The organism is Streptomyces sp. RKAG290, assembly GCF_023701695.1.
Classification (GTDB): domain Bacteria; phylum Actinomycetota; class Actinomycetes; order Streptomycetales; family Streptomycetaceae; genus Streptomyces.
Window position 1 is genome coordinate 3096689 of sequence record NZ_JAJOZC010000001.1, and the last position, 53879, is coordinate 3150567.

The 53879-nt window shown below is 71.7% G+C and carries 58 protein-coding genes and 4 pseudogenes (2 of these 62 running past the window's edge); 25 read left to right on the forward strand and 37 right to left on the reverse strand.

The window, feature by feature from the left end; genetic code table 11:
• From cysS to LNW71_RS13375, 5 genes are all read right to left on the reverse strand, one after another.
• Positions 1-327, reverse strand: partial view of a cysteine--tRNA ligase gene (cysS, locus tag LNW71_RS13355; protein WP_250968433.1) — the 5' end (the start) only. Its footprint begins 1077 nt before the window's first position; 327 of the gene's 1404 nt are visible here — the first part of the coding sequence; the start codon lies at positions 325-327; the stop codon falls past the left edge of the window.
• A gap of 113 nt (positions 328-440) precedes the next feature.
• Positions 441-845, reverse strand: coding sequence for a PPOX class F420-dependent oxidoreductase (locus LNW71_RS13360; protein WP_250968434.1), 405 nt, complete (start codon positions 843-845; stop codon positions 441-443).
• Positions 846-1211: 366 nt separating this feature from the next.
• Positions 1212-1736 (reverse strand): 2-C-methyl-D-erythritol 2,4-cyclodiphosphate synthase, encoded by a 525-nt coding sequence (gene ispF / locus LNW71_RS13365; protein WP_250968435.1) that lies wholly within the window; start codon positions 1734-1736, stop codon positions 1212-1214.
• Entirely contained in the window at positions 1726-2472 is a 747-nt protein-coding gene (gene ispD, locus LNW71_RS13370) for a 2-C-methyl-D-erythritol 4-phosphate cytidylyltransferase (RefSeq protein ID WP_250968436.1), read from the reverse strand. Before ispD ends, ispF begins: the two co-directional genes overlap by 11 nt.
• A gap of 420 nt (positions 2473-2892) precedes the next feature.
• A complete protein-coding gene (locus LNW71_RS13375; protein WP_006380568.1) occupies positions 2893-3375 on the reverse strand; it encodes a CarD family transcriptional regulator in 483 nt (160 codons plus the stop codon).
• 633 nt (positions 3376-4008) lie between these two features.
• On the opposite strand from LNW71_RS13375, the gene LNW71_RS13380 reads away from it, so the two are divergent.
• Positions 4009-4689, forward strand: a complete 681-nt coding sequence (locus LNW71_RS13380) for a DUF461 domain-containing protein (RefSeq protein ID WP_250968437.1) — start codon at positions 4009-4011, stop codon at positions 4687-4689.
• 97 nt (positions 4690-4786) lie between these two features.
• Here LNW71_RS13380 and LNW71_RS13385 read toward each other — a convergent pair whose 3' ends face one another.
• The gene (locus LNW71_RS13385; RefSeq protein ID WP_073733027.1) at positions 4787-5467 is read right to left on the reverse strand and encodes a response regulator transcription factor; all 681 of its coding nucleotides are present in this window, start codon (positions 5465-5467) and stop codon (positions 4787-4789) included.
• Positions 5464-6737: pseudogene (locus LNW71_RS13390) on the reverse strand (sensor histidine kinase). Before LNW71_RS13390 ends, LNW71_RS13385 begins: the two are co-directional and overlap by 4 nt.
• Before the next feature lie 198 nt (positions 6738-6935).
• Here LNW71_RS13390 and phoU point away from each other — a divergent pair.
• Positions 6936-7613, forward strand: a complete 678-nt coding sequence (phoU, locus tag LNW71_RS13395) for a phosphate signaling complex protein PhoU (protein ID WP_250968438.1) — start codon at positions 6936-6938, stop codon at positions 7611-7613.
• 284 nt (positions 7614-7897) lie between these two features.
• The gene (locus LNW71_RS13400; RefSeq protein ID WP_250968439.1) at positions 7898-8047 is read left to right on the forward strand and encodes a hypothetical protein; all 150 of its coding nucleotides are present in this window, start codon (positions 7898-7900) and stop codon (positions 8045-8047) included.
• A 114-nt stretch (positions 8048-8161) separates the two neighbouring features.
• Here the strand turns inward: LNW71_RS13400 and LNW71_RS13405 are convergent, their stop codons facing one another.
• A complete protein-coding gene (locus tag LNW71_RS13405; RefSeq protein WP_250968440.1) occupies positions 8162-9466 on the reverse strand; it encodes an MFS transporter in 1305 nt (434 codons plus the stop codon).
• A 206-nt stretch (positions 9467-9672) separates the two neighbouring features.
• Here LNW71_RS13405 and LNW71_RS13410 point away from each other — a divergent pair, with 206 nt between their 5' ends.
• The 4 genes from LNW71_RS13410 (at position 9673) to LNW71_RS13425 (ending at position 13256) form a co-directional block, all read left to right on the forward strand.
• On the forward strand, positions 9673-10431 hold the full coding sequence (locus tag LNW71_RS13410) for a phosphoglyceromutase (protein WP_250968441.1): 759 nt from the start codon (positions 9673-9675) through the stop codon (positions 10429-10431).
• Between the two features lie 538 nt (positions 10432-10969).
• Entirely contained in the window at positions 10970-12469 is a 1500-nt protein-coding gene (locus LNW71_RS13415) for an FAD-dependent monooxygenase (protein WP_250968442.1), read from the forward strand.
• 299 nt (positions 12470-12768) lie between these two features.
• Entirely contained in the window at positions 12769-13017 is a 249-nt protein-coding gene (locus tag LNW71_RS13420; protein ID WP_250968443.1) for a hypothetical protein, read from the forward strand.
• A complete protein-coding gene (locus tag LNW71_RS13425) occupies positions 13014-13256 on the forward strand; it encodes a hypothetical protein (protein WP_250968444.1) in 243 nt (80 codons plus the stop codon). Before LNW71_RS13420 ends, LNW71_RS13425 begins: the two co-directional genes overlap by 4 nt.
• 61 nt (positions 13257-13317) lie before the next feature.
• On the opposite strand, the gene LNW71_RS13430 is transcribed toward LNW71_RS13425, so the two are convergent.
• The gene (locus tag LNW71_RS13430; RefSeq protein ID WP_250968445.1) at positions 13318-14112 is read right to left on the reverse strand and encodes a hypothetical protein; all 795 of its coding nucleotides are present in this window, start codon (positions 14110-14112) and stop codon (positions 13318-13320) included.
• A gap of 245 nt (positions 14113-14357) precedes the next feature.
• On the opposite strand from LNW71_RS13430, the gene LNW71_RS13435 reads away from it, so the two are divergent.
• Positions 14358-15377, forward strand: a complete 1020-nt coding sequence (locus LNW71_RS13435; protein WP_250968446.1) for an aminoglycoside phosphotransferase family protein — start codon at positions 14358-14360, stop codon at positions 15375-15377.
• Between the two features lie 33 nt (positions 15378-15410).
• Here the strand turns inward: LNW71_RS13435 and LNW71_RS13440 are convergent, their stop codons facing one another.
• The 3 genes from LNW71_RS13440 to mshA form a co-directional block, all read right to left on the reverse strand.
• A complete protein-coding gene (locus tag LNW71_RS13440) occupies positions 15411-17132 on the reverse strand; it encodes a glycoside hydrolase family 55 protein (RefSeq protein WP_250968447.1) in 1722 nt (573 codons plus the stop codon).
• 135 nt (positions 17133-17267) lie between these two features.
• Positions 17268-17795 (reverse strand): YbjN domain-containing protein, encoded by a 528-nt coding sequence (locus LNW71_RS13445; protein WP_250968448.1) that lies wholly within the window; start codon positions 17793-17795, stop codon positions 17268-17270.
• A gap of 75 nt (positions 17796-17870) precedes the next feature.
• A complete protein-coding gene (gene mshA / locus LNW71_RS13450; RefSeq protein WP_250968449.1) occupies positions 17871-19235 on the reverse strand; it encodes a D-inositol-3-phosphate glycosyltransferase in 1365 nt (454 codons plus the stop codon).
• A 203-nt stretch (positions 19236-19438) separates the two neighbouring features.
• On the opposite strand from mshA, the gene LNW71_RS13455 reads away from it, so the two are divergent.
• The 3 genes from LNW71_RS13455 (at position 19439) to LNW71_RS13465 (ending at position 23560) form a co-directional block, all read left to right on the forward strand.
• Positions 19439-20215 (forward strand): class I SAM-dependent methyltransferase, encoded by a 777-nt coding sequence (locus LNW71_RS13455; RefSeq protein ID WP_250968450.1) that lies wholly within the window; start codon positions 19439-19441, stop codon positions 20213-20215.
• Positions 20216-20482: 267 nt separating this feature from the next.
• A complete protein-coding gene (locus LNW71_RS13460) occupies positions 20483-21550 on the forward strand; it encodes a C40 family peptidase (RefSeq protein WP_250968451.1) in 1068 nt (355 codons plus the stop codon).
• Between the two features lie 666 nt (positions 21551-22216).
• Complete coding sequence (locus tag LNW71_RS13465) at positions 22217-23560, forward strand: fused response regulator/phosphatase (RefSeq protein ID WP_250968452.1); 1344 nt, start codon at positions 22217-22219, stop codon at positions 23558-23560.
• Here LNW71_RS13465 and LNW71_RS13470 read toward each other — a convergent pair.
• The 4 genes and pseudogenes from LNW71_RS13470 to LNW71_RS13485 form a co-directional block, all read right to left on the reverse strand.
• Positions 23542-23874 carry a DUF2516 family protein gene (locus tag LNW71_RS13470; protein ID WP_250968453.1) on the reverse strand — a complete coding sequence of 111 codons (333 nt, stop codon included), beginning with the start codon at positions 23872-23874 and terminating at the stop codon, positions 23542-23544. The two genes, LNW71_RS13465 and LNW71_RS13470, sit on opposite strands and share 19 nt — an antisense overlap.
• Positions 23875-23992: 118 nt before the next feature.
• A pseudogene (locus LNW71_RS13475) lies at positions 23993-24648 on the reverse strand (hypothetical protein).
• Between the two features lie 27 nt (positions 24649-24675).
• Positions 24676-25131: a helix-turn-helix transcriptional regulator gene (locus LNW71_RS13480; RefSeq protein ID WP_250968454.1), complete on the reverse strand. Its 456-nt coding sequence runs from the start codon at positions 25129-25131 to the stop codon at positions 24676-24678.
• Between the two features lie 103 nt (positions 25132-25234).
• The gene (locus LNW71_RS13485) at positions 25235-26353 is read right to left on the reverse strand and encodes an NAD(P)/FAD-dependent oxidoreductase (RefSeq protein WP_250968455.1); all 1119 of its coding nucleotides are present in this window, start codon (positions 26351-26353) and stop codon (positions 25235-25237) included.
• 53 nt (positions 26354-26406) lie between these two features.
• On the opposite strand from LNW71_RS13485, the gene LNW71_RS13490 reads away from it, so the two are divergent.
• Positions 26407-27099 carry a TetR/AcrR family transcriptional regulator gene (locus tag LNW71_RS13490; protein ID WP_250968456.1) on the forward strand — a complete coding sequence of 231 codons (693 nt, stop codon included), beginning with the start codon at positions 26407-26409 and terminating at the stop codon, positions 27097-27099.
• A 185-nt stretch (positions 27100-27284) separates the two neighbouring features.
• The gene (locus LNW71_RS13495) at positions 27285-27665 is read left to right on the forward strand and encodes a hypothetical protein (RefSeq protein WP_250968457.1); all 381 of its coding nucleotides are present in this window, start codon (positions 27285-27287) and stop codon (positions 27663-27665) included.
• Between the two features lie 106 nt (positions 27666-27771).
• Here the strand turns inward: LNW71_RS13495 and LNW71_RS13500 are convergent, their stop codons facing one another.
• Positions 27772-28719: a helix-turn-helix domain-containing protein gene (locus LNW71_RS13500; RefSeq protein WP_250968458.1), complete on the reverse strand. Its 948-nt coding sequence runs from the start codon at positions 28717-28719 to the stop codon at positions 27772-27774.
• 96 nt (positions 28720-28815) lie between these two features.
• Here LNW71_RS13500 and LNW71_RS13505 point away from each other — a divergent pair, with 96 nt between their 5' ends.
• The gene (locus LNW71_RS13505; protein WP_250968459.1) at positions 28816-29877 is read left to right on the forward strand and encodes a saccharopine dehydrogenase NADP-binding domain-containing protein; all 1062 of its coding nucleotides are present in this window, start codon (positions 28816-28818) and stop codon (positions 29875-29877) included.
• A gap of 137 nt (positions 29878-30014) precedes the next feature.
• On the opposite strand, the gene LNW71_RS13510 is transcribed toward LNW71_RS13505, so the two are convergent.
• Both LNW71_RS13510 and LNW71_RS13515 read right to left on the reverse strand, forming a co-directional pair.
• Positions 30015-30893: an NAD(P)H-binding protein gene (locus LNW71_RS13510; RefSeq protein WP_250968460.1), complete on the reverse strand. Its 879-nt coding sequence runs from the start codon at positions 30891-30893 to the stop codon at positions 30015-30017.
• The gene (locus LNW71_RS13515; protein ID WP_250968461.1) at positions 30893-31315 is read right to left on the reverse strand and encodes a nuclear transport factor 2 family protein; all 423 of its coding nucleotides are present in this window, start codon (positions 31313-31315) and stop codon (positions 30893-30895) included. Before LNW71_RS13515 ends, LNW71_RS13510 begins: the two co-directional genes overlap by 1 nt.
• Positions 31316-31406: 91 nt before the next feature.
• Here LNW71_RS13515 and LNW71_RS13520 point away from each other — a divergent pair, with 91 nt between their 5' ends.
• Together LNW71_RS13520 and LNW71_RS13525 are read left to right on the forward strand one after the other, a co-directional pair.
• Complete coding sequence (locus LNW71_RS13520) at positions 31407-31991, forward strand: TetR/AcrR family transcriptional regulator (protein ID WP_250968462.1); 585 nt, start codon at positions 31407-31409, stop codon at positions 31989-31991.
• A 37-nt stretch (positions 31992-32028) separates the two neighbouring features.
• Positions 32029-32847, forward strand: coding sequence for an aminoglycoside phosphotransferase family protein (locus LNW71_RS13525; RefSeq protein ID WP_250968463.1), 819 nt, complete (start codon positions 32029-32031; stop codon positions 32845-32847).
• Between the two features lie 26 nt (positions 32848-32873).
• On the opposite strand, the gene LNW71_RS13530 is transcribed toward LNW71_RS13525, so the two are convergent.
• Positions 32874-33710 carry an alpha/beta fold hydrolase gene (locus tag LNW71_RS13530; protein ID WP_250968464.1) on the reverse strand — a complete coding sequence of 279 codons (837 nt, stop codon included), beginning with the start codon at positions 33708-33710 and terminating at the stop codon, positions 32874-32876.
• 75 nt (positions 33711-33785) lie between these two features.
• Here LNW71_RS13530 and LNW71_RS13535 point away from each other — a divergent pair, with 75 nt between their 5' ends.
• On the forward strand, positions 33786-34406 hold the full coding sequence (locus LNW71_RS13535; RefSeq protein ID WP_250968465.1) for a sigma-70 family RNA polymerase sigma factor: 621 nt from the start codon (positions 33786-33788) through the stop codon (positions 34404-34406).
• A 52-nt stretch (positions 34407-34458) separates the two neighbouring features.
• Here LNW71_RS13535 and LNW71_RS13540 read toward each other — a convergent pair whose 3' ends face one another.
• A complete protein-coding gene (locus LNW71_RS13540; RefSeq protein WP_250972262.1) occupies positions 34459-34932 on the reverse strand; it encodes a hypothetical protein in 474 nt (157 codons plus the stop codon).
• 221 nt (positions 34933-35153) lie between these two features.
• Positions 35154-36269 (reverse strand): DUF4037 domain-containing protein, encoded by a 1116-nt coding sequence (locus tag LNW71_RS13545; RefSeq protein WP_250968466.1) that lies wholly within the window; start codon positions 36267-36269, stop codon positions 35154-35156.
• Between the two features lie 190 nt (positions 36270-36459).
• Between LNW71_RS13545 and LNW71_RS13550 the strand changes: the two genes are divergently transcribed.
• The 5 genes and pseudogenes from LNW71_RS13550 (at position 36460) to LNW71_RS36475 (ending at position 39715) form a co-directional block, all read left to right on the forward strand.
• Complete coding sequence (locus LNW71_RS13550; protein ID WP_250968467.1) at positions 36460-36948, forward strand: MarR family winged helix-turn-helix transcriptional regulator; 489 nt, start codon at positions 36460-36462, stop codon at positions 36946-36948.
• A 231-nt stretch (positions 36949-37179) separates the two neighbouring features.
• A pseudogene (locus tag LNW71_RS13555) lies at positions 37180-38539 on the forward strand (MFS transporter).
• Positions 38540-38609: 70 nt separating this feature from the next.
• Entirely contained in the window at positions 38610-39134 is a 525-nt protein-coding gene (locus LNW71_RS13560) for a TIGR03618 family F420-dependent PPOX class oxidoreductase (RefSeq protein ID WP_250968468.1), read from the forward strand.
• Positions 39135-39272: 138 nt separating this feature from the next.
• A pseudogene (locus tag LNW71_RS36470) lies at positions 39273-39476 on the forward strand (DUF2199 domain-containing protein); the annotation flags it as partial.
• Between the two features lie 107 nt (positions 39477-39583).
• The gene (locus LNW71_RS36475; RefSeq protein WP_308294565.1) at positions 39584-39715 is read left to right on the forward strand and encodes a hypothetical protein; all 132 of its coding nucleotides are present in this window, start codon (positions 39584-39586) and stop codon (positions 39713-39715) included.
• A gap of 137 nt (positions 39716-39852) precedes the next feature.
• On the opposite strand, the gene LNW71_RS13570 is transcribed toward LNW71_RS36475, so the two are convergent.
• From LNW71_RS13570 to LNW71_RS13585, 4 genes are all read right to left on the reverse strand, one after another.
• The gene (locus tag LNW71_RS13570) at positions 39853-40521 is read right to left on the reverse strand and encodes a TetR family transcriptional regulator (RefSeq protein ID WP_250968469.1); all 669 of its coding nucleotides are present in this window, start codon (positions 40519-40521) and stop codon (positions 39853-39855) included.
• Positions 40522-40632: 111 nt separating this feature from the next.
• The gene (locus LNW71_RS13575) at positions 40633-41886 is read right to left on the reverse strand and encodes a GNAT family N-acetyltransferase (protein WP_250968470.1); all 1254 of its coding nucleotides are present in this window, start codon (positions 41884-41886) and stop codon (positions 40633-40635) included.
• A gap of 81 nt (positions 41887-41967) precedes the next feature.
• Positions 41968-42951 carry an asparaginase gene (locus tag LNW71_RS13580; RefSeq protein WP_250968471.1) on the reverse strand — a complete coding sequence of 328 codons (984 nt, stop codon included), beginning with the start codon at positions 42949-42951 and terminating at the stop codon, positions 41968-41970.
• Positions 42952-42996: 45 nt separating this feature from the next.
• Complete coding sequence (locus tag LNW71_RS13585) at positions 42997-43623, reverse strand: ABC transporter substrate-binding protein (protein ID WP_250968472.1); 627 nt, start codon at positions 43621-43623, stop codon at positions 42997-42999.
• Between the two features lie 117 nt (positions 43624-43740).
• On the opposite strand from LNW71_RS13585, the gene dtd reads away from it, so the two are divergent.
• The gene (gene dtd, locus LNW71_RS13590; RefSeq protein ID WP_250968473.1) at positions 43741-44190 is read left to right on the forward strand and encodes a D-aminoacyl-tRNA deacylase; all 450 of its coding nucleotides are present in this window, start codon (positions 43741-43743) and stop codon (positions 44188-44190) included.
• Between the two features lie 34 nt (positions 44191-44224).
• Here dtd and LNW71_RS13595 read toward each other — a convergent pair whose 3' ends face one another.
• From LNW71_RS13595 to LNW71_RS13605, 3 genes are read right to left on the reverse strand one after another with little or no spacing between them, the layout of a single operon-like run.
• Positions 44225-45214 (reverse strand): glycine cleavage T C-terminal barrel domain-containing protein, encoded by a 990-nt coding sequence (locus LNW71_RS13595; protein ID WP_250971992.1) that lies wholly within the window; start codon positions 45212-45214, stop codon positions 44225-44227.
• A complete protein-coding gene (locus LNW71_RS13600) occupies positions 45211-45672 on the reverse strand; it encodes a transcriptional repressor (protein WP_250968474.1) in 462 nt (153 codons plus the stop codon). Before LNW71_RS13600 ends, LNW71_RS13595 begins: the two co-directional genes overlap by 4 nt.
• A 59-nt stretch (positions 45673-45731) precedes the next feature.
• On the reverse strand, positions 45732-46304 hold the full coding sequence (locus LNW71_RS13605) for an FABP family protein (protein WP_250968475.1): 573 nt from the start codon (positions 46302-46304) through the stop codon (positions 45732-45734).
• A gap of 435 nt (positions 46305-46739) precedes the next feature.
• Here LNW71_RS13605 and LNW71_RS13610 point away from each other — a divergent pair, with 435 nt between their 5' ends.
• The gene (locus LNW71_RS13610) at positions 46740-47102 is read left to right on the forward strand and encodes a DsrE family protein (RefSeq protein ID WP_250968476.1); all 363 of its coding nucleotides are present in this window, start codon (positions 46740-46742) and stop codon (positions 47100-47102) included.
• A gap of 21 nt (positions 47103-47123) precedes the next feature.
• Here LNW71_RS13610 and LNW71_RS13615 read toward each other — a convergent pair whose 3' ends face one another.
• The 8 genes from LNW71_RS13615 to LNW71_RS13645 all read right to left on the reverse strand — a co-directional run bounded on the left by LNW71_RS13615 (position 47124) and on the right by LNW71_RS13645 (position 52933).
• Positions 47124-47384 carry a DUF3099 domain-containing protein gene (locus tag LNW71_RS13615; RefSeq protein WP_250968477.1) on the reverse strand — a complete coding sequence of 87 codons (261 nt, stop codon included), beginning with the start codon at positions 47382-47384 and terminating at the stop codon, positions 47124-47126.
• 224 nt (positions 47385-47608) lie between these two features.
• Positions 47609-47896: a DUF1416 domain-containing protein gene (locus tag LNW71_RS13620; RefSeq protein ID WP_018490348.1), complete on the reverse strand. Its 288-nt coding sequence runs from the start codon at positions 47894-47896 to the stop codon at positions 47609-47611.
• Between the two features lie 70 nt (positions 47897-47966).
• A complete protein-coding gene (locus LNW71_RS13625) occupies positions 47967-48812 on the reverse strand; it encodes a sulfurtransferase (protein ID WP_250968478.1) in 846 nt (281 codons plus the stop codon).
• Between the two features lie 155 nt (positions 48813-48967).
• The gene (locus LNW71_RS36915; protein ID WP_351392369.1) at positions 48968-49075 is read right to left on the reverse strand and encodes a putative leader peptide; all 108 of its coding nucleotides are present in this window, start codon (positions 49073-49075) and stop codon (positions 48968-48970) included.
• Between the two features lie 223 nt (positions 49076-49298).
• Positions 49299-49988, reverse strand: coding sequence for a DUF2993 domain-containing protein (locus LNW71_RS13630; RefSeq protein ID WP_250968479.1), 690 nt, complete (start codon positions 49986-49988; stop codon positions 49299-49301).
• A 149-nt stretch (positions 49989-50137) separates the two neighbouring features.
• Positions 50138-51706, reverse strand: coding sequence for a hypothetical protein (locus LNW71_RS13635; RefSeq protein WP_250968480.1), 1569 nt, complete (start codon positions 51704-51706; stop codon positions 50138-50140).
• Between the two features lie 10 nt (positions 51707-51716).
• Positions 51717-51971, reverse strand: a complete 255-nt coding sequence (locus LNW71_RS13640) for a MoaD/ThiS family protein (RefSeq protein ID WP_250968481.1) — start codon at positions 51969-51971, stop codon at positions 51717-51719.
• A gap of 62 nt (positions 51972-52033) precedes the next feature.
• Entirely contained in the window at positions 52034-52933 is a 900-nt protein-coding gene (locus LNW71_RS13645; protein ID WP_250968482.1) for a S9 family peptidase, read from the reverse strand.
• 301 nt (positions 52934-53234) lie between these two features.
• Between LNW71_RS13645 and LNW71_RS13650 the strand changes: the two genes are divergently transcribed.
• Positions 53235-53879, forward strand: the 5' portion of a protein-coding gene (locus LNW71_RS13650; protein ID WP_250968483.1) for a response regulator transcription factor. The gene runs 159 nt beyond the window's last position; 645 of the gene's 804 nt are visible here — the first part of the coding sequence; its start codon is at positions 53235-53237; the stop codon falls past the right edge of the window.

The window sequence follows — 53879 nt, forward strand, 5'->3', positions numbered from 1 at the left end:
GACCGGGAGGCAGCCGAGCGCGTCGTAGCCCGCGTTGAACGCGCGCTCGTTCTCGTAGCCGATGGCCCACCACGGGCGGCCCTGTTCGGCCGACTTCCTGATGATCTTGTCGTCGATGTCGGTGACGTTCCGGACGAACGTCACGTCGTAGCCGCGGTGCTCGAACCAGCGGCGCATGATGTCGAAGTTCAGTCCGGACCTGATGTGCCCGATGTGCGGGGCGGCCTGGACGGTAGCGCCACAGAGGTAGATCGAGACACAGCCCGCTGTGAGCGGGACGAAGTCACGGATCTGCCGGGCGCTGGTGTCGTACAGGCGAATAGTCACGCCTCAAGGGTAGTGGGCGCGCACCAGTGCCCCGCGACCCCTTGGGGGATTGCGATGACAGTTGTTACGGCTCCGGTTCGCCGGGCAGTGGTCCGTGACCCGTCCGCGGGGGCTCAGAGGCGCCCGACGACCTTCCTCGGGGTGATCCGTACGACCACGCGTTCGTCGTCCTCGCCGGACGCCGGGTTGAACTCGGCGTACTTCTTGCCGGTGTACTTCAGGGACAGCTCGTCGATGAGTTCCTGGCCGCCCTCGGTGGTGAGGGTGGCGGTGCCGCGGATCTCGGCGTAGGTGTACGGGGCCGCGAAGGGCTGGAGGACCACGGAGACGCGGGGGTCGCGGGCGATGTTCTGTTCCTTGCGGCGGCCGGTGGTCGTGGAGATGAGTACGTCCTCGCCGTCCCGCTTCACCCAGACCGGGGACACCTGGGGGCTGCCGTCGGGCTGGATGGTGGCCACGGTGACGAAGACCGGGGTGTCGAGCAGCGACTTGAGTTCTGCGGAGAGTGCGGCGGTCATGGCGTACGTCCTCCTGTGCGGGCCGGTGATTCCCTACGTCTACCCCAACCACCGGCTCTTCTGCCCGCATTCCGGCCGCGCCCGCGAAAGCGCCGCTCGCGGCGGGGCGTGGTGGCAGCCGTCCTGCGGGGTGGCACGCTCACCCGGCGCCCCTACGTCGTCCCGCGTCCCGCGCCGCCTGTCCCGGCCCCAGGGCGGTGGCGGGGCGAGTACGGACCAGGGGGGCCGTTCCCCGTAGGGCAGGTTCCCGAAGAGTGGCCTGCCCCGTTCGGGTGACGGGGGCGGGGCACCCGGGCCGGTACGTACCCGTCCGAGCGGCAGGTGGCGGGCCCGGCGAGCAGGAGGCCCGCCGGGTCCGCGGCGGGGTCAGCCCGTGCGGTAGACCAGTGCGGTGGCGATCCCGGCGATGCCCTCGGCCCGGCCGGTGAAGCCGAGCCCGTCGGACGTGGCGGCGGAGAGCGAGACGGGCGCGCCCACGGCGGCGGACAGCACCTTCTGCGCCTCGTCGCGCCGCTTGCCGATCTTCGGGCGCACGCCGACGACCTGGACGGCGATGTTGCCGATCTCGAAGCCCGCGGACCGCACGATCCGGGCCGCCTCGGTCAGCAGCGTGACCCCCGCGGCGCCGGACCACTCGGGGCGGCCGGTGCCGAAGTGCTGCCCGAGGTCGCCGAGCCCGGCGGCCGAGAACAGCGCGTTGCACGCGGCGTGCGCGACGACGTCGGCGTCGGAGTGTCCGGCCAGGCCGGGGCCCTCGCCCTCCCAGAGGAGACCCGCGCACCACAGCTCGCGGCCCTCCTCGAAGGCGTGGATGTCGGTCCCGATCCCGACGAGCGGGATCACCGGCGCGGAGCGCTCACCGGAAGCGGCCGTCGTGTCCTCAGAAGCCATCGTTCGCCCTCCTGCGTGCGAGTACCGCCTCGGCCAGGACCAGGTCCAGCGGCCGGGTCACCTTGAACGCCTCCTCATGACCGGGTACGACCACGACGGGCGCCCCGAGCTGCTCGACCATGCCCGCGTCGTCGGTCGCGCCCTCACCGCTGACGGCGACCCGCTCGTGGGCGCGCACCAGCGTGTCGCGGTCGAACCCCTGCGGGGTCTGCACGGCACGCAGCCGGGCCCGCACCGGGGTGGAGAGCACGGGTTCGGGCTCCCCCGGCGCACCCGGCTCGACCTCCTTGACGGTGTCGGCGAGCGGCAGCGCCGGGACGACGGCGGGCGCGCCGTCGCGTACCGCCTCGACCACCTCGTCCACCGTGTCGACGGGCACCAGCGGGCGGGCCGCGTCGTGGACGAGGACGACGGAGATGTCCGCGGGCAGTGCGTCGAGGCCGAGCTTCACCGACTCCTGACGGGTCTCACCGCCGGGTACGACGAGGAAGTCGGTGCGCTCGGGCAGGGCGTGCTCGTCGAGCAGGTTCCTGACCTCGCCGGCCCCGTCCGGCGGCGCGACGACCACCACGAGGGACACCTGGCGGGAGGCCGCCATGGCCCGGACCGCGTGGATGAGCATGGGCGTCCCGCCCAGCGCGCGGAGCGCCTTGGGGGCACCCGGGCCGAGCCGTACGCCGCGGCCGGCCGCGGGAATCACGGCGGCGGTGCGGCAGGGACGCGATTGATCAGACATCGGTTGCACTCCGAAGCATCGGCATGTTTGTCTTCCCGGCGGACGTGGGTATGGGCTCAATCGATCCGGGCGCCACGCCATGACTCGACCGGGACCCTTTCCGTGACCCCGGGCGAGGCAGGGATCAGCCCGGCCGCTCGGGATCGGCCTGACACGTCGACTTCACAAGATCGCGAGCAAGGTACCGGGGGATCGTCGATGAGGCCAACGCGTCGGCGCATCGAGAACAACATCCGGGATCATCGGGCGCGCCGCCCGTAGGCGTCCCGCTGCCCGAAATCCGTGGTGTGGGCGTCCGTGGCACCGGAATCCGTAGACCGGGGCCAGGGTACGAACATGCCGCAGCGCCCGACGACACACCGTGAAAACGGCTGGTCAGCGGGCACCGCGGCACATTATTTACGACCGGTGCGATCCGGTTCAGGACGCGAGGACCTCGTCGAGCAGAGCCTCGGCCTTGTCCTCGTTGGTGTTCTCCGCGAGAGCAAGCTCGCTCACCAGGATCTGGCGAGCCTTGGCGAGCATGCGCTTCTCACCTGCGGAGAGCCCGCGCTCACGCTCACGACGCCACAGGTCGCGCACTACTTCGGCGACCTTGATGACATCGCCCGAGGCGAGCTTCTCGAGATTTGCCTTGTAGCGACGGGACCAGTTCGTCGGCTCCTCGGCATACGGTGCGCGCAGCACCTCGAAGACCCGGTCCAGCCCCTCTTGCCCGACTACGTCGCGCACACCCACGAACTCCGCATTGTCCGCTGGTACACGCACCGTCAAGTCGCCCTGAGCGACCTTGAGCACCAAGTAGGTCTTGTCCACGCCTTTGATCTGGCGAGTTTCGATAGCCTCGATCAGCGCGGCCCCGTGATGGGGATAGACCACGGTGTCGCCAACCTTGAACGTCATGTGACAGGTACCCCTTCCGTGGCTATCCAGAGTAACACGAGAACAGCTTCTCCTGAATGGCGTTTTCGCAGGTCAGGGCATATCTCAGGGCTTGACAACTGCAACACGTACGTGCTGCGTAAGGGCCGCCGGAGACGGTATTCGCAGGTCGGAGCCGCTGTACGGGCGGGGAGAAACGCGGACGTTACACCTACCGGAACCTGCTCGGAAGTGCCCGAAAGTCCCGGTTTGCCGGGTTCAGGATGGTGAACTTTCCGTACTCCGTTCGGGGATCGATCACCCGTACGGCGGTAAGTGCCGATGGCCAATGAAATTGATCAACGTTCGGCCGTCGCGAGGATTATGCGCAATGAATGCGCCGGCCCGGCGGAACGTGCACGGGAAGCGCGGGCCGGACATCCGGCGGAATTGATCAAGCGGGTTATGTGAACAGCGTGCGAATGATCGCCCGTGAGCCGGCCCGCGATCCGGTCCGCGATCCGGCTCGCGAACCCCGGGGCGCCAGGGGGCGGGTCGGGTGCGGAGCGGGAAGGGCGGCTCGGTAACCTGGCCGCTGTCACACCGTCGGGCGACTTAGACACCACTCGCCCGACACCGCCCCCAAGTCCGCACGTTCAAGGAGTTGCCACCGCCGTGAGCCGCAGCCTTCGACACGGCGCTCTCGCCGCCACAGCCCTCGTGTTCTCGATCGCCGCGCTCTCCGCATGTGGTGCGGGCAACGACGCGCAGACTCTCGGGGTCAGGCCGGACAACGCCGCCACCTCTTCCGGCGACATCCAGATCCAGAACGCCAACGTCATCACCCAGCCGGTGCGCGGCGCCAAGGGCCCGGCCGTCGTGGCCGCCACGGTGTTCAACTCCGGCACCAAGCCGGAGACCCTTGACGCCATCGCCCTGACCGGCAGCAGCGCGTCCGTGCAGCTGCACGCCGCCAAGGGCTCGGGACCGGTCGTCGTCCCGGCCGGCGGCTCGGTGATCCTCGGCGGCAAGGGCAACGCCGCCGCCGTGATCGAGAACGGCAGCGAGGCCACGCAGAACGGCAACGTGCAGAGCCTGGTCTTCAAGTTCAGCAAGACCGGTGACATCCCGCTGGGCGCCTCCGTGGTCCCGGCCGGCAGCTACTTCAAGGGCTTCGGCCCCAGCTCGCTGCCGCAGCTGCCGAAGAAGCCGGCCCAGTCGCCCGACGCGTCGCCCTCCGGCTCCGCCTCCGAGACCCCGGGCGCGCCGTCCGGCACCCCCTCCGGATCGGCGTCGGCGAGCAACAGCACCACCCCGACCGACGCGGCGTCCGACTCGCAGCAGCCGGCCAACTGACCGCTCGCACATCCGCACACATACGGCTGAGGCGCCTTCCCGGTCCGGGGAGGCGCCTCAGCCGTACGTAACGCCCCTCAGGGGGCAGCGGGCCGGTCTACGGCTCGAACTTGTACCCCAGCCCCCGCACCGTGACCAGGAACCGCGGCGCGCCCGGGTCCGGCTCGATCTTGGCGCGCAGCCGCTTCACGTGGACGTCGAGCGTCTTGGTGTCGCCCACGTAGTCCGCGCCCCAGACCCGGTCGATCAGCTGCATCCGGGTCAGCACCCGGCCGGCGTTGCGCAGCAGCATCTCCAGCAGGTCGAACTCCTTGAGCGGCAGGTCGACCTTGCCGCCGGAGACGGTGACGACGTGACGGTCCACGTCCATCCGGACCGGGCCCGCCTCCAGGGCGGCGGGCGTGACCTCCTCCGGCTCCCCGCGGCGGCGCAGCACCGCGCGGATGCGGGCGACGAGCTCGCGCGAGGAGAAGGGCTTGGTCACATAGTCGTCGGCTCCTATTTCCAGTCCGACGACCTTGTCGATCTCGCTGTCCTTGGCCGTAACCATGATCACGGGGACGTTGGACTTGCTGCGCAGCTGCCGGCAGACCTCGGTGCCGGGCAGGCCGGGCAGCATCAGGTCGAGGAGCACGAGGTCGGCGCCGTTGCGCTCGAACTCGTCCAGGCCGTCGGGTCCGGTGGCCGCGATGGCGACCTCGAAGCCTTCCTTGCGGAGCATGTAGGACAGGACGTCGCTGAAGGATTCCTCATCCTCGACGACAAGCACTCGGGTCACTGAAGCGCCTCCGGGGCAGGGAATGAATCAAGAGTGTCAGGGGCGGCGGCCGGGTACGGCCCCTCGTCGCCGTTGACGATGAGCGGTCCGCCTGTGGTGCGGTCCCGTTCCCGTACGGCGCCCGCTTCGGGCAGCCGCAGGGTGAAGGTGGAGCCCTGTCCCTCCGAGCTCCAGACGGTGACCTCCCCGCCGTGCGAGGCGGCCACATGCTTGACGATGGCGAGGCCGAGGCCGGTGCCACCGGTGGCCCGTGAGCGGGCCGGATCCACGCGGTAGAAGCGTTCGAAGACCCGCTCGCGGTCCTTCTCCGAGATGCCGATGCCCTGGTCGGTCACGGCTATCTCGATCTCGTCCCCGCCGGACACGGCCACCCGGCGGGCGGCGATGCCCACGCGGGTTCGGGCGGGGCTGTAGTTGACGGCGTTCTCGACGAGGTTGCCGAGGGCGGCGGCGAGCTGACCGCGGTTGCCCCAGATGCGGAGCTCGGCGGTGCCGCCCGCGGCCATGGTGATCTGTTTGGAGCCGGCCTGCTGCCGGCAGCGGTCGATGGCCTCGGCGACCAGTTCGGAGACCCGGACCGGTTCGGCGTCCTCCAGCGGGTCGTCGTTCTGCACCCTGGAGAGGTCGATGAGCTCCTGTACGAGGTTGGTGAGCCGGGTTGCCTCGATCTGCATCCGGCCCGCGAACCGTTCCACCGCCTCCGGGTCGTCGGAGGCGTCCATGACGGCCTCCGAGAGCAGGGACAGCGCTCCGGTCGGGGTCTTGAGCTCATGGCTGACGTTGGCGACGAAGTCGCGCCGCACCGCTTCGATGCGACGTGCCTCGGTCAGGTCCTCGACCAGCAGCAGCACCAGCCGGGAGCCCAGCGGGGCGACCCGGGCGGAGACCGCGAGGGCCTCGCCCCGGCCCGTACCGCGCCGCGGGAGGTCCAGTTCGACCTGGCGTATCTCGCCGTCACGGCGGGTGTCCCTGGCCATCTGCAGCATGGCCTCGACGGCGAGCCGCCCGCCCCTGACCAGTCCCAGCGCGTACGCGGCGGAGCTGGCCTTGACGACGCTGTCGCTCTCGTCGAGCACGACGGCGGAGGAGCTGAGCACGGACAGGACCGTGTCGACCCCGGGGGCAGTGGGGCATTGCTGTCGGGCCGCAGGGAGGTGCGCGTCGGCTTCTTCTGGTCGCGCTCGCTCCAGCGGAACGCCAGCATGGCGATCACACCGGTACACAGCCCGGCGATCGCTGCAGCTGCGGCGACCGCCGCGTTCACGTCCATAGCTCCAGGTTATGCGGCACGACCGACACTCTCCCAGCCATCCGAGTGCCTGCTCGAACACTCGTCGCCCAGAGTTCACCGAGGAGCAAGCACCGGTTCACTTGGCCGGTCGGATCCGGACGCGTACCCGGGTCACCGTGGGAACGTGGGGTTCAGAGCTGGCCCCGGCCTCGGTTAAGGACTGGAGAGGGACTTCCCATGCGAGACGCGTACCACGAGGAACTCGACTCGATCGGCGAGGGGCTGGTCGAGATGGCCCGGCTCGTCGGGTCGGCGATCGGCCGGGCGACGACGTCCATGCTCGATGCCGATCTCAAGCTCGCGGAGACCGTGATCGCCGCGGACCAGAAGGTCGACGACCTCCAGCACGACCTGGAGGCCAGGGCCATCGCCCTGCTGGCGCGCCAGCAGCCGGTGGCCACCGATCTGCGGATCGTGGTCACCTCGCTGCGGATGAGCGCGGACCTGGAGCGCGCGGGCGACCTCGCCCAGCACGTCGCCAAGCTGGCCCGGCTGCGTTTCCCGCAGTCGGCGGTGCCGCACGACCTGCACGCCACCATCCTGGAGATGGGGCAGCTGGCGCAGCGGCTGATGGCCAAGGCGGCCGAGGTGATCATCACCAAGGACGTCGACCTGGCGCTCCAGCTGGAGCAGGACGACGACGAGATGGACCTGCTGCACCGCACGCTGTTCCAGCACCTGATGGACGACCGCTGGAAGCACGGCATCGAGACGGCCGTCGACGTGACCCTGCTCGGCCGCTACTACGAGCGGTTCGCCGACCATGCCGTGTCGGTGGCCAAGCGCGTGGTCTACCTGGTGACGGGCGAGCACGCGGACGAGATCCAGCAGGCGGCGCCGGTGGAGGGCGCGTAGCCGGTATCCCGCGAGCGGGGGGCGGGGGCGGTGGGGAAGCGAGGGGCTACGGGGCGGCGGGGAGTGCGCCGACGAGCGCGGCATGTTCCCAGGGAGTGCGCTCACGGACGCGACGGGGAGTGCGACGGCGCGTTGTGTCGCACATGCGTTCCTGCGCGCGTGCGCCGTTGATGCGCCTGCCCGGGTGGGCATGCAATGGGGTGGGGCGGCACGACTTGTCCGTACGCCCCGGTCGTGGGCCCCGTGCGGGCGTACGGCCCTGTCGTACGCCTTGAGGAGGAACCATGGCCGACTCCCCCATGACCGAACCCCAGCAGGAGACAGCCGCCGAAGCGGTGCGCCTCACCGTCCTCGGCGCCTGCGGCTGCGGCTCGGGCTGCGGGTGCGGCTGCCAGTCCGGGGCGCCGTGCCAGTGCGGCGGCTGCTCCGGCTGACGGGCGCGGAGCACGGCGGCGCCCCACGCGGAGGACGTCCGCGCGGGGCGCCGCCTGCGTACGACCGGCGTCGACCGCGTGCCGCCGTGCGCCGCCCGGTCACACGGCCGGGCGTCAGACGGTCGGCTCCAGGGCGGGCTCGAGCTGCTGGCCGGTGCCCGCCAGCGCGGCGCCGACCGGACCGCGCTCCACGGTCTCGCCCTCCCGCGGCAGGTTCCGCATGAGCAGCCAGTACCCGAAGGCCGCCACGGTCCCCAGGACCGCGCACGTCCCCCACAGCCACCCGGCCCCGAAGTGGTCGATCACCACACCGGACATCAGGGGGGCGACCAGCGCCGCGGCCGACCAGGAGAGGGTGTACATCCCCTGGTAGCGGCCCCGCCCGTGGGCCGGGGACAGCTGGACCACCAGGCCGTTCTGCACGGGTGCGTTGACGATCTCGGCGACGGTCCAGACGCAGATGGTCAGCGCGTACACGGCGACCGAGCCGGCGAACGCGGTCAGCCCGAACCCGTACCCCGCGAGCAGTGACGACACGATGAGCAGCCGGCGCGGGTCACGGCTCTGGATGAAACGGGTGACCGGGATCTGCAGCACCACGATCAGGACGCCGTTGACGGCCACCGCCGTACCGAAGTCCGAGCTGCTGAATCCGTCCGTCCCCATCGCCACCGGCAGCCCCACGTAGCCCTGCTGGAAGATCAGGGCGATCACGAAGGACAGCCCGACGACGCCCATGAACCGCCTGTCGCGCAGCACCGTGCCGAGCCGCACGTCGTCCGCGGCGGCCGGCGAGACACCCCGGAGCGTGCTCGGGGCCTTCTCCGGCCGGGACTCCGGAACCTTCATGAAGACCACGACGGCGCAGACCAGCGTCATCAACGCCTCGCCCACGAAGCCCGCGAGGTAGCTGTACTCGGCGACGAACCCGGCCCCGGCCGACGAGACCGCGAACCCCAGGTTGATCGCCCAGTAGTTGAGGGAGAACGCCCGCACCCGGTCCTCGGGCCGGACGATGTCGGCGATCATCGCCTGCACCGCGGGACGCGAGGCGCTGCTGGCCATGCCGACCACGAAGGCGACGGCCGCGATCGCCACCGGATGAACCATGAAGCCGAGCACCGCCACCGAGACGGCCGTCGAGATCTGCGCGATCAGCATCGTGGGCCGCCGCCCGAACCGGTCCGTCATCACCCCGGCCCCGAGCGAGGCGACGACCCCGCCGAGCCCGTGCAGGGCCGCGACCAGCCCGGCGTACGAGGCGGAGTAGCCCCGGTCCAGGGTCAGGTACAGGGCCATGAACGTCGCGACGAACGCCCCGAGCCGGTTGACCAGGGTGCTGGTCCACAGCCACCAGAACTCCCCGGGGAGGCCGGAGACGGTTTCACTGGCGGCCCGCCTGAGACCGGTGACAGACATGCGGGTTCCCCCAGGGACGTACGGAAGCGAATGCCGGCGGTAAGTGGCCCGCCGACTGACCGAACATTACGAACAGCAGATTCCCGGCTGCCACTCAATTGACGGCAGCCGTCAATCCGACCCGCCCAGGAGTCCCCGCCCCGCCCCGCTGTCCGCCCTGTGGCCGGGCGCGCGCAGCCCGCACAGGTTCGATTACGCTCGGACTCATGGCCGACGCACCGTACAAGCTGATCCTCCTCCGCCACGGCGAGAGCGAATGGAACGCGAAGAACCTGTTCACCGGATGGGTGGACGTCAACCTCACCGAGAAGGGCGAGAAGGAGGCGGTCCGCGGCGGTGAGCTGCTCAAGGACGCCGGCCTGCTCCCCGATGTACTGCACACCTCGCTCCAGAAGCGCGCCATCCGCACCGCCCAGCTCTCGCTGGAGGCCGCGGACCGCCACTGGATCCCCGTCCACCGCTCCTGGCGGCTGAACGAGCGCCACTACGGCGCCCTGCAGGGCAAGGACAAGGCGCAGACGCTCGCCGAGTTCGGCGAGGAGCAGTTCATGCTCTGGCGCCGCTCGTACGACACCCCGCCCCCGGAGCTCGCGGACGGCACCGAGTTCTCGCAGAGCGACGACGCGCGCTACGCGACGATCCCGCCGGAGCTGCGCCCGCGCACCGAGTGCCTCAAGGACGTCGTCACCCGCATGCTGCCGTACTGGTACGACGGCATCGTCCCGGACCTGCTGGCCGGCCGCACGGTCCTGGTCGCCGCACACGGCAACAGCCTGCGGGCCCTGGTCAAGCACCTCGACGGCGTCTCGGACGCCGACATCGCGGGCCTGAACATCCCGACGGGCATTCCGCTCGCGTACGAACTGGACGCGGACTTCCGCCCGTTGAACCCGGGCGGCACGTACCTCGACCCGGACGCGGCGAAGGCCGCCATCGAGGCCGTGAAGAACCAGGGCAAGAAGTAACCAGAACAGCGACCAGGCCCCCGTCAGCGCCCATGGCGCAGACGGGGGCCGTCGTGTGTCCTGGGCCGTGCGGCGGGAGAGCGGTGCCGTCGCAGGGGATTGCCAGTGCCGATGTGCGGGTCGCCGATCACCGGGTCACCCTGGATCGCGCCCTGCGCCGCTGACCAACCGGATGCCCGGCCCTCTCACGCAGCCCGTACCCGGGCAAGGCCTGGGGTCGTCCACGGCGGCCGACGCATGACAAAGGCAAGGAGATCGGTTGCCATCTCCTTGCCACTATCAAGATATAGCGCGCCGGGGGGCTTGCGGCAAGGCCCCGGTGGTGCCGCAGAATGCTCGCCCAAGGCCGGAACCTGCCGAAATGACAGAGTCACGTACTACGTGCGCTCTTGTCGGCGTATGGGGTACACGCGGCCGTCGGACCGCCGGGGGACTCGCGGTACGGCTGCGGGGCTCGGCGCGGGGGCCAGTGTGTGTGCCTCGCCGGGCTGCGCGTATCGGCCGGTCGAAAGGCAGTCTCGTTGAATGGGCGTTCCGAATGATTGACGTGATCGTGGTCGGCGCCGGGCCGACCGGCCTGATGCTGGCCGCCGAACTGCGGCTGCACGGCGTGCGCGTGGTCGTGCTGGAGAAGCTGGCCGAGCCGACCGGGCAGACCCGCGGACGGGGTCTGCACGCGCGCAGCGTCGAGATGCTGGATCAGCGCGGCCTGCTGGGCCGGTTCCTCGCGGTCAGTGAGAAGTTCCAGGTCGGCGGATTCTTCGGCGGCATCCGCAAGCCGTGGCCGGAGCACTTGGACACGACGCACCCCTACGGCCTCACCACGCCGCAGCCGGCCACCGAGCGGCTGCTCGGCGAACGCGCCCTCGAACTCGGTGCCGAGATCCGGCGCGGCTGCGAAGTGGCCGGGCTGAGCGGGATCGGGGACGGGGTCGGCGAGAAGGAAGAGAACGGGGCCGGCGTGATCGTCGAGCTGACGGACGGCACGCGGCTGAGCGCGCGCTACCTCGTCGGGTGCGACGGTGGGCGCAGCACGGTGCGCAAGCTGGCCGGCATCGGTTTCCCGGGTGAGCCCGCCAAGGTGGAGACGCTGCTGGGCGACATGGAGGTGACCGAGGACCCGGCGACGATCGCCGCCGTCGTCGACGAGGTCCGCAGGACCCAGCTTCGGTTCGGTGCGCTCCCCGACGTGGACGGGCAGAAGGGGGTCTACCGCATCGTCGTGCCTGCCGACGGAGTGGCCGAGGACCGTGCGACCGCGCCCGACCTCGATGAGTTCAAGCGGCAGCTGCGAGCCTTCGCGGGCACCGACTTCGGCGTGCACTCGCCGCGCTCGCTGTCCCGGTTCGGCGACGCCACCCGGCAGGCCGAGAGCTACCGGGCGGGCCGGGTGCTGCTGGCCGGCGACGCGGCACACGTCCATCCGCCCGTCGGCGGGCAGGGTCTCAGCCTCGGGATCCAGGACGCCTTCAACCTCGGCTGGAAGCTGGCCGCCGAGGTCAACGGCTGGGCGCCGGAGGGCCTCCTGGACAGCTACCACGCCGAACGGCACCCGGTGGGCGCGCGCGTGCTGGACAACACCCGTGCGCAGACGACGCTGATGGGCGCCGATCCGGGTGCGACCGCGCTGCGGGAGATGTTCTCGAAGCTGATGGACTTCGAGGAGGTGAACCGGTACGTCACCGGCATGATCACCGCCGTCGATGTCCGCTACGACGTCGGCGAGGGGCACGAACTGCTCGGCCGGAGACTGCGGAACGTGAGACTGGAGCGGGGCCGCCTCTACGAGCGGATGCACGGCGGCCGCGGGCTGCTCCTCGACCGGACCGGCCGGCTCACGGTGGCGGGCTGGGAGGACCGGGTCGATCACGTCGTCGACGTCAGCGGCGTCGGCGTCGGCGTCGGCGTCGGCGTCGGCGAGGAACTGGACGTGCCTGCCGTGCTGCTGCGGCCGGACGGCCATGTGGTCTGGGCCGGGGACGATCAGCAGGAGCTGCTCGGCCGGCTGCCCAAGTGGTTCGGCACCGCTGCCGGTTGAGCACCCGGAAGCCGTGCCCGGCGTGGAGCCTCCCGGAAACGGCCGACGGCCGCCGGGCGGCGAAGACGGGAAGCAGCACCGCGCACCGGAACCCTCGCGAAGGAGCCGAGGTAGGGGGCGCGTTGCCGCGGCGGCCCCGGCGAGCCGATGAGTCCGCGACCCCACGACCCAGCGACCTCGCCGGCCCAACACCCCGGCCACGAACACCCCGCCGCCCCGATTTTGCCCGCCCGGTACGCGGCGCGCGGGACCGCAGCCGCTAACGTGACAAGGGAGCAAGGAGAGCGGGGAGAGCAACCATGGGTGAGCCCCTGAAGACCTTCGTCGGCGGCGCCGAGGTCGAGGTGCCCAACAGCATCCCGGCCATCCGTGACGCCCTGCCCGAGGCGAGTCGCGAGGAGTTCGACCGCGCCATCAACGATGCCGGGGTGCACGAGATCCAGGCCGTGATGCGGCACTGGATGCTGGAGGCCGTACCCGATCCGGAGGCCGAGCGGATCCTGGACCGGCTGGCGCAGGACGAGGCCGAGAGGCGGAGCGTAGCTTGAGCTTCCGCATCTCCTACGCGCCGCCCGCCGACGACACCCTGGCCAAGATGCGGGACGGCGACACCTTCCGGGACCAGATGGCGCGCACGCTGGGGCGCGATCCGTACGGGCAGGGGTCTTCCGCCGTCAAGGGTGAGCACGATCGCCGCGAGGCCACCGTCGCCGAGGCGATCGTGCTCTATTACGTGTCCGGGTCGGTCCTGACCGTCACCGTCGTGCGGCTGGTCCCACTCCCCTGACCCGAGACCGGACCAAGGAGATCGAGCCAGGCGTCCGGAACGGACCCTCACCCATCCGGACTCAGACCAGCTTGGCGACCTGTGCGTCGACCACGGCGGTCGGCAGGTCGAAGCCGCCGCCCCCGCCGGACGAGGCCAGGTTGAGCGAGGTGAACGAGGCGACCGTGGCGCCCTGGCGGACCTCCACGAGCTTCATCTGGCTCTTGTCGCCGTCCGATTCGATCGTGACCGTCCAGGCGACGGCGTCCTCGCCGCCCTTGACCTGCTCCTCCGCGATCTTGGTGATCTTCTGCTTGGAGCCGGCCGCGGTGAGCGTGAAGCCTGACGCGCACTCGGTCGCGGCGGTGCGCAGACCGGACAGCGTCTCATCGGCGCCCTTGCCCTCGTAGGAGGAGAGCGTGGTGAGCGTCGTCGTGATGTCGAAGGCGGCCTTGAACGCCGCCTCGGGGTCGTCGCTGTCCTTGTCGGCGCCCTTCTTCGGCTCGCTGACGACCTTGCGCTGCGTGGACGCTGCGGGCGAGCCGGACTTGGCGCCCATCAAGGCGTCGGCGAAGCCGTCGCAGGCCGGCTTGTCCGTGGTGACGGCGTCGGGGGAGATGGCGTCGGCGGGGCCGGCCTTGGCGATCTTGTGTCCCTTGACGTCGCCCTGGGTCAGCGAGACCTTCTCCAGCTCGGCCGCCGTCAGCGCCTTGGCCGAGGTCTTGTCCGCGCCCTTGTCCGCGGAGCCGGCCGAAGCGGATCCGCCGGCCTTGCCGTTGTCCTTGTCCGCCGCGTCCGAACCGCAGGCCGCGGTGAGCAGGGCCAGGGACAGCGCGGTGGCGGCAACGGCGGTACGGCGTATGGCAGTGGGTCGCATGGCCCATCCTTCTGTCTCAAGGTGTTTCGCCCGCACGAGAGCAGCCGACGCCGGGTTCGGCTCGGCCGGTGGGAGATCGTGGGGGTGCCCCAACTCTATGAGCCGACTGCGGTTTGGCAATCCGTCAAACCGGGCATCGCCTCTGATCGTGACGACGTCGTGATCACCCCGTGAAGACCCTGAACTGGGCTTTCGGCCCGCCGGCAGCGACCCGGCCCGGGGTGACCGCTCGAAGGGGACCGCTGATGCCGATCGAATCCGCCCTGTCCGCCGTGCTCGGTTCCGTGGGCGTGCCACCGGAGGCGGTCGCCTCGTACGCCCCGCTCGCCGGGGGCACGTACAACGCCGTCACCCGGGTCGGGCTCACCGACGGCCGGGAGTGGGTGGTGAAGACGCCGCCGCCCGCGACCGCCGGGAACCGGCTCGGTTACGAGCGCGACCTGCTGGTCAACGAGGTGGCCTTCTACACCGCGGCGGCCGGCCTCACCGAGGGGACGACGGTCCCCCGCGTCGTGCACAGCGGGCTCGATCCGGTGGCCCCCGGCGGCGCGTTCGTGATCATGACGGCCTGTCCCGGGCAGCCCTGGCACGAACTCACCGGCACGATGCCCGACGGCGAGGAAGAGCGGTTGCGCCAGGAGCTGGGCCGGATCGTCGGCCGGCTGCACACCGTGCCGGGCCTCGGCGGTTTCGGCTATCCGTCCGGGGCCCTCGGCGCGTTGGCGCCCAGCTGGCGGCAGGCCTTCACCGCGATGACCGACGCCGTGCTGGCCGACGCGGACACGTATGCGGCGAGGCTGCCGCGCCCCGCGTCCGCCATCCGCAGCCTGCTCGGCGCCGCCTCCTGCGTACTGGACGACGTCACGCGCCCCGCCCTGGTCCACTTCGACCTGTGGCAGGGCAACATCCTGGTCGCCGGGGCGCCGGGGGCGCGGCGGATCGGCGGGATAGTGGACGGGGAGCGGATGTTCTGGGGCGACCCGGCCGCCGACTTCGTCTCGCTCGCCCTCTTCGGGGACATCGCGGAGGACCGCGACTTCCTGGCCGGTTACGCGTCGTCGGCGCCGGGCGGGGCCGTGGAGTTCGACGGCTCCCTGCGGCTGCGGCTCGCGCTCTACCGTTCCTACCTGTACCTGATCATGCTGGTGGAGACCGTGCCCCGGCAGGTGGACGCGGAGCGGATGGAGTGGACCTGGACCGAGGTGGCGCCGCGGCTCGAAGCCGCCCTGAGCGAGGTGGAGTCGGCGCTGCCGGTCGGGGACTGACCCGGCTGCGCCGACTGCTCGGGCGCGGCTCCGTCAGTGCGGCAGGGCGCGTTGGGCGTCGTGCAGGTTCTGCGGGCGGACGGCTTCCGGTGTGCCGTACGCCTCCAGCCGGGTGTGCAGGTCGCCGGTGAAGTCGGGGACGTCGATCTGGCCGAACTCGGTGACCTCGCTGATGCCGACCGTCGCGCTGTACGGGGCCAGGCCGTCGATCCGCATCAGTCCGGCCCGGCCGTTGGTGACCCGGATGTTCCAGTGCGTGAAGCGGGCGCCGAAGAGCGGCCCGGCGCTTGCGTCACCGCCGTGCTGGCCGTCGTTGTCGACCGTGATGTCGGTGCGGACGTTGGCGAACGGCATCCCGCGGTGCGAGTCGAAGGTGCCCATCTCCATCACGCCGCGCGACCAGACGTTGTGGCTGGACAGCCCCTCGACGTTGATGCCGTGGAGCTGGGTGCCCGCGGGCGCGGGCACGGTGCGCCGCTCGATGGTGAAGTCCTCGATCAGGTTGTCGTGCGAGCCCTCGCGGCAGAAGTACGGGTGGTGCGAGCCGCGGCCCGCGACCTTCGTGCGGCGCAGGGTGCAGGCGGACGCGCCGATGAGGCCGAAGCCGTTGTCGACGTGGCGGACGGTGATGTCGTCGGCCCAGCAGTCGTACGCGCACTGGAACGCGACGCCGTTGTACCCCTTGTCCAGCAGGTGCTGCGACTGCGGGGTCTCGACCGCTTCGAGGGTGAGCCCTTCGACGCCCGAGCCGGTGAGCGGGGCGGCGAGGGTGGTGAGGCGCGGGTCCCACTCGGGGCGGATGTCGAGCGGGAGGGGGCGCTCCAGCGTGACCCTGCGGCCGTGCACGGCGGTGACGCGGACGGGCCACTCGTAGGGGACGTACGAGGTCAGCTTCGTCTTGTCGTCCCAGTAGTACGCCTCCGGGCCGGGTCCGCCGCCCGCCATGTGCTCCAGGAGGGTGTGGGCCGCGTCGTCGGCGAGGCGGAGCAGGACGAGTGCGCCGCGCTTCAGCTTCCGGGTGTCGTCGACGGTGATCGTACGGTCGCCGAGGCGGGCGGGGGCGACGGTGGTCAGGGTCTGCCACTCGTCGCGCCTGTTGCCGGTCCAGCCCTCGAAGGGCCAGGCCTTCGCCCTGATGGCGTCGGTCAGCGAGGCCCAACGGTCCTCGGGGCAGAGCCAGATGAGGCCGCCGGCCCAGGACCAGCTGGACTTGTCGCCGCCGTAGCGGCTGCCGTACACCCCGATCAGTTCGGTGAGGCTTCTGGTCGCGTGCAGCGTGGTCCGGCCACTGCCCGCACCGCGCACCACGACGTTGCTGTGCCCGATGCGGATGATGTCGTCGATGCGGTACGTGCCCTCGGGGATGAGCACCGTGCCACCGCCACGCTCTCCGGCAGCGGCGATGGCACGGTTGATAGCGGGGGCGGCGTCGGCGGAGCCGTCCGGCCTGGCGCCGTAGTGCAGGACGTCGGCGGTGAAGCCGTGACCGGTGTGGCGGGGCAGGTCCGAACCGCCTCGGTAGCCGGCCCGGCCGATGAACGGGACCTGCGGGTGGGTGAAGGGCGCGGCGGCGAACTCCCGCCAGAGCGGGGTGGTCTGCGGGCCGCGGCCCGCACCGGCTGCGGCGCGGCCCGCGCTCCCGCGGTCCGCGGCGAAGGCGGTCCCGCCGCCGGCCACGCCGGTGGCCGCGGCTGCGGCGACGGCCACAGCGCTGCCGAGCAGCCCTCGCCTGCTGATGCTCCCCATGGTCGCCATGAGCCCGATCCACCTTTCATGGATATGAACGATATTCATGTCCTCGTCGGCGGTGAGCATGCCATGGCTCCCCGGCGCAGCGAAAGAGTCGTGCGCCGTGGAAAATTCAGCCGGGTGACCAGGGGTGAGTAAGCGTCAGTTGGCGGGGCGCTGGGTCAGGTGTGTGAACGCATCCAGGTTTCGCGTGGACTCGCCGCGCGACACCCGCCACTCGTACTCCTTGCGGATCGCGCGCGCGAAGCCGAGCTCCAGAAGGGAGTTGAAGGCACCGTCCGCGGCCTCCAGAACCGTGCCGAGCAGCCGGTCCAGCTCCTGGGGTGTGACCACGGAGAGCGGCAGTTTGCCGACGAGATAGATGTCCCCGAGCGAGTCGATCGCGTAACTCACGCCGAAGAGACGGAGGTTGCGCTCCAGCAGCCAGCGGTGCACCGCCGCGTCGTTCTCGTCGGGGTGCCGGATGACGAAGGCGTTGAGGGAGAGCGAGTGCTTGCCGACAATCAGCGAGCAGGTGGTGGAGAGCTTGCGGGTACCGGGCAGCTGGACGACGTAACTGCCGGCTCCGGGGCTCTCCCAGTCGAGCCCGGCATCCTCGAACGTCGCCTCGATGACCTGCGTGACCTGCTTGACCTGCGTCGTTGCCGCTTCCTCGGGTACGTCAGCCATGGTCCGAGCGTACGTCAGTGGCAGGCCGGTCCGGTGATCGAGGACCGGGCACCCGGCGCGGAAACGATCCCCGCCTCACCCGTGGTGGGACCGCACCCGCCGCCGGTGCTCCTGCATCGCCTCCGTGTACACGTCCGCCGTCGCCGCGGCGGCCGTGTCCCAGCCGAACCGCTGGGCGTGCTCGGCGGCCGCGCCGCCCATCCGGGTGACCAGCTCCGGCTCCTGCGCGAAGCGCCCCAGCGCCGTCGCGTACGCCGCCGGATCATGTCCGGGGATCAGGAAACCGCTGACCCCGTCCTTCACCGCCACCGGCAGCCCGCCCACCGCCGCCGCGACGACCGGGGTGCCGGCCGCCTGGGCCTCTATGGCGACCAGGCCGAAGGACTCGCTGTACGAGGGCATGACCAGCACGGAAGCGGCCCGGAACCAGTCGGCCAGCTGGTCCTGCCCGACCGGCGGGTGGAACCGTACGACGTCCGCGATACCGAGCCGGGCGGCCAGCTTGTGCAGGCCCTCCGGCTTCGCGAGTCCGCTGCCGCTGGGGCCGCCGACTACCGGTACGACGATCCGGGACCTCAGCGAGGGGTCGTGGTCCAGCAGGACGGCGACGGCGCGCAGCAGCACGTCCGGGGCCTTCAGCGGCTGGATGCGGCCGGCGAAGAGCGGAATCAGGGCGTCCTGCGGCAGCCCCAGCCGGTCGCGCGCCGCGGCCCGCCCGTCGGCGGGGCGGAAGCGGTCCAGGTTGACGCCGGGGTGGACGACGGCCACGGCCTCCGGGGCGGCCTCGTAGAAGCGGACGAGCTCGTCCGCCTCCTCCGCGGTGTTCGCGATCAGCCGGTCGGCGGCCCTGACGATCTGGGTCTCGCCGATGACCCGGGCGGCGGGCTCGGGGGTGTCGCCCTCGGCGAGCGAGGCGTTCTTGACCTTCGCCATGGTGTGCATGGCGTGGACGAGCGGGACGCCCCAGCGCTGGGCGGCCAGCCAGCCGACATGGCCGGAGAGCCAGTAGTGGGAGTGCACCAGGTCGTAGTAGCCGGGGCGCTGACCGGCCCATGCCTGCATCACGCCGTGCGTGAAGGCGCAGAGCTGGGCGGGCAGCTCCTCCTTGGCCAGACCCTCGTACGGCCCCGCGTCGACGTGGCGCACCAGGACGCCGGGCGACAGCTCGACCGCCGGCGGCAGTGCGCCGGTGGTGGAGCGGGTGAAGATCTCGACCTCGATGTTGATCGCGGCGAGGCGCTTGGCCAGCTCCACGATGTAGACGTTCATGCCGCCCGCGTCGCCCGTCCCCGGCTGGTGCAGCGGGGAGGTGTGCACGGAGAGCATCGCGATCCGGCGGGGCTTGCGGTGGCCGCCCGGGAAGGAGCCGGAGAACCCGCCGGGGAACCTGAGACGCGGTGCGACACGGCTGTTGCCGAGCCGAGAGACGTACTGGCTCACGTCGTCCGGTCCTCCTCGTTCAGGGCACTGGTACCGACTCGTTCAGGCATGGCACCGAAGGGACACAAGGCCCCGTCGAAGTGCTCAAACAGCGGAACCCCTCCTTTCATTTCCGCTTTGCCAAATCATTACGGTACGGATTCGGCGCGTCGCCGCGACTGCTGCGCGCCTTCCCCTCCTGGCCGATCGCTACGCTCTGTGTCATGCGCCCGATCGGCACCGCGACCCGCGGGACCACCAACCCGAACCGGCTGCGCCGCATGGACCGCTGGATCGCCGCCGCACACGGCCCCGCCCTGCGCCGCGCCGACGCCCCCGTGGCGGTCGACCTCGGGTACGGCGCTGCCCCCTGGACCGCCGTCGAGCTACTGGAGCGCCTGCGCACCGCCGAGCCGCGTACCGCGGTGGTCGGCATCGAGATCTCGCCCGAGCGGGTCGCCGCGGCGAAACCGTACGAGCGCGAGGGCCTGACCTTCCGCCACGGCGGCTTCGAGATCCCGCTGCCCGAGCGCCCCACCCTGATCCGGGCGGCCAACGTGCTCCGCCAGTACGACGAGAGCGAGGTCGCCGCGGTGTGGCAGCGGCTGTGCGAGCGGCTCGCGCCCGGCGGACTACTGGTGGAGGGCACCTGCGACGAGATCGGGCGCCGCCACGTGTGGGTGGCGCTGGGCCCGGAAGGGCCGCGCACGGTGACCTTCGCGACCCGGCTCGGCTCCCTGGACCGGCCGTCCGACCTCGCGGAGCGGCTGCCCAAGGCGCTCATCCACCGCAACGTGCCGGGCGAGCCGGTCCACGCCTTCCTGCGCGACTTCGACCGGGCCTGGGCCGCCGCGGCCCCGTACGCCTCACTGGGTGCCCGGCAGCGCTGGATCACGGCGGTGCGCGCGCTGTCGGGCGACTGGCCGCTGACGGACGGGGTACGGCGGTGGCGCCAGGGTGAAGTGACGGTGAAGTGGACGGCACTCAGGCCCGGGCATTAGCCCAACACGCGGGAAACAAGGAGGAACTTCCGCTCCGACGGGAACACCGGCAGGACATCGTTCGTCCCAGAAGACAGAGCCGGTACAGGGGACCGGCACGTGGGGAGCGATTCAGGGGGACCGCTCCGCGGCGCCGGTGACGGGCGGAAGGCGCCGCAGATGTGTCAGCCTCTGTTGCTTTTCGGTACGGCATGGCACGATCTCGTCGGTGCCATAAGTTACTGACGGTAAATCAGATTCGTTGGGATCTGTTCGGAGGGGGAGCTCGTGAACCGACGCCACAGTGCCGCCGCTGCCATCACGCTGGTCTGCGCGATGGCCGTACTGGCCGCGCCGGTCCAGGCGTTCGCCGCACCGCCGCCCCCCTCCCCCGCGCCGGAGCAGCCGGGGAAGACCGGCAAGAAGAGCCTCGAAGAGGTACGCAAGGAGATCGACGACCTGTACCGCAAGGCCGGGGCGGCCACTGACGCGTACAACCTCGCCGAGGAGCAGGCCAAGAAGCAGTCCGGCGAGATCGTCAAGCTCGCACAGGCCATAGTCGAGGGCCAGGCGAAGATCGCCGACCTCAAGAGCAGGGCGGGCGCCCAGGCCCGCGAGCAGTACCGCAACGCCGGACTGCCGCCCGGCGCCCAGCTGATGCTCAGCGGCGACCCGCAGCTCTTCCTGGACGGAATCGGCCGGGCCCGCCAGGGCCAGCAGGCCGCCAAGGGCGTACTGGGTGAGCTGAACAGGACCCAGGAGGACCTGGAGACGTACACCCAGGACGCGAGCACCAACTGGACCAAGCTCGAAGCCAATCGCGTCAAGCAGGCCAAGGCCAAGAAGAAGATCAACGGACAGATCGCGGCCGCGGAGAAGATCGAGTCCCAGCTGGAGAAGAAGGAGCGCGCCCGGCTCCTGGAGCTGGAACAGCAGGCGGAGTACAAGTCGCAGACCGCCTGGCTGAGCTCCGGCGCCCTCAAGGAGATCAACCGCGAGGCGAGCGCGAGCGGCAAGAAGGCGGTGGCCTTCGCGACCTCGCAGATCGGCAAGCCGTACGTGTGGGGCGCCGAGGGCCCCAGATCGTACGACTGCTCGGGGCTGACGTCCCAGGCGTGGGCGGCGGCCGGCCGGCCGATCCCGCGCACCTCGCAGGAGCAGTGGCGGCAGCTGCCGCACATCGCCATCAAGGACATGCGTCCGGGCGACCTGATCATCTACCACAGCGATGCCACGCACGTCGGGATGTACATCGGCGACGGCGCGATCGTGCACGCCCCGCGCCCCGGCCGCAACGTCACGCTCACGGGAGCGGGCTCGATGGAGATCCTCGGGGTCGTGCGCCCGGACAAGTAGGGGACGCGCTCGACGGAGGAGATCCTCGGGCCGTGTCCCCCGACAGGTAGCGGCATCAGGAGGCCGCTCCCGGAGCCGGCACCACAGCCTGAACCGGCAACTCCCGGGCCCGGCGTGCCGGCAGCCTCCAGGCCCGGGAGTACCGGCGGCTCTCCGGCCCGGCGCACCGGCCCTTTCCCCGCGCAGGCGCCGGCCGACCTTAAGCGAGCCTCAAGGGAGCCTTAAGGCCGGCCAAGACCGCGGACGGCTTCGGGGAGCGCCCGCCCGACAGCCCACGCGGAACTCGCCGCACATCCGTTCCGCACCCGCCTCGCACCCGTCGCCGAGGCCGGGCAGACAGCCCCGTACGGCCCGGCGCGGCGCGGCACGGCGGCGAAGATCGTCCACCGCCCGCACGGCGCGACGGAACCGGCGTCCCACCGGCGTGACCCGCGCCACCCGCGCCCGCCCGGTTCACGTGACCTTTGTCATGCGGCGGAACCGGCCCCACTCCGGCGCATCCCGCCGGATCTGCGGCCTTCCGCGGCTTAAGGCCGTACCCGGAACGGCAGCCGCACTCCGAACGCCATTCCATTCCCGCATCCCGTACCGCTATCGTCCCCGTCTGGCGGGTCGTCGATCGTCGCTCCGCCGCGCCCTCGGGGGGAGGGAAGGAAACCCGATTCGATGCCCGTACCCGTACCGCAGCAGCGCACCGCTCCCGCTGCGGAGACCAGCTATGGCAACGGCCTCACCCTCCTGGTGATCGAGGACGACCCGGCGGGCACCTTCACCGTCCCGGAGCTGCCGGCCACCGCCGGTACCCGGATCCGTATCCGCACGGCCCGCAACCTGACCGAGGCGGGCCGGCTCCTCACCGACGACGTGGACTGCATCCTGCTGGACCTGGCACTGCCCTCCGGCAGCGAGTCACGTACCGCCCCGGGTGAGAAGGCGGACGGACTGGCCACCCTCAAGCACGTGCTGCGGATCGCGCCCCGGCACGCCGTACTCGCCCTCACGGCGCAGGACGACGCCGAGCTGGCCGCCGAGGCGGTGCGGGTGGGTGCGCAGGACTACCTCTTCCGCGACGAGCTCGACGGCAGGCTGCTCAGCCGCGCCATCCGCTACGCCGTCGAACGCAAACGTGCCGACGCGGCACAGCGCCAGCTCACCGAGTCCCGGCTGCGGGCCCAGGAGAACGCCCGCCTGGAGCGCGGTCTGCTCCCCACCCCGCTGCTCGACGGCTCCGATCTGCACTTCGCCGCCCGCTACCGCCCCGGCCGCAGCCGCGCGCTGCTCGGCGGGGACTTCTACGACACGGTGCGTACGCCGGACGGCACGGTCCACGCGATGATCGGCGACGTCTGCGGGCACGGCCCGGACGAGGCCGCGCTCGGCGTGGAACTGCGCATAGCGTGGCGGGCGCTGACGCTGGCCGGACTCTGCGGCGACGAGCTGCTCTCCACGCTCCAGCAGGTCCTGGAGCACGAGCGGGAGAGCGAGGAGATCTTCGCGACCCTCTGCACGGTCGACATCGCCCCCGACGGCCGCCGCGCGGGCCTCTGCCTGGCGGGCCACCCCGCGCCGTTGATCGCCCGCCACGGCAGGGCGGCGCACCTGCTTCCGTACGAGGACGGCGGCCCGGCGCTCGGCCTGCTGCCGCGCGCCCGCTGGCCCCGCCGGCAGGTGGAACTGGGCGGCTCGTGGAGCCTGATGATGTACACCGACGGCCTGATCGAGGGCCGCGTCGGAAACGGTACGCAGCGCCTGGGCCAGGACGGCATGGTCGCGATGATCAACCGGCAGCTGTCCGAGGGTCTGACCGGCGAGGACCTCCTGGAGGCCGCGGTCACCCACGTCCGGGAGCTGAACGGCGGCGAACTGACCGACGACGTCGCGGTCCTGCTGCTCGACCGCGACCAGGAGGTCGTGCGCCGACGGGCGCAGAACGCGGACCGGGGCCGGAGCATTCCGCGCCCCCGCCCCGGTCAGATCTCACCCGCAGGCGCTCAACGCCCGCCGTTGTAGGGCCCGTACGGCCCGTCGCTGCTGGAACCGCCGCGGCGGCCACCGCCGGAGACGGCCTTGAGGGCAGGCCGCACGTCCACGAAGAACACGATGGACGCGACCAGCCCCGCGAGCTGCACGAAGAGCATCGGCACCCAGAGGTTCACCACCACCGCGATGCCGAGAACGATCAGCCAGAAGGACTTCTTCTGCTTGTCCGCGGCGCGGTAGGCGTCCTCGCGGGCCACCGCGGCCATGACCAGGGCGACCACGGCGAGAACGAGCATGGCCGTGTAGATCAGCCCGAGGAACGAGTTGAAGCCTTCGAGCAACATGGTGTGCACCGCCTAGTGAGTGAATGTGCGCCTCGCGGCCAAGGTACCGGGACAACGACCGGGCCACCCCGAAAGGTGCCCGGCCGTCCTCCTGGCACACCTGCCGGCCGACGCTCCGCTACTTGGCGGTGGGCGGCGTGGTCTTCTTGGCGGCGGGCTTGCGCGCCGGCGCCTTCTTGGCAGCCGCGGGAGACGCCTTGACGGTCGCGGGAGAGGGCTTGGCCTCGGTCTTGACCGTCTTGGCAGCGGGCGCCGGCTTGGCGGCCGGGGCGGGCTTGGCGGCCGGCTTCGGCGCGGCCTTCGTCTCCGGCTTGGACTCCTTGCGCGGCTCGACGACGACGGCGATCTCGACGATCTCCTCGGCGGTCTCGCCACGCCACGTCCGCACGCTCTGCTCGCCGCGCTCGGCGACCTTCTCGTACGTCTCGCGGGCCCTGACCGCGTACTCCGCGGCCACACCCACGCCGCGCAGCGCCAGGTCCTGGGCGCTCTCGCCCAGCTTCTTCAGATCGGTGTCGAACGCCCCGATCACCTCGGTGACCCTGGCCTGCACGGAGGCCTGCGCCTCCTTGGCCTGGGTGGTCACCTTCTCCTGCACGACCTTGGGGTCGGTGTTGCGCACGGCCTCGATACGCTCCGGCGCCTCGGCGCGCAGCTGTTCGAGCAGCGCCGGCACCTTGCGCGCCTGCTGCACGGCGAAGTCGGCCGTACCGGCGGCGAAGTAGAGGGGGTCGGGTCGGTGAGGGTCTTGCGCAGGTCATCGGTGATGGCCATGACTGTGGTCCTCCCGGATCATCAGACTCAGTGTGAGGGTTTTGAAGGCTTTCCACCTGTATCGGCAGCACTGCCGTCGGCATTGAAGGGCGCATCCGCACCGGACGCACTCCCCTCCTCGCCCCCGGGTCCGTCCTCGAACCCGTTCTCCTTGCGGAAGGAGTCGTAGATCTGGAGCAGCACGCTCTTCTGCCGCTCGTTGATCGACGGATCGGCCAGGATCACCGCCCGCGTCTCCAGCTCGTCCCGCTCCCGCTCGTCCAGAATTCCGGCCCGCACGTACAGGGTCTCGGCGGAGATCCGCAGCGCCTTGGCGACCTGCTGCAGCACCTCGGCGCTGGGCTTGCGCAGCCCGCGCTCGATCTGGCTGAGGTAGGGGTTGGACACCCCGGCGGCATCGGCGAGCTGCCGGAGCGACAGCTGCGCGGTGCGCCGCTGCTCGCGCAGGTACTCGCCGAGATTGCCGACGTTGAGTGATGCCATGCGTCGATGGTGGACCCTCGTTGCTAACTTTTGCAAGCAGCCGCTTGCAAAAGTGTTCCGAACCACTCGAACGGGTAACGGGAGCGGGGCCGAAAGTGTCCGTTCAGGATGGCTGGACCTCGTCGAAGAGGGCGAGGGCTTCGGCGGGGTCCGGGCTCACGAGGCGTTCCAGACCGGCCGTCGTGATCTTCGCCCACCTGCCGGCCCGCGCCCACATCCGCTCCTCGAAGGCGCGGACGGTCCCGTCCAGATCTGCGGGGCCGGCGGCGATGGACTCGGCGAGTTCGGCGCCTTCCAGCATCGCCAGGTTCGCGCCCGCCCCCAAGGGAGGCATCAGATGGGCGGCGTCGCCCAGCAGCGTCACCCCGGAGACCGGGGCCCAGGTGTGGGACACGGGCAGTACGTGGAGCGGGCGGTGGACGAAGGCGGTGCCGTGGCGGAGGAGACCGAGGACGGGGGCGGCCCAGCCGTCGAACAGCGCCAGCAGGCTCGATCGCACGGCCTCGGCGTCGGCCAGGTCCAGGTGCCTGTGCCAGTCCAGCGGCGCGCGGAACTGGGCGTACACCTTCACGTGGCCGCCGCTGTTGCGCTGGGCGACGAGAGCTCGGTTCACGCCGTACACAGCCACGGAACCGTCGCCGGCCAGCCGGGCGAGGTCAGGGTGGCGGGTGTCGACGTCGTCGAGGGAGGTCTCGACGTAGGTGACGCCGGTGTAGTGCGGTGTCACCGACGAGACCGCCGGGCGGACCCGGGACCAGGCGCCGTCCGCGCCCACCACGAGGTCGAACGCCTCCTGCCGCCCGTCGGCGAAGTGGACCAGGGTGCCGTCCCGGGCCCCCGGCACCACCTGCGTCACGCCCCGGCCCCACTGGACGTCCAGCGGCCCGAGCAGCAGGTCACGGAGTTGCCCGCGGTCGATCTCGGGATTGGCCCGGTCATCCGGACGGGGCGGCCAGTCGCGCAGGACCGCTCCGCCCGTGTCCAGGATGCGCATGGCCTGTCCCTCGGGGCGGGACAGCGCCTGGAACTCCGCCAGCAGCCCCGCCTTGTCCAGCGCGAGCTGACCCAGCCCCTGATGCAGGTCCAGGGTGCCGCCCGGGGGGCGGGCGTCCGGGGCGGGATCGCGTTCGAGGACGGTGACCTGGTGACCATGACGATGCAGGACGCGGGCGAAGGTGAGGCCGGCAGGACCGCTTCCGACCACTGCGATGCGATGTCTCATGTCGATACACTGTATTGTCTCTATACGACGTATCGCAACGGTACGGTGTGAGCATGACTGTCTGGGACCGGCCGGAACCGCCAACTCGCCCCGCGCCGCTCGACCGCGAGCGGATTGTCGCCGCCGCCCTCGCACTGGCCGACGAGGGCGGGCTGGAGGCGGTGTCGGTGCGCAAGGTCGCAGCCCGCCTGGACGCCGGCCCGATGCGGCTGTACAGGTACATCTCCACCAAGGAGGAGCTGTTCGACCTCATGGTGGACGAGGTCCAGGCCGAGATCCTCCCCGAGGAACGGCCCGGTGACTGGCGGGAGGCGCTGCGCGTCCTCGCCCACCGCACCAGGCAGGCCGCACTCCGTCACCCATGGCTGGCCGACCTGCTCGGCGGCCGGCCGGCCTTCGGACCGAACGGCCTCGCCGTGGCCGAGGCCACGCTGTCCACCTTCGACGGCCTCGCCGACATCGACACCGTCATGCGCGCCGTCGAGACCGTCAGCGCCTACTTCAACGGCGCGATCCGCCGCGAGATCACGAACCTGCGGGCCGAACACGCCACCGGCCTGTCCAAGCACGACTGGCAGCGCGCCCACGGCCCGCATCTGACGAAAATGCTGGCCACGGGCCGCTTCCCCGCCCTGGCCAAGGCCGTGCACGACGGCACCGACGTGGACGCCGAGACATCCTTCGCCACCGGCCTGGACTGGGTCCTCGACGCCGTGGCCGCCAGACTCACCGCGCCGCCGGCGTGACGCTCAGCCCCTGCCGAACGTGCGCGAGGCCGGGGCCGGCGCCGTCCGCAAAGAGGCCGGGCGCCGGCTGAACATCGCCCTCGCTTCAGGCACTTGGGGAACAAGCAGCCGAAAGATGAGCGTGGCCCGAACGCGCATCCGTAGAGTCTCGGGGCGCGGCTCAGGACCTACACGAGGAGACCCAAGTGCACCCACTGGCGCTCGAACAGGACTTTCGGATGCGGTCGGGGCGGCTCCAGAGCTGGGGTGTCGGAGTGCTCGTCCTCGCCTCCCTGTTCTGGGTCTATGCCGCGTGGCAGGTGGTCACGCCGTACGACTCCACCTACAACGCGGTGGACTGTCCCGCGCCGGCCGGCTCCGAACCCAGGGACCTCTACTTCGACGACTCCGAATATGCGCACGAGAGCGCGCTGCAGTGCGCCTCCGACCGGAGCTGGCCCAAGCCGCTGGCCGCACTGGTGATCTCCGTACCCCTCTCGGCCGTGGGCACCGCGCTGGTGACCGCCGGAGCGGTCAGCGTCCGGCTGCGCCGGCACGACGCCGAGATGCAGAGCGCCCGGAGCTGACCCGCGCGGTGGGCGAGGCCGGTCAGGCCCGGCCGCCCCGCCCTCCGATCCGCGCACCACCCGACGGGGCGAGGAACCCCCGGCGGGCTGTCGGCGCACCGGCCGGTCAGGCGCTCCTCGCGCTGCGGAACGAGCGCCGGTAGCTGTCCGGCGGGACCCCGACGATCCGCTTGAACTGGCGCCGAAGCGTCGTGGCCGTGCCCATGCCGGTGGCGAGGGCGACCGCCTCGATGCTCTCGTCGGTGGCCTCCAGCAGCTCCTGGGCGCGGCGTACGCGCTGGATCAGCAGCCACTGGATCGGCGTCTGCCCGATCACCGCGCGGAACTGCCGGCCGAGATGGCGCGGGCTCGTGTTCGCCCTTCGCGCCATGTCGGTCACGGTCATCGGCTGGTCCAGCCGCTGCTGGACCCAGGCGAGCAACTGGGCGAGCGCGTGGTCGCCCGATGCCTGCACCGGCGTGGCCACGAACTGGGCCTGCCCGCCTGGCCGGTGCGGCGGCATGACGAGGCGACGGGCGACGGAGTTGGCTACGGCGGCGCCGTGGTCGAGGTGGATCAGGTGCAGGCAGAGATCCACGGCTGCGGCCTTGCCCGCGGCCGTGAGCACGCTGCCGTTGTCCGTGTACAGGACGTCCGGGTCGACCACGGCCAGGGGGTGGCGGACGCTCAGCTCGGCGGCATGGGCCCAGTGGGTGGTGGCCCGCCTGCCGTCCAGCAGGCCCGCGGCGCCGAGCACGAACGCCCCGGTGCACAAGGAGGCGACCCGGGCGCCCGCCTCGTGGGCCGCGCGCACGGTCTCGATCAGCTCCGCCGGCGGCGGGACGTCGATGTCGACGCAGGCCGGCACGATCACGGTGTCGGCGCCGACCGCACGCTCCAGCCCATGCTCGGGCTCGACCTTGAACGGCCCGACCCGCACCGGCCCCGATCCGCAGAGCAGTACGTCGTACCAGTCCGCCGTGGCCTCGCGCGGGGGGTTGCCGAAGATCTCGTACGCCACGGCCAGTTCGAAGTGCAGCAGGTCACCGGCGGCCAGCAGCGCGACAGTTGGCATGTCCGAAAGTGTACGCATGATGTCGTTCCGGACCATCACAGTCGCGCACCACCCGCGCCGAGACTGGGGCCCTCACCACATCGAGAGCGGGGAACCATGAACACAGCGGCGGCAGTAGTGGTCTACGGAGCGACCGGGCACACCGGTCGCTTCATCGTCGCCGAACTGCGGCGGCGCGGCTTCACCCCGGTCCTCTCCGGCCGGGACGCGGCCCGGCTGGAGGTGCTGGCGGCCGAGTGGGGAGATGTGGCGGTGCGCGCGGCAGCCGTGGACGACGCGAGCGCGCTGGACCGGGCGCTCGCCGGTGCGACGGCCGTCATCAACTGCGCCGGCCCCTTCGCGGTGACGGGCGGCCCGGTCGTCGAGGCGGCCCTGCGGGCGGGGATCCCGTACGTCGATGTCGCGGCGGAGATCGAGGCGAACGTCGCGATGTTCGCCGACCACGCACAGGCGGCCCGGAGTTCGGGCACCCCCGTGGTGCCGGCGATGGCGTTCTACGGCGGCCTCGGCGACCTGTTGGTGACCGCGGCGATGGGCGAGTGGACGGCGGCGGACGCGGTGGACGTCGCGTACGGACTGAGCAGCTGGCGCCCCACGGCGGGCACCCGGGCGGCGGGGCGGGTGTCCCACGAGCGCCGCGCGGGCCGCCGGGTGCGGTTCGCGGACGGCGCGCTGCGGTACCACGACGACAAGGTGACGGAGCGGGACTGGCTCTTTCCCGATCCGCTGGGCCGGCGAGCGATGATCTCGGAGTTCACCATGGCCGATGTCGTCACGGTCCCCAGCCACCTGGACGTCCCCGAGGTGCGTACCCACATGACCGTCGAGGCCGCGGGAGACCTGGCCGGGGCGGACACCCCGGCGCCTGAGGCGGTCGATGCCACGGGGCGCTCGGACCAGACGTTCGTCGTCGACGTCCTGGTCCGCGCCGGTTCCGTCGAGCGCCGCGCCACGGCCCGGGGGCAGGACATCTACGCGGTCACCGCCCCGCTGGCCGTGGAGGCGGTGGAGCGCATCCTCGACGGCCGCACCCTGACCACGGGCGTGGCGTCGGCCGGTGCGATGTTCGACGCGGCCGACTTCCTCCGGGCGCTGGCCCCGTACGTGTCGGTCGAGCTGCCGGACCGGCCGGCAGCGGGGCTCCGCACGGCGGGGTGAGGCGGCGATGAGGCGGCAGGCCGGGCACGACCGCGCCGGGCGCCGGGCGAGACCTGGCTCCGGTTCCGGCCGGTTCCGGTTCTGGCCTGGTTCCGGCCCCGGCCCCCGCCTGCGCTTCGTCGCCTGTTGCGGACGGGTCAGCCCCCGAGCCGTCCCCCGTCCCGTTTCTGTTCCTCTTTCTGTTCCTGCTCCGCGAACGCGCGGAAGGTGCGCGGCGGGCGGCCGGTGAGGCGGTGGACGGTGTCGGTGGTCCGGTCCTCGGCGCCTTCGGCGATGGCCCGGTCCATGCCGGCGAGCAGCGCGGCGAACTCCACGGGCATGTCGGCTGCCAGCCGGTCGCGCATCTGCTCGTAGGCCAGCCGGTGGTGAGTGACGACCCGGCCGGTGACCTGGGTGAGGGTGGCGGCGATGTCGTCGTAGCTCAGCGCCTGCGGTCCGGTGATGACCAGATCGGTGTTCGGTGCCTGCGGCTCGGTCAGGGCGTGTACGGCGACGGCGGCGATGTCGTCGGCGTCGACGAACCCGACGCGGCCCTCGCCGGCCGCCGTCCGGATCGTCCCGTCCGCCGCGAGGGTCCGGGCGTGCGCGTGATCGCCGGTGAAGTTCTGCATGAACCACGACGGCCGCAGGACCGCCCACTCGGCGAACAGCTCGGGCAGGACCTGGTGCACCTGCCCCACGGCAGGTCCCCCGGCGGGGATCGCCGACGAGCTGAGCAGTACCGCCCGGCGAACTCCTGCCGTACGGGCCAGCCGGAGGAAGGGCAGCATGACGGCTGCCGGATCCGGGGAGCCGAGCGGCGGGATGAGGTAGACCCGGTCCGCGCCTTCGAGGGCGCCCGCGAAGGACGCGGGGTCGTCCCAGTCGAATCGCACGGGATCGGTCCCGGGCACCGGGGTGGCGCGCCGGCCGGCGGCCCGGACGGACCGGCCCCCGGCGACCAGCCGGGCGGCGACGCGGCTGCCGGTGGTGCCGGTGGCCCCGATGACCAGGGTGAACCTGTGCGGCGCGGCCATCAGTTGCTCCCGGCGAAATGGGTGGCGGGATCCTGGACCACGAGCGGGTTCCAGTAGTCGCGGTAGTGGGTGATGCGGCCGTCCTTGACCGTGACGACCGCGATGTACGACATGTCGAAGGGGCCGCCGGTGGCCACCACACGGCCGACGCCGCGCATCTCGACCACGAGGGTCTCCGGCTTGACGGTCCGGGTGATCTCGACGTGGGGGAAGGCGTGGAGGTCGATGTGGTCGGGGTAGCCCCGCATGTACTCGGCGATGGCGGCCCTGCCCTCCAGCCGCCGCGGCCAGCCGTCCGGCGCGAAGGGGAACTCGAGGACCCCGTCCTCGTCCCACAGGCCGACCCAGCCGGGGATGTCCTTGTCCAGCAGAAGCTGCAGGCCGTGGCGGAAGAGCTCCGCGGGTGCGGTGTCCGTGCTCATGGGTCACTCCATCCCGTACGATACGGACCATGGGTCCGTTTCGCGTCCGACAATACGGACCCATGGTCCGCTTTGCAACCGAGGAGCCCGCATGCCCGACCGGAAGCCACGCGTGGACGCCGCCCGCAACCGGGAAGCCGTCCTCGCGGCCGCCGACGCGCTGTTCGCCCATTGCGAGAGCCCCGGGGCGGTCACCATGGCCGACATCGCGGCAGCGGCCGGCGTCGGCAAGGCGACGCTCTTCCGCGGCTTCGGCGACCGCACCGGACTGATCCACGCCCTGTTCGCGACACGCCTGGCGCCGATCGGGAACGCCGCCGAGGAGGGACCGCCCCCGCTGGGCCCGGCCACCCCGCCGCTGGAGCGCGTACCGGCCCTGCTCGACGCCCTCCTCTGTTTCAAGCTCGACCACCGCCACCTCGCCCTGGCCCTGGAGGGGGCGGGGAGCGACAGCCCTTACCAGGCAGAGCATTACGAGTGGTGGCACGGCACGCTCCGGGCCTCGCTGGAGCAGGTCCCCGGACTCACCGGCAGCGAATTCACCGCGCACGCACTGCTCGCCGCCGTCCGCGCCGACCTCGTCGAGCACCTCGTCGGCGGGCAGGGGATGGCGCGCGAGGAGGTGCGGGCCCAGCTGGCGGCCTTCACCGCCCAGGTGCTGCGCCCCGCCGACTGAGAACGGGTCCGTCGCCGCGTCTGACAGGATCGCCCGCATGACCGCCACTCCGTGGAGCACCCACACCGTCGAACTCGGGCCCGCCGAGGTGCTGAAGAGATTCCGGGGTGAGCACCGCGAACAGTGCGAACGGGAGTGGCGGGCGCTGACTCTTCTCGGCACCCATGCGCCGAATCTCGCCCCCGTCCCCCACCGGGCGGATCTCGCGGCGGCCGAGCCGGCCGTGCTGATGTCCCGGCTGCCGGGACAACCGCTTCGCGGCCGGCCGCTCGGCGATCAAGAGCTCAAGGCTCTGGCCGCCGCGGTGAGCGAGATGTACGCGGCAGTACCCGGGGACGTGCTGAGCGAGGTGCCCGTCAGGCCGGGCCGGCAGCAGCTACTCGTCAGCCGGATCCACGCCTGGTCTCCGCGGACCCGCCCGCGCGTCGGCGCCGAGGTGGGCCGGGCCATGGACCGCGGCCTCGAATGGCTGGCCGGATCGGGCCTGGCGGAAGCGGGCCGGCCGGATGTGCCGGAGGTCTTCGGGCCCGGGGACGGCAACCTCGCCAACTACCTCTGGGACGGGGTCCGGGTGCGGGTCGTCGACTTCGAGGACTCCGGCCGGAGCGACCGCGCGTTCGAACTGGCGGAGATCACCGAGCACGTGGCCGGCTGGGTCGGGCAGCCGCTCGACGTCGCCGCGTTCCTCGACCTGGTCGACCTGGAGCCGGCCGAACGCGGCCGGTTGCCGGAGTGCCGTCGGCTGCTGGCGCTGGTGTGGCTGTTCCTGCTGTCCTTCGACGACCCGCAAAACCCCCGCAACCCGCCGGGCACCGCCGAACGGCAGGCCGCCCGGCTGTGCCGGCTGCTGGCCTGAGCTGCGAACAGGCCCGGGCCCCGGGACTACCTCGCTCGCCCGAGGAACGCCGAGACGGCCGTCGCGAACGCCTCGGGGTCGTCGACCCACGGGTAGTGCCCGGCCCCCGGCTGCACGACGAGCGTGGCGGCGGGGAAGAGTCCGGCGAACCCGGCCACCGCCCGAGGGGGGCTGTTCAGGTCGAACTCCCCGGCGAGGAGCAGGACCGGGGTGTCGAATCCGGCGATCGCCTCACGCGTGGCCTCCGGGTCGAAGGCGCCCTCGCTGCCGAAGACGGCAACCGCCTCCGGGTTCTCCGGCCGGCCCGCCGCGCAGTGCGCGCGCGCCGCCCCGTCCCACCGGCCGTAGAAGAACGGATCGAGGGCCGCCCAGTCGCTGCCCGTCCCCCGGCCGATCGCCTCCAGTGCGGCGGACGCCGCCGGGTACCAGGGCTCACCCTTGCGGAGTCCGGCGACTTCGCGGCGCGCCTCCCCGGTGACCTCGATGCCGACGGCCCGGGTGCCGGGGGTGATCAGCGCGAGTCCGCTGACGTGCTCCGGGTACCGGGCCGCGTACTGCGTCGCGATGTTCGCACCGGCGGAGTGGCCGAGCAGGTCCGTCCGGGCGAGGCCGAGGTGCTCGCGCAGGGCCTCGACGTCCTCGACGAGCCGGTCGCAACGGTAGGAGGAGGGATCCTCGGGGACCGCCGACCGGCCGGTGCCGCGCAGGTCCGGGACGATCAGACGCCGGTGACCGGACAGGCCGCCGAGTTCGCCCAGGTAGCGGGAGTCGGCGGGCCCTCCCGGGATGCAGACGAGAGGTTCGCCGTCCCCGTGGGTGCGGTAGGCGAGCCGGGTGCCGTCGGACGCGCGGAAGGTGTTCATACGGGCGATCCTGCCAGCCATAACCAGGTTGTACAACCTGGTTATGGCGAGCTGGTCAGGGTATATAACTGGGTGGTGGCAGGCGGAGAGAACACCCAGCGGAGCGGCGGGAAGCAGGACCCCGGGGCGCTGACCGAGGAACAGGCCGCGCGGATGCTCGCCGGCATGAACGACGTCATCCGCGCCGGCGAGGAGATGCGGAAACTGCGCGCCGAAATGATCAAGCTGTTCATCGGCTTCGGCTGGACCCAGGACCGCATCGCCCGGCTCACCGACATGAGCCAGCCCGCCGTGTCCAAGCAGGTGACGAAGTACCGGTCCGCCGAGCCGGAGACCCCGATGGACCTCTCCCTCGACCAGCCCGATGCCCCGTGGCTCGAAGGGCGGCTGTGGGGGCTGGCCGAGGACATCTCCGAGACGTACGCCGACGCCGCCCGCTGCACCCGCTGCGTCAGCGCCCTCACCCGCGGCAAGAAGCGCTTCACCCCGGAGAACGTCGACGAGCTCCGCCGGCTCGTCGAGGAGGACCTGCGGCAGCACGGCGCGGACCTTGGCGACGGCCACCGCGAGGCGTACGACGAGATCAGTCGGGGCCTCGACGTGCCGACCGGGCGGGCCGGCCCGCCCGCCGGCTCGGCCGCCGTGCGCCGCACCCTCGCCCACCGAATCCAGCGCGACCGGCTCAGGCTCACCTGAGAGGACGGGAGCCGAGCTCCGCCTCCCGGTACGCCGCGGCCCGCCCGTGGAATCAGTCCTGCTGATCCAACTCGTCGGCGAAGGCCCGCAGGGCGTCGGCCAGTTCCTTCTTCGTGGGCAACTCGTCCACCTTCTTCTCCAGACCGTCGATGCGCTCCGCCAGGTCGTCCAGGCTTGCCGGTGCCGTGGGACCCGGTGTGGGTCCGTCCGTGGGAGCAGGGGACTCGGACGGCACCGTGCCCCCGTCCACCCCGCCCGAACCTCCGGTGTCCGAACCGTCGGAGCCGCCACCGTCGGTGCCACCCGAACCACTGACGGAACCGCCGTCCCCGCCGCCGGTGTCCCCGCCGCCCGTGTCGGCTCCGCCGCCGTCCACACCGCCCGAGACACCACCGTTTCCGGTGTCGGACGCCTCGGAGGGCACGGGTGTCGGGCCGGCCGCTCCGCCGTCCTGGTCGGCCACGGCGATCGCCCCGCCCACGCCCAGCACCACGGCGGCGGCCGCGCCGACCAACGCCACTGCCACGCGTCGTGCCTGTATCTTCCGCATTTGTGTCATGTGACGGACATTAATCACCGAGCGCCGCGGAGGGATTCCTTCCGACGATTCGGTGCACAGGGGTTCTTTTCCCGCAGCGTGCCGCATCCCTCGCCGGCGCCGGCACCTCCCGTACGGCCGACGCGGCGGCGTCGCCGCGCCGGAGCATCATCACGACCCCAGCGCGTCCCGGACCGCATGACGCCGCCTCAGCTGCCCGCCACCGCCGCACCCGCCGCCCGCAGCGCGTCCCCGCCCCGGCCCATCAGCAGTTCCGTGCTGTCCGCCCACTGATCCACGGCCCCCGTCAGCGGCCGCCCCCGCAGCTCCGGGTCCGTGACCGAGGCGGCCAGCGGGCGGGCGAAGCGTTCCGCGTGCAGGACCAGGAACGGGCGTCCGTGGTACGGGCGGGGCGAGGGATCCACCGGATCGACCAGACCGGACTCGTTCTGACGGGTCGCCACCGCCCGGTATGCCGCACATAGGTGCCGCTCCCGCTCCGAGTGGTCCGTGGCCGCCAGCGCCCCGCGCAGCGACGGCAACAGCCCCTCGGCCACGTCGAGCTGGGCGAACGCGCTGCCCAGCCACTTGCTGTACGGCGCGTACCGCCGCTCAAGCAGCAGGCTCAGCCGCATGAGGTCACGCACCAGCCGGGCCGCGACCACGGCCGAGCCGAGTTCGTCACCGACCTCCGCGCAGCGCCCGACGAAGGCCTCCTCCTGGGAGATCCGCTGCCACTGGCAGGCCAGCAGATACCGCCACACCTGATCGGGGTACCGGGCCAGCCGGTGCCGTGCGGAGGTGAGGAGGCCGGGGCCGTCGTGGAACACCCCGCCGCCGGTGATCCCGGCGAGCTTCTGCTGCGGCATCGCGAGCCAGTCCCGGACGGCCGGTTCGGTGATCGTGGCGTCGAAGCCGGCTTCCCGGGTCAGCCAGTCGCCGATGTCGTGCGTGGCCACGCGGTGGTCGACCGGCCCGTCGGTCGCCGCCATGTGCCCGACCGGGTCGAGCGGATCGTCGGCCGGGCGGAAGTGAGTGGGCCAGCCGCGGATCTCCTTCGGCAGCCGGTCCGCCAGGAGCTCCCGGATCGCGTCGCCGTGTGCCGCCACGTCGTCCGCCGCGAGGAAGAGGTCCAGGCGCGGGCCCCAGTCGTGGTCGGCCGACCGCGCCGTGTCGAAGCCGAGCACTTCGGAGCCCGGCCCGATCCGCGCGGCGGCGTACGGCAGGCCGGGGAAGGCCGCGTCGAGGACCGGCCGCACCGCCTCCTGGTACAGGATCCGGGAGAGCTCCAGACCGGGCAGGAAGGGGGCTTCGGCATGGGTCATACGGCCAGCCTGCTGGCGCCGGCGCGGATCGGCGAGCGAATATCCCGGGCCGGGGCCACCGCGACGCAGTACCCACGTCCGCCTGCCGCCCCGCCATCCATCGGGAAGCAACCGAAAGGAAGACCACCTCGCACGATAAAAGTTCCCTTGCGGACGATCCGCCACAGACCGAATTGTTAGGCTGGCAGACATGACCGCCATGGCACCCACCCGCACCGCACCGGACCTCTCGTACCTCCTGGACCACACCAGTCACGTACTGCGGACCCAGATGTCGGCGGCGCTCGCCGAGATCGGGCTCACCGCCCGCATGCACTGCGTGCTGGTCCACGCCCTGGAGGAGGAGCGCACCCAGATCCAGCTCGCCGAGCTCGGCGACATGGACAAGACCACGATGGTGGTGACGGTGGACGCCCTGGAGAAGGCGGGCCTCGCCGAGCGCCGGCCGTCCAGCAGGGACCGGCGGGCGCGGATCATCGCGGTCACCGAGAAGGGTGCCGCACTCGCCGGGCAGAGCCAGGAGATCGTGGACCGGGTGCACGCGGAGGCGCTGAGCAGCCTGCCCCGCACGGACCGGGAATCCCTGCTGCGCACCCTGAACCAGCTGGTCGCCGAGCACCTGGCCACCCCGGCCGAGAACCCCGGGGCGGCCCGCAGGGCCCGCCAGAGTCAGAAGTAGTACGTCCGGCTCCGCTTCCGGAGCCGCGTGACTCCTGAAAATAGAACCGAAAGAAATAGTCTGCAACAAAACCATCTGCTAGCGTCTCTCTTGTCGAACCCACCGACAGGAGAGCCAGATGTCTGCCACTGCCCCCGTACCGCCCCCGCTCCTACCGGCGCTCCCCCTGCCGCCCCCGCCGCTGCCCGCTCACGCCGGCTCGCCCTCGGCGTGATCGCCGCGGGCCTGCTGATGACCGTGCTCGACGGCTCGATCGTGACCGTGGCCATGCCCGCCATCCAGAGCGACCTCGGGTTCTCGCCCGCCGGACTCAGCTGGGTCGTGAACGCCTACCTGATCGCCTTCGGCGGCCTGCTGCTCCTCGCCGGGCGGCTCGGCGACCTCATCGGGCGCAAGCGGATGTTCCTGGCCGGCACCGGCGTCTTCACCGCCGCCTCCCTGCTGGCGGGCGCCGCCGGCTCCCCCGCGCTGCTGATCGCCGCCCGCTTCCTGCAGGGCGCCGGCAGCGCCATGGCCGCAGCGGTCGGCCTGGGCATCCTCGTCACCCTGTTCACCGAGAGCCGTGAACGCACCAGAGCCATCGCCGTGTTCAGCTTCACCGGCGCGGCGGGCGCCTCGATCGGCCAGGTGCTGGGCGGGTCCTCACCGACGCCCTCAGCTGGCACTGGATCTTCCTCATCAACCTGCCGATCGGGCTCGCGGCGCTCCTCGTCGCGGTGCGCGTACTGCCCGCCGACCGCGGGCCCGGCCTCTCGGCCGGAGCCGACGTCATCGGCGCGGTCCTGGTCACCTCAGGGGTGATGCTCGGCATCTACTCCGTCGTCGAGGTCGGTACGTACGGATGGCTGTCGGCGCACACCCTGGGCCTGGGCGCGCTCGCACTGGTCCTGCTCGCCGGGTTCGTCCTCCGGCAGGCCACCGCCCCGGCCCGCTCCTGCCGCTGCGGATCCTGCGGTCGCGGAACGTCTCGGGCGCCAATCTCGTCCAGATCCTCATGGTGGCCGCGCTGTTCTCGTTCCAGATCCTGGTCGCGCTCTATCTGCAGCAGGTACTCGGTCACGGCGCCGCCGCCACCGGACTCGCCATGCTGCCGGCAGCCGCGGTCATCGGCGTGGTGTCGCTGGGCGTCTCGGCCCGGCTGAGTGCGCGCTTCGGCGACCGGAACGTGCTGCTGCTGGGGATCGTCCTGCTGATCGGCATGCTCGGCCTCCTCACCCGGCTGCCCGTCCATGCGCACTACGCGGTCGATCTGCTCCCGGTGATGCTCCTGGCCGCGGGCTTCGGCCTCGCCCTCCCGGCGCTCACCACGCTCGGCATGTCGGGAGCGGGCGAGGAGGACGCCGGGCTCGCCTCCGGACTGTTCAACACCACCCAGCAGATCGGCATGGCGACGGGCGTCGCCGTCCTGTCCACCCTTGCCGCCTCCCGCACAGACACCCTGCTCGCCGGGGGCCACAGCCGGGCCGAGGCCCTGACCGGCGGCTACCACCTGGCCTTCACCGTCGGCACCGGGCTGCTCGTGGCCGCCTTCCTCGTCGCGTTCACGGTGCTCCGGCGACCTGAGCACGCTGCGGGCACCCCCTCCGTCTGACGGGGCACCCCCTCCGTCACCCCGCCGCCCCTTCCGTCCACCCGTACCGACCAGCCGAAGGACCGATCCCATGACCACTCAGCAGAGCAACCAGCAGACCACTCCCGAAGCGGACGAGCCGCAGTCCGGCCCCGGCGCGGGCCCCGCCCCTCGCGTACTCACCGACGCCGAGCTCTCCCGGCTCCTCGGGGAGCAGCAGTTCGGGGTCCTGGCGAGCGTGCGACGCACCGGGCACCCCCACCTGACGACGGTGCTCTACACCTGGGACGCCGAGCAGCGCGTGGTGCGCGTCTCCAGCACCGCCGACCGCCTCAAGCCCCGCCAGCTGCGCACCGATCCGCACACCGCCCTGCACGTCAACGGCCCGGACGTCTTCTCGTTCGCGGTCGCCGAGGGCGAGGCCGAGGTATCGGAGCCGGCCGCGGCACCCGACGACGCGGTGAGCCGCGAACTCCTCTCCATGACCCCCGGCTTCGAGGACCCCGCCGAGGAGGCGGCGTTCCTGGCCCAGGTGGTGGCGGACCGGCGCGTGGTGATCCGGATCCGCGTCTCCCGGCTCTACGGAACGGCGCTGGACATCCCGGCCGCGGACTGAGCGTGGTCGGTCCGCCACCCCGGGACCACATGCGCGCAACAGTGAAGCTCTAGGATCCCGCCCATGGCTACCGACCCCGGCTACACCTGCTCCCGCTGCGGCGAACACCACACGGAACTCCCGATGGGGTACTCGACCATGGCACCCGACGTGTGGGACGGGAGCCTGGAGAGCGATCCCGACAGCATGCTCTCGACGGACCAGTGCATCGTCAGGCACGAGCACTACTTCATCAAGGGCCTGATCGAGATACCGGTGGCCGACAGCCATGAGCCGTTCTCGTGGGGAGTCTGGGTGTCACTCAGCCGGGAGAACTTCGGCCGCGCCCTCGATGTGTGGGAGACCCCCGGCCGGGAGTCCGAGCAGCCGTACTTCGGCTGGCTGACCACTGAGTTGGGGCTCTACTCCCCCGTACGACCAACCTCAGGACCAACGCGCACACCCGCCCGATCGGCCGGCGCCCGCTCATCGAGCTGGAGCCCACCGATCATCCGCTGGCCGTGGAGCAGCGCAACGGCATCACGCTCGACCGGGTACGGGAGATAGCCGAAGCGGTGCAGCACGCCGAGGACCACCAGTAGGGCTCTCCCGCACGGGTCGGCCCGGACCGGCCACCGAAACCCGAGGGCCGGTGAACCGAGGGCCGGTGAGCCGAGGGCCGGTGAGCCGAAGGAGGGTGAGCCGAGGGCCGGTGAGCCGAAGGAGGGTGAGCCGGCGGCTACTGCCCCAGCCCCGACCGCAGCTGTACGAAGCCCAGTTCCGCCGCCTCGACCGCGTCCCCGTACACCTGGTCCGCGCTCTGCCCCGCGCTGATCCGCCGCCAGTTCTCCATGGCCAGGATGCGCAGCACCGCGACGATCTGGCCCGCCGCCAGCCGGTCGGGCACCCGGTCGCCCAGGGCCAGGGCGAGAGCGGCCTCGGAGCGTCCCTGGTACGCGTGGAGCCTGGCCACCAGGGAGGGCGTTCCGTAGAGCAGCCGGTGGAACGCGAGCACCTGGGGCACGTCGCAGAGGCCGGTGACCGGGTCGCGCCGCTCCAGGCCGTCCAGGTAGTGCCGCCGCAGCGCGTCCAGCGGGGATTCGCCCTCCGCGCGGGCGGCGACCACCCGGGCGGACTCGTCCTCGTGATCGGCGAACCGGTGCAGGGCCAGGTCCTCCTTGGACGGGAAGTACCGGAACAGCGTCGGCTTGGAGATGTCCGCGGCGGCCGCGACCTCCGCCACCGAGACCTTGTCGAAGCCGCGCTCCAGGAACATCGCGATGGCGGCGTCGGAGACCGCCTGGTACGTCAGCTGCTTCTTCCGTTCGCGCAGACTCATCGGCGGCTGCGGCCCACGGGCGGCGTCCTCGTCCGCCGCCGTGCCGGACCTGGGCTTCTCTGCGCTCATGACCACGAAGCGTACGCCCTTGACCTCAACCGGACTTGACGTCCGCGGCCGGGCTCACCCGCCCGGCCCGCCCGCCGAGGACCCGGACGCCGCCCCGCCCGCACGCGACGGCTAGAACACGTCCGGGCACCAGGCCCGCCGCCCCGCCCGGAACACCCCGTCCGCGACCGCCGCCGCGCCCGGGGTCAGCTCCTCGACGCGGTCCAGTGCCGCCAGCCGCAGCGCCGACTCGTCACCCAGGTAGAGCGTCCCCAGCTCCCGCACGTCCAGGGCGAGGTCCGCACTGCGCGTCGTCGGGGTGCAGGTGGCGCCGGCCGGCGAAGCGTCCAGGTGGAAGCGGCCGGCGGTGAGGCCGGTGGCGTCGTGGACCTCCAGGACCAGGGAGCCGGGGACCGCGTAGGTGCGGGCCTCCAGCGCGCGTACGACGTCCAGGACGCGCAGCCACATGAAGTCCGCGTGCGTCACGACGCGGGCGGCGCGCGGGTCCGGGAGAAGGAGCGGGAGCAGGTCGTCGGGGGCGCGGTGGCCGGTGCGGACCGTGGTGACCCAGTCGACCGAGCAGAGGAAGTGCCACAGCGCCCGCTCCGCCGCCGGGGTCGTCGCGATCAGGCTGCGTACCGTCGCCCGGTTCAGCGGCTGCTTCGCATCGCCCCAGTGGTCGTCGGCCCGGTAGACGAGCAGACCGTCGACCGCGCCGTCGGCCGCGCGGTGGACGGCGTAGAAGGGCTCGGTCCAGCGGTCGTTGGGGAAGAGCACCTCGCCGGTGAACAGGTCCCACCAGCGTTCGCCCCGGCTCACCGCCCCGTGCTGCCGGGAGCGCAGCAGGTCGTGCAGGGCCGGGCCCAGCTTGCGCACCTCCGGCGCGTCCACCAGATCGATCCGCCCGCCGTCCGGCGCGGACGAGCCGGACAGCCGGGGGTCCAGGCCCGCCCGGGGGATGTCGATCTCCCACTCGGTGGTCCAGGTCGCGGGGCCGAACCCGTACCGCCCGTAGATCGGGTACTCGGCGGCGATCAGGGTGGCGGCCACATCGCCGCGCTCCTTGGCCGCCGCCAGGTCCGTGGCCATCAGCCGGGTGAGCAGCCCGCGACGACGGTGGGTGGGCGACACGGTGACGTTGGTGACCGCGTCGGTCGGCACCGTGGCGCCGCCGACGACCGTCAGCTCCTGCGCGAACGAGCGGAACGTCGCCACGCACCGCCCGGCGTCGAACACCCCCTGGGTACGGGCCAGATCCATGTGCGGCAGACGCCCGGTCACCTCCTCGTCCGAGGCCGTCGGCGGGCGCAGGAAGCCGGTGTTCAAGGCGCGCAGCCAGTCGGCGAACTCGGACTCGGTGACAGGTCGGGCATCAAGGCGGTTCATGCGCTCCACGCTAGACACGGGGTTACCGGATGTCGCCCGGTTTTCCGGGGCCCGGGTGCGCGGGCCCGGCCCGCGCACGGGTCAGAACGCCGCCCGGATCTCCCCCACCTCCGCGCTGCCGCCCAGCAGCGGCGCCCGGCCGATCCGCGACACCACCGGGGCGTCGATGCCGAGCAGCCGCAGCGCGCGGGCCAGGACCGGGCCGAGCGCCCGGGTCGAACCGTCGTCGATCTTGAAGGCCAGCGCCCTGCCGTCGGCGAGCGCCACCGCCTGGACCGCCTCCGCACCCATCTTGGACAGCGTGCCGGGCACCTCCCGCATCAGCCAGGTGTCGGGACGGCGGGTGCCCGCCACGTACTCGGGGTGGGCGCGCATCGCGTCCGCCACCCGGCGCTCCGCCGTGCCCGGGGGAGCCGTGACGAACGTCCGGAACGCCCGCGCGAGACCCACCAGGCTGATCGCCATCAGCGGCGCCCCGCAGCCGTCCGTGCCCACCGCGGCGACCGGTTCGCCGGCCGCCTCCTCGACGACCTGGTGGACCAGCTGCTGGAGCGGATGGGCCGGGTCGAGATAGCCGGCCGGGTCCCAGCCGTTCTGTCGGCACACCGCGAGCATCGCCGCGTGCTTGCCGGAGCAGTTCATGGTGATCCGCTCCCGGACGTGGCCCGCGGCGAGATACGTCTCCGCCTCGACCGCGTCCAGCGGCAGATCGGGCGGGGTCTGCAGGTCCTCGGGCGACAGTCCGTGCTCGGCGAGCATCTTGCGTACGAGGTCGAGGTGGAAGCCCTCACCCGAGTGGCTCGCGGCGGCCAGCGCCAGCCGCTCCCCGGACAGGTCGAGCCCGGCCCGCAGCACCGCCGCTGCCTGCATCGGCTTGTTGGACGAGCGCGGGAAGACCGGCGCACCCGGATCGCCCAGCGTCAGCTCCACGCTGCCGTCGGCGGCCAGGACGACCAGGGAACCCCGATGGTGGCCCTCGACGAAGCCGGACCGTACGACCTCGGCGAGCACGGGCAGGGCGGGTGCCGGGTCGGATATGGCGGACGGAACTGCGCTGGAGGTCATGGTGGCCTTCCGGGACGGGCGGGACCCGCTCCCGGAAGGGTTGCTTCAGGCGAGCAGGTCGTCTACTTGTGCTTCCCCGTCACGGTACCTGCGGGCGATCTCCGCACTGCAGTCGTCCGCGGTGCGCTGGAGCCGGTGACGGCGCCGGGAGACCTGCTGCTCGTAGCGGACCAGGCGCCCCATGGCCGTGTGCAGCTCCTCGTCCGTCCGGGCGTCGAGGTCGGAGAGCTCGACCTCGGCGAGCGTCTCCGCCGCCAGCTGCCGGTACTCGTCGCTGCGCGGGGTGCTGAGCGTGACGTGCCGCGCGGAGGAGCGGTGCAGCGACGGGGTGTCGGCGAGGATCTCCGAGAGCCGGTCCACCACCGGGGACTCGGGGTCACGCCGCCTGGCCAGTTCGGCCCGCAGGATGTCGATCCGCCCCTGGACCAGCCGCCGCACGTAGCTGAGATCGGCCTCGTCGCGCTGCGCGTCACGGCGCAGTGTGCGCAGCTCCGGCAGCCGCAGCGCGGCCAGTTCGGGCGGGGTCGGCGCGTCAGGACCGTCGTCGAGGCCGTGTCCGGTCCGCTGTACGGGTGGGCGCATGGTGCTCGTACTCGTACCTGCACTGCTGTTGACGCCGGCACGCGTGACCGGCACGGTGCCCGGGGAGTGCCCGGTTCCATGGGTGCTCATGCTTGTGTCCATCCCCTCGACCGGTGCGTCGGCGCACCGCCTCCCGTGCATCGTGCCACTTGGAGGGTGCCGGTGGAGATGCTCTGTACCCGTTCAGCCCAAGATAGGTTGGTCTGTATGCGTGCAGTGGTACAGAGGGTGGACGGAGCGAGCGTCACGGTGGCCGGCGCCGGGGGCGAGGGCGGCGGCCCCGAGGTGGTCGGCGAAATCGTCGGCGAGGGGCTGTGTGTGCTGGTGGGGGTCACCCACGGGGACACCGCGCAGAAGGCGGCTCAGCTCGCCCGCAAGCTCTGGTCGGTCCGCATCCTGGAGGGCGAGAAGTCCTGCTCCGATGTGAATGCGCCACTTCTGGTGATTTCGCAGTTCACTCTCTACGGGGACGCCAGGAAGGGCCGCCGCCCCACCTGGAACGCCGCCGCTCCCGGCGAGATCGCCGAGCCGCTGGTCGACGAGGTGGTGGCACAGCTGCGGGCGCTGGGTGCGCGGGTGGAGACGGGCCGGTTCGGGGCGGACATGCGTGTCTCGCTCACCAACCACGGCCCGTTCACCGTCATCGTCGAGGTCTGACCCGGCGGGCGCGGGCTCCGGGGACGCGGCGGGCCTAAGGCTCGACGACCGTCTCCTGAGCGGCCGCCGTGTCCCCCGCCAGCAGCTCCGCGTCCACCGCCACATTCCGCTTCACCAGGGCCAGGGCGATCGGCCCCAGCTCGTGGTGGCGGGCGGAGCTGGTGATGAAGCCCAGCTGACGGCCCTCGGCCCCGTCCGCAGCGAGCCGTACCGGCGTGCCGTGTCCGGGCAGCAGCACCTCGCTGCCGTCCAGGTGCAGGAAGACCAGACGCCGGGGCGGCTTGCCCAGGTTCTGCACCCGGGCCACGGTCTCCTGGCCCCGGTAGCAGCCCTTCTGGAGATGGACGGCGGTGCCGATCCAGCCCAGCTCGTGCGGGATGGTCCGGTGGTCGGTCTCGAAACCGAGGCGGGGCCGGTGGCCCTCGACGCGCAGCGCCTCGTAGGCCAGCACCCCCGCGACCGGACCGTTCTGCGCCGCGTACGTCTCCAGTTCGGCGCGGGGCAGGAACAGGTCGCGGCCGTACGGCGTCTCCCGTACGGCGGCGCCCTCCGGCACCTCCGCGATGGAGCCGGCCGGCAGGTACACGACCGCGAAGTCCGCGGTGCGGTCGGCGACTTCGACCCGGTAGAAGAACTTCATCGACTCCAGGTACGCGATCAGCTCGCCCTGGGTGTCCGGCTCCACGTGCATCCACACGGTCTCGCCGTCGTCGACGAGGTACAGGGCGTGCTCGATGTGCCCGTTCGCGGTGAGGATCAGGGACTCGGTGGCCTGCCCCGGGGCGAGGTCGCTGACGTGCTGGGTGATCAGGAGGTGCAGCCACGCCAGCCGGTCGCTCCCGGTGACGGTGACGACGCCGCGGTGCGACAGGTCGACGAGGCCGGAGCCGTCGGCGAGGACACGCTGCTCGCGGAACAGGTCGCCGTAGTGCGCGGCGACGCCTTCGTCGCAGCCCTCGGCGGGGACGGCGCCGGGCAGGGACAGCAGGGGCTCTTCATGCGACCAGCGTACGACTCGGCTCAGGCGTGGGGCCCGGCAGCCGGTTCCCCGGCCCCCTCGGCCGCCTTGGCCGCGCAGTCGGCACAGCGGCCGAAGATCGCGAAGTGCTTCATGTCCGTCTCGAACCCGAACGTGCCGCGCAGCTTCTCGGTGAATTCGGCGACGACACCGACATCGGCCTCGATGACGTTCGTGCAGTCCCGGCAGACCAGATGGATGTGGTGGTGGCGGTCGGCCAGGTGATACGTCGGCGCGCCATGGCCCAGATGGGCGTGGCTGACCAGTTCGAGCTCCTCGAGGAGCTCCAGGGTCCGGTAGACCGTCGAGATGTTCACGCCGGACGCGGTCCGGCGCACCTCGGACAGGATGTCGTCGGGCGTCGCGTGTTCCAGCGTGTCGACGGCTTCCAGGACAAGCTGCCGCTGCGGCGTCAGCCGGTAGCCGCGCTGCCGAAGATCGGTCTTCCAGTCGGTGCTCACCACAGGCCCAGTGTAGGTCCGGGTGAGCCCGTGGCCCCAGCCGTACGCGGAACGGACCTGGGCTACTTGAAGAACGCGATCCCGTCGTCCGGCAGGTCACCGAGGCTCTTCGCCATCGCCTCGACCTCTTCGGGGGTGACGACCTTCTTCAGGTGCGCCGACATGTACGGCCGCAGCTCCACGTCGGGCGTGGACTTCTCGCCGACCCACATCAGGTCGCTGTTCACGTAGCCGTAGAGCCGCTTGCCACCGTTGTACGGGCCGGAGGCCGCGGTCCGGGCCACCGCGTCGGTGACCAGGTCGATCTGCGGCTTCTGGTGGGCCAGCTCGCCGTACCAGATCTCGATGACGCCCTGGTCGCGGACCATGACGACCTCGACCTTGCGGTCCTTGTCGATGCGCCAGTAGCCGGACTCGGACTCCAGGGGCCGGACCTTGTTGCCCTCGCCGTCGAGCACCCAGGAGTGCGAGACGTACTCCAGGAAGTCCCGGCCGTCGTGGCTGAAGGAGACCTCCTGGCCGAAGTTGCACTTCTCGGCGCCGGGGAAGTCGGACACACCCGCGCCCGCCCAGTTGCCCAGGAGGAAGACCAACGGGACGAGGTCCGGGTGGAGGTCGGACGGAATCTCGATCATGAGCGGCTCAGACGATCTGTGAGGCGGGGAGACAGGGAGGCGAGGGACGCGCGGGGACGTAAGGGCTAGCGCTGACCCTGGTACAGCTTCTTCACGGTCACGCCGGCGAAGGCGAGGGTGCCGACACAGACCAGGACCAGCAGGGTGGTGAAGAATGCCTCAAGCACGGGAGCTCCTTGTACGAGCGGTATGGCAGCAGTACGGGCCGGGTCCCAGCCTAATGGGTGGGGGCCCCGCCCGTCGGTTCGGGGTTTGCCGCGGAGCGGCTCGGACCGGCGGTGGACCTTGCGGCATCACCGTCCGGTGGACCACGCAGGACGCGGGTCCGGCGCCGTCCCGCCCCCCGGCCCGGTCCTCGCCGGGACGCACCGGCCGGCGCGTCCCCGGGCCGCCACGCGCCGCCTGGGCCGCGAGGCCGGGGATTACAGTCGGCACATGCCGAAGAAGCTCGTGATCAAGGTGACCGCAGGTGCCGACTCCGCCGAGCGCTGCGCGCAGGCGTTCACAGTGGCGGCGGTCGCTGTCGCCAGTGGCGTGGAGGTCTCGCTCTGGCTGACCGGCGAGTCCGCCTGGTTCGCCCTGCCGGGGCGCGCCGCCGAGTTCGAACTGCCGCACTCGGCCCCGCTGCCGGATCTGATCGAGTCGATCCAGGCGGGCGGCCGGATCACGCTCTGCACACAGTGCGCGGCCCGCCGCGACATCACCGAACAGGACGTCCTGGAAGGGGTGCGGATCGCCGGCGCCCAGGTCTTCGTCAGCGAGATCATGGCCGAAGGCGTCCAGGCCCTCGTCTACTGACGGACTCGTCCACCGGCGCGGTCAGCGGCGGCGCTTCTTGCCGTCGAGCTCGTCCCACCACTCGTCGGACTTCGGATCGCCGGACGGATCGTCCCACCAGCGGTCCTCCGGCCCCCTGCGGTTGGCGACCATCGCCGCGACGGGCGGAATGACCATGGCGACCACGCACATGGCGATGGCGGCAGGCATCGACCAGAGCCTCACGAAGGCCCAGGCGGAGACGAACAGGACGAGGCATCCGCCCATCATCAGGAAATAGCCGCGCCGGCGTCGGGCGTACATATGTCCAGCGTAGGCCCGATCGGCCCGCCCAGCCGGTCCTGGGCGGGACCGGGCGGCCGCGGACGGCACGAAGGGCCGTACCCCGGTTTCAGGAAGCGTCCAACCCCCTGGGGCACGGCCCTTCGGCCGGTTCGTCTGCGGAGCCGCGTCAGCTCCTAGGGTCTTACGTTCGGATCAGGCCGGACCAGGGCACGCGAGCCAGGCTTGATCCGAACCGAGAGGCCCTAGACGGCGATGGCCACCTCGGAGAGCCCGCCCGTCTGCGCCACGACCGTGCGGTCTGCGCTGCCGCCCGGGACCAGGGCGCGGAGCGTCCAGGTGCCCTCGGCCGCGTAGAAGCGGAACTGGCCGGTGGCCGAGGTCGGGACCTCGGCGGTGAACTCACCGGTCGAGTCCAGCAGGCGGACGTAACCGGTGACGGGCTCGCCGTCGCGGGTCACGCTGCCCTGGATGGTGGTCTCACCGGGCTTGATCGTCGAAGCGTCGGGGCCGCCGGCCTTTGCTCCACACATGGCGTTCTGTCCTTCTGGTCGGGGGTCGTGCTGGTCGGGAGTCCGAAGACTTACGGAGTGGCGCGAAGACCTACTTGTTGGCGCCGAGCTCGATCGGCACGCCCACGAGCGAGCCGTACTCGGTCCACGAGCCGTCGTAGTTCTTGACGTTCTCCTGGCCGAGGAGCTGGTGCAGCACGAACCAGGTGAGCGCGGAGCGCTCACCGATGCGGCAGTAGGCGATGGTGTCCTTCGCCAGGTCGACCTGCTCGTCCTCGTAGAGGGCCTTGAGCTCGTCGTCCGACTTGAAGGTGCCGTCGTCGTTGGCGTTCTTCGACCACGGGATGTTGCGGGCGCTCGGCACGTGGCCGGGACGCTGCGACTGCTCCTGCGGGAGGTGGGCCGGGGCGAGCAGCTTGCCGCTGAACTCGTCGGGCGAGCGCACGTCGACCAGGTTCTGGCTGCCGATGGCCTTCACGACGTCGTCGCGGTAGGCGCGGATCGACTCGTCCTGCGGCTTGGCCTTGTACGTGGCGGCCGGGCGGGACGGGATCTGGTCGCCGTCGACCAGGTCGCGGGAGTCGAGCTCCCACTTCTTGCGGCCGCCGTCGAGCAGCCGGACGTCCTGGTGGCCGTAGAGCTTGAAGTACCAGAACGCGTAGGACGCGAACCAGTTGTTGTTGCCGCCGTAGAGGACGACCGTGGTGTCGTTGCCGATGCCCTTGCCGGACAGCAGCTCCTCGAAGCCGGCCTGGTCGATGAAGTCACGGCGGACCGGGTCCTGGAGGTCCTTGGTCCAGTCGATCCGGATCGCGTTCTTGATGTGGTTCTTCTCGTACGCGGAGGTGTCCTCGTCGACCTCGACGATGGCAACCTTCGGGTCGTCGATGTGGGCCTCGACCCAGTCGGCGTCTACCAGGACATCACTGCGGCTCATTCTTTTCTCCTCCGGGGCAGTCTGCGGCGAGATGATGCGAGATGGTGCGTGATGCGGATGTGCGGGGCACGGGTTCGGCGCGTGCACAGAGGCATCGGGATGGCCCCGACGAACGGTCGAAGGGCCGGGAATGCGGGAAATCGACAGAATCCCGCTCAGACAGTGCGACAGAGCATGGCGGCGACGCGGCACAGGTCCACTGCCCGCCGCTTCGTGAGATCCGCCTGTCCCCGCTGTCGGAGACCGCTAATAGAGCACTGCATGGGACCGATCGTAGGGACGTACGGCCGGACATGTCACCGTTGTGTCGCATATTGAGACACGATCGTCCATCATGCGAGATACAGAGGGAGAAGCGGCCGCCCTCGGGCCGCCCGCGGGGGTTCGGCGCGCACCGGACATCTACGGAACGGACGCGGCCGTCTCAGTATGTGGCGCGGGGGTGCGCACAGGCGGTAGCGACCCACTACCCGGCCGCGGCGGAAGTTATCCGGCGAGAGCGACGTCGGTGCCCGTCACGGAGATCTCCAGCCCCTCGGCGGTCGGCTGGATCCGCTGCAGCTTCAGGCCGTTCGGCAGTCCGCCGACCTCACGCTCGAAGTCGGTCTTCTCGCGCACCAGCGCCTCGAGTCCGGGGATTCCCTCGCCCGGCACCTTGTCGGCGTGCACCCGGACGGTGTGGCCGTCGACCAGGGTGACGGTGGACAGGACGCTGCGGGAGATCGTGCGGCCGAGGATGTTGACCGCGCCGGTCACTTTCACCTTGCCGTTGCCGCCGTACTCGACGGCGACGTCCTCACTGGCAGCCGCGGTGAGGTCCTTGTACGAGACGACGGCCGTGCCGGTCGCCCGTGCGGCGGTGGCGCCGGAGAAGCCGTCGGTCAGCCGCACCTGGTGCAGCTCGGCGTTCATCCTGCTGATCCGGAGCTTGCGGCCGCCCGCGCTGGTCTCGATGCCGGTGATCTTCACGTCGACCTCGTCGAGCTCCGATCCGGCGACCTGGGTCAGGAACGGGAAGCCCTTGATGGAGACGTCCGTCGAGCCGATCCGCGCCCCGGAGACCTGCACCCGGTCCGCGGCCTGGTCCTCGGCGAAATAGACCGCCGCACGGTCCACGGCGATGAACACACCGGCCAGAACCACCACGAGGACCAGCAGTATTCGCAGTGCACGCATGCCTAGTTCTCCCCCACCTGCGTCCGTTCGGACTCCTGGAGTCCGTGAGCCTACTGCGGCCGCACGTCACGCCCCGGGTGATCGACGAGCAGAAGCCCCCCGACGGTTCCCCGCGGAGGGCTTCGGCCTGCCTGTGCGCACGTGACGGGCTACGAGATCATGCGGCCGATCAGATAGACGGCGGGGGCGGCCGCGGTGAGCGGCAGCGCCACTCCGGCGGTCATGTGCACGAAGCGTGACGGGTAGTCATAGCTCGCCACCCGCAGCCCGATCAGCGCACAGCCGCCCGCGGCGAGGCCGAGCAGCGCACCCTGCACGCCGAGGTCGGTGGCGACGCCCGCCACCGCGCCGGCACCCGCTGCGACGACCAGCGCCGCCACCACCGAGGCCGGTCCGGGCAGCGGCAGCGCCCGGACGAGCACCGCGAGTGCGACGGCGACCCCGCCGACCGTCACGGCGTCCGGAACCGCCGCGAGGTGCCCGGCAGCCAGGATCGCGAGGGCGGCCGAGGCGACGGTGGCCATCAGCCCCTGCATCCGCTCGTCGGCGTCCGCCCGGCTGCGCAGCTGGAGGACGACGGTGAGCAGCACCCAGACGCCGAGGGTGCCGAGGATCGCGGCGGGGCCGTTCTCCCGGCCCGCGGCCAGCAGGGCCACGTCGGCGACGAGGCCGCCCGCGAAGGCGAGCGCGATGCCCTGGCGGGCCGGCCACATGCCGTTGAGCCGGAACCAGCCGGCCGCGGTCACCGCCTGGAGCAGCACCAGCGGGACGACCAGTGCGTAGGAGCCGACGGCCGCACCGAGCGCGAGCAGCAGCCCGAGCCCCGCGGTGATCGCGGCCGGCTGCAGACCGGGCGCGATGATCGGCGAACGGCCCTCGGCGCGCGCCCGCTGGGCGTCGGTGATGCGGCTGTTGCCCAGCGTGGTGGGCGCGCTGTATCCGTCCTCGCCCGGCGCGGCGGCCGCGGGGGCCGCCTCCGGAGCGGGCGCACCGGGGGCCGCCGCGGCCTCGGGGGGCAGCGGGTACGAGCCGGACGCGCCCTGCGGCGGCAGGTAGGCGTTGTCGGCGGCGGGCCGGTCGGGCGCGACACCCTGAGCCGGCTGGGACGGCTGCGAAGGCTGAGACGGCTGTGACACCTGCGCCGGCCGGATGGTGGGCTGGTACTGGGTGTCCCAGGTCTGGCCCTCCCAGGTCTGCGCCACGCCCTGCTGCCCGGCCGGCCAGCCGGCCCCGGGCTGCGGCTGAGAAGCCTGCTGGGGCTGCTGGGACTCGTAGGGCTGCTGCGCGGCCTGCTGGGGCTCGTAGGGCTGGGGCTCGTACGGCTGCTGCTGCTGCGCGGCCTGCTGGGGCTCGTACGGCTGTTGCTGCGCGGCCTGGTGCGGGTGCTGGGGAGCCTGGGGCGGGCTGTACGCGCCCTGCGTGCCGTACCCGGCCGGGTCTCCCGCGTAGGGCGCCTGCTGCCCGTAGGACGGGTCGCCGTAGGACGGGTCGCCGTAGGACGGGTCGCCGTAGGACGGGTCGCCGTACGGCTGACCGCCGTAGGGCTGCTGCCCGTACGGCGACTCCGGGTACCCCTGGTCCGCCTGGGGCCGCTCCCCGTACGCCTGCCCGCCGTAGGACGGATCGGCCGGGTCCCGGTACGGCTGCTGCTGTCCGGGCTGCGGCTGCTGCCCGTACGGCTGCTGCGGGTACGGATGCTGCTGATCGCTGCTGCTCATGTTCTGCGGTTCACCCTCCTGCGAACGGCGGGAGCACCTCGACCGTGCCGCCCTCGGCAAGGCGTACGGTCTCATGGCTCCGGGTCCCGACGGGGTCACCGTCGATGAGGAACGAACACCTTTGCAGCACTTGGGTCAGCTCGCCGGGGTGCTGCTCGCGCGCCGTGTCGAGCGCTTCCTTGAGCGTCGCGGCGGTGTACGGCTCCTCCGCGGTTCCGGCCGCGGCCTTGGCCGCTGCCCAGTAGCGGATCGTTCCCGCAGGCATGGCTGCGCTCCTCTCGTCTCGCGTCGGCTCACGCATTCGGCTGTCCATCATCGTTCACCGCGTCACCGGGTCATCGCCCAGTCGGCGATGCGCGTGAGCAGGGTCTCGTCCGCCGCGTTCTCCGCGTGTCCCATGCCGCGCTCCAGCCAGAGCTCAGCGGCCCCGTCCGCCGCGGCGGCGGCCAGCATCCTCGGGTGGTCGAGCGGGAAGTACGGGTCCCGGTCGCCGTGCACGATCAGCAGCGGCGCCGGGGCGATGTGCGGGACCGCGTCGACCGGGGAGAGCGGGACCGGGTCCCAGTCGTTGCGGTCGATCCGGGTCCGGAAGCCGTACCGCCCGACCAGCCGGCCGGTGGGGCGGGTGACCACCCAGTGCAGCCGCCGCATCGGGGCCGTACCCCGGTAGTACCAGCGCGCCGGGGCGCTCACGGACACCACCGCATCCGCGTGCGCCCCCTCACGCGCTTCTGTGCGCCCCCCGTGCGCCGCAACGGATCGGACGCCCTCGGCCTCCGCCGCGGGAGCCGTATACAGCGCCCCGTGCCGCAGCACCACGGAACCGCCCATGGAGAACCCGACCGTAACGACGCGCCGGTGTCCGAGCGACCGCGCCCAGGCCACCGCGGCCGCCAGATCCAGCACCTCGCGGTCGCCCACCGTGGACCTGCCGCCGGAGCCGCCGTGCCCCCGGAAGGAGAACGTGACCACCGCCGCACGCTGGGAGAACACCCCCGCGGCGCGGCGCACGGCGGGACGGTCCACCGAACCGGTGAACCCGTGCGCGACGACGATCGCCGTACCCGCGTCACCGGCCGCCGCGCCCGCGCCGTCATCCGCCGTACACGGGTCGTACACCGCCTCGATCAGGACCCCGTCATCGGCCGGCAATGTGGTCCGCAACGACCCGCGCGTGATCAAGGGAACAGAGGAACTCCGAAATCGCCCCTCGGACACAGAACTCATGTGGGCTATTCTGCTGGGAAGAGGATCCGGGCAATGCAGCCCCCGGGTCCTTTTGTGCTTTCCGCGCGTTGTTACGACGACGTTTCGACAAGCTCAGCGGTCCTGGGCGCGGGGCCGCACCGGTAAAAACCGTATGACGAAACGTCGTACGGAACACACGAATAAGCGTACGAAGCAGTGCCGCATACTCCCCCGGGTCCCACCCGGGAGTGCCCCTCTCGCAGGGAACGAGGAGGACCGACGTAATGGGCGAGCCAACCGTGCACGATCATCGACCGACGACCCAGGCAGGTGGGCGGCGATGAGTTCACTGCTGCTCCTGACGAATGCCCTCCAACCGTCGACGGAGGTGCTTCCCGCCCTCGGCCTCCTGCTGCACAGCGTGCGGGTCGCCCCCGCCGAAGGACCCGCTCTCGTCGACACCCCGGGTGCCGACGTCATTCTCATCGACGGACGGCGTGACCTGCCTCAGGTCCGCTCGCTCTGTCAGCTGCTGCGGTCCACCGGACCCGGCTGTCCGCTGATCCTCGTCGTCACGGAGGGCGGCCTGGCGGCCGTCACCGCCGACTGGGGGATCGACGACGTGCTGCTCGACACGGCGGGCCCCGCCGAGGTCGAGGCGCGACTGCGGCTGGCCACCGGCCGGCAGCAGATCACCTCCGACGACTCCCCGATGGAGATCCGCAACGGCGACCTGTCGGTCGACGAGGCGACGTACAGCGCGAAGCTGAAGGGCCGGGTCCTGGACCTGACCTTCAAGGAATTCGAACTGCTCAAGTACCTGGCGCAGCACCCCGGCCGGGTCTTCACCCGTGCCCAGCTGCTCCAGGAGGTCTGGGGCTACGACTACTTCGGCGGTACGCGGACGGTCGACGTCCATGTCCGGCGGCTGCGCGCCAAGCTCGGCCCCGAGCACGAGTCGCTCATCGGCACCGTCCGCAACGTC

Coding starts and splice junctions, on each gene's coding strand:
- LNW71_RS13635 (WP_250968480.1), bottom strand. CDS start 51,706: ATGAGCAGCAGCGATCAGCAGCATCCGTACCCGCAGCAGCCGTACGGG.
- phoU (WP_250968438.1), top strand. CDS start 6,936: ATGCGAGACGCGTACCACGAGGAACTCGACTCGATCGGCGAGGGGCTG.
- LNW71_RS13360 (WP_250968434.1), bottom strand. CDS start 845: ATGACCGCCGCACTCTCCGCAGAACTCAAGTCGCTGCTCGACACCCCG.
- LNW71_RS13430 (WP_250968445.1), bottom strand. CDS start 14,112: ATGCGACCCACTGCCATACGCCGTACCGCCGTTGCCGCCACCGCGCTG.
- LNW71_RS13580 (WP_250968471.1), bottom strand. CDS start 42,951: ATGACCTCCAGCGCAGTTCCGTCCGCCATATCCGACCCGGCACCCGCC.
- LNW71_RS13470 (WP_250968453.1), bottom strand. CDS start 23,874: ATGTTGCTCGAAGGCTTCAACTCGTTCCTCGGGCTGATCTACACGGCC.
- LNW71_RS13455 (WP_250968450.1), top strand. CDS start 19,439: ATGCGCCCGATCGGCACCGCGACCCGCGGGACCACCAACCCGAACCGG.
- LNW71_RS13630 (WP_250968479.1), bottom strand. CDS start 49,988: ATGCGTGCACTGCGAATACTGCTGGTCCTCGTGGTGGTTCTGGCCGGT.
- LNW71_RS13640 (WP_250968481.1), bottom strand. CDS start 51,971: ATGCCTGCGGGAACGATCCGCTACTGGGCAGCGGCCAAGGCCGCGGCC.
- LNW71_RS13625 (WP_250968478.1), bottom strand. CDS start 48,812: ATGAGCCGCAGTGATGTCCTGGTAGACGCCGACTGGGTCGAGGCCCAC.
- LNW71_RS13525 (WP_250968463.1), top strand. CDS start 32,029: ATGACCGCCACTCCGTGGAGCACCCACACCGTCGAACTCGGGCCCGCC.
- LNW71_RS13620 (WP_018490348.1), bottom strand. CDS start 47,896: ATGTGTGGAGCAAAGGCCGGCGGCCCCGACGCTTCGACGATCAAGCCC.
- LNW71_RS13575 (WP_250968470.1), bottom strand. CDS start 41,886: ATGAACCGCCTTGATGCCCGACCTGTCACCGAGTCCGAGTTCGCCGAC.
- LNW71_RS13435 (WP_250968446.1), top strand. CDS start 14,358: ATGCCGATCGAATCCGCCCTGTCCGCCGTGCTCGGTTCCGTGGGCGTG.
- LNW71_RS13615 (WP_250968477.1), bottom strand. CDS start 47,384: ATGTACGCCCGACGCCGGCGCGGCTATTTCCTGATGATGGGCGGATGC.
- LNW71_RS13480 (WP_250968454.1), bottom strand. CDS start 25,131: ATGGCATCACTCAACGTCGGCAATCTCGGCGAGTACCTGCGCGAGCAG.
- LNW71_RS13545 (WP_250968466.1), bottom strand. CDS start 36,269: ATGACCCATGCCGAAGCCCCCTTCCTGCCCGGTCTGGAGCTCTCCCGG.
- ispD (WP_250968436.1), bottom strand. CDS start 2,472: ATGTCTGATCAATCGCGTCCCTGCCGCACCGCCGCCGTGATTCCCGCG.
- LNW71_RS36915 (WP_351392369.1), bottom strand. CDS start 49,075: ATGCAGTGCTCTATTAGCGGTCTCCGACAGCGGGGACAGGCGGATCTC.
- LNW71_RS13440 (WP_250968447.1), bottom strand. CDS start 17,132: ATGGCGACCATGGGGAGCATCAGCAGGCGAGGGCTGCTCGGCAGCGCT.
- LNW71_RS13515 (WP_250968461.1), bottom strand. CDS start 31,315: ATGAGCACGGACACCGCACCCGCGGAGCTCTTCCGCCACGGCCTGCAG.
- LNW71_RS13490 (WP_250968456.1), top strand. CDS start 26,407: ATGACTGTCTGGGACCGGCCGGAACCGCCAACTCGCCCCGCGCCGCTC.
- LNW71_RS13410 (WP_250968441.1), top strand. CDS start 9,673: ATGGCCGACGCACCGTACAAGCTGATCCTCCTCCGCCACGGCGAGAGC.
- LNW71_RS13570 (WP_250968469.1), bottom strand. CDS start 40,521: ATGAGCGCAGAGAAGCCCAGGTCCGGCACGGCGGCGGACGAGGACGCC.
- LNW71_RS13445 (WP_250968448.1), bottom strand. CDS start 17,795: ATGGCTGACGTACCCGAGGAAGCGGCAACGACGCAGGTCAAGCAGGTC.
- LNW71_RS13550 (WP_250968467.1), top strand. CDS start 36,460: ATGACCGCCATGGCACCCACCCGCACCGCACCGGACCTCTCGTACCTC.
- LNW71_RS13500 (WP_250968458.1), bottom strand. CDS start 28,719: ATGCCAACTGTCGCGCTGCTGGCCGCCGGTGACCTGCTGCACTTCGAA.
- LNW71_RS13585 (WP_250968472.1), bottom strand. CDS start 43,623: ATGAGCACCCATGGAACCGGGCACTCCCCGGGCACCGTGCCGGTCACG.
- LNW71_RS13465 (WP_250968452.1), top strand. CDS start 22,217: ATGCCCGTACCCGTACCGCAGCAGCGCACCGCTCCCGCTGCGGAGACC.
- LNW71_RS13415 (WP_250968442.1), top strand. CDS start 10,970: ATGATTGACGTGATCGTGGTCGGCGCCGGGCCGACCGGCCTGATGCTG.
- LNW71_RS13485 (WP_250968455.1), bottom strand. CDS start 26,353: ATGAGACATCGCATCGCAGTGGTCGGAAGCGGTCCTGCCGGCCTCACC.
- LNW71_RS13560 (WP_250968468.1), top strand. CDS start 38,610: ATGACCACTCAGCAGAGCAACCAGCAGACCACTCCCGAAGCGGACGAG.
- LNW71_RS13400 (WP_250968439.1), top strand. CDS start 7,898: ATGGCCGACTCCCCCATGACCGAACCCCAGCAGGAGACAGCCGCCGAA.
- LNW71_RS13505 (WP_250968459.1), top strand. CDS start 28,816: ATGAACACAGCGGCGGCAGTAGTGGTCTACGGAGCGACCGGGCACACC.
- dtd (WP_250968473.1), top strand. CDS start 43,741: ATGCGTGCAGTGGTACAGAGGGTGGACGGAGCGAGCGTCACGGTGGCC.
- LNW71_RS13605 (WP_250968475.1), bottom strand. CDS start 46,304: ATGATCGAGATTCCGTCCGACCTCCACCCGGACCTCGTCCCGTTGGTC.
- LNW71_RS13420 (WP_250968443.1), top strand. CDS start 12,769: ATGGGTGAGCCCCTGAAGACCTTCGTCGGCGGCGCCGAGGTCGAGGTG.
- LNW71_RS13405 (WP_250968440.1), bottom strand. CDS start 9,466: ATGTCTGTCACCGGTCTCAGGCGGGCCGCCAGTGAAACCGTCTCCGGC.
- LNW71_RS13510 (WP_250968460.1), bottom strand. CDS start 30,893: ATGGCCGCGCCGCACAGGTTCACCCTGGTCATCGGGGCCACCGGCACC.
- LNW71_RS13530 (WP_250968464.1), bottom strand. CDS start 33,710: ATGAACACCTTCCGCGCGTCCGACGGCACCCGGCTCGCCTACCGCACC.
- LNW71_RS13520 (WP_250968462.1), top strand. CDS start 31,407: ATGCCCGACCGGAAGCCACGCGTGGACGCCGCCCGCAACCGGGAAGCC.
- LNW71_RS13645 (WP_250968482.1), bottom strand. CDS start 52,933: ATGAGTTCTGTGTCCGAGGGGCGATTTCGGAGTTCCTCTGTTCCCTTG.
- LNW71_RS13375 (WP_006380568.1), bottom strand. CDS start 3,375: ATGACGTTCAAGGTTGGCGACACCGTGGTCTATCCCCATCACGGGGCC.
- LNW71_RS13610 (WP_250968476.1), top strand. CDS start 46,740: ATGCCGAAGAAGCTCGTGATCAAGGTGACCGCAGGTGCCGACTCCGCC.
- ispF (WP_250968435.1), bottom strand. CDS start 1,736: ATGGCTTCTGAGGACACGACGGCCGCTTCCGGTGAGCGCTCCGCGCCG.